At 44.7% G+C, this 54,478-nt stretch carries 52 protein-coding genes, 2 pseudogenes and 1 riboswitch (1 of these 55 cut by a window edge); of the genes and pseudogenes, 20 read left to right on the forward strand and 34 right to left on the reverse strand.

Annotated elements, in window-relative coordinates:
* The 6 genes from pxpA to AAJP47_RS08170 form a co-directional block, all read right to left on the reverse strand.
* Positions 1–105, reverse strand: partial view of a 5-oxoprolinase subunit PxpA gene (gene pxpA, locus AAJP47_RS08145; RefSeq protein ID WP_346717406.1) — the beginning only. 630 nt of this gene lie to the left of the window's left edge; only the first 105 of its 735 coding nucleotides appear in the window; its start codon is at positions 103–105; the stop codon falls past the left edge of the window.
* Positions 95–1,018 (reverse strand): 5-oxoprolinase subunit C family protein, encoded by a 924-nt coding sequence (locus tag AAJP47_RS08150; RefSeq protein WP_346717407.1) that lies wholly within the window; start codon positions 1,016–1,018, stop codon positions 95–97. The genes pxpA and AAJP47_RS08150 overlap by 11 nt, the downstream gene beginning before the upstream one ends.
* Positions 1,019–1,218: 200 nt before the next feature.
* Positions 1,219–1,872 carry a 5-oxoprolinase subunit PxpB gene (gene pxpB, locus AAJP47_RS08155; protein WP_346717408.1) on the reverse strand — a complete coding sequence of 218 codons (654 nt, stop codon included), beginning with the start codon at positions 1,870–1,872 and terminating at the stop codon, positions 1,219–1,221.
* Positions 1,873–1,945: 73 nt separating this feature from the next.
* Entirely contained in the window at positions 1,946–3,292 is a 1,347-nt protein-coding gene (gene accC, locus AAJP47_RS08160; RefSeq protein ID WP_346717409.1) for an acetyl-CoA carboxylase biotin carboxylase subunit, read from the reverse strand.
* Between the two features lie 72 nt (positions 3,293–3,364).
* Positions 3,365–3,898 (reverse strand): acetyl-CoA carboxylase biotin carboxyl carrier protein, encoded by a 534-nt coding sequence (accB, locus tag AAJP47_RS08165; protein WP_346717410.1) that lies wholly within the window; start codon positions 3,896–3,898, stop codon positions 3,365–3,367.
* Positions 3,899–4,068: 170 nt separating this feature from the next.
* Positions 4,069–4,860, reverse strand: coding sequence for a putative hydro-lyase (locus AAJP47_RS08170; RefSeq protein WP_346717411.1), 792 nt, complete (start codon positions 4,858–4,860; stop codon positions 4,069–4,071).
* On the opposite strand from AAJP47_RS08170, the gene AAJP47_RS13450 reads away from it, so the two are divergent.
* From AAJP47_RS13450 to AAJP47_RS08180, 3 genes are all read left to right on the forward strand, one after another.
* On the forward strand, positions 4,841–4,912 hold the full coding sequence (locus tag AAJP47_RS13450; RefSeq protein ID WP_497198706.1) for a hypothetical protein: 72 nt from the start codon (positions 4,841–4,843) through the stop codon (positions 4,910–4,912). The two genes, AAJP47_RS08170 and AAJP47_RS13450, sit on opposite strands and share 20 nt — an antisense overlap.
* A 340-nt stretch (positions 4,913–5,252) precedes the next feature.
* Complete coding sequence (locus AAJP47_RS08175) at positions 5,253–5,780, forward strand: cupin domain-containing protein (RefSeq protein ID WP_346717412.1); 528 nt, start codon at positions 5,253–5,255, stop codon at positions 5,778–5,780.
* Positions 5,781–5,793: 13 nt separating this feature from the next.
* On the forward strand, positions 5,794–5,976 hold the full coding sequence (locus AAJP47_RS08180) for a hypothetical protein (protein ID WP_346717472.1): 183 nt from the start codon (positions 5,794–5,796) through the stop codon (positions 5,974–5,976).
* Positions 5,977–6,076: 100 nt separating this feature from the next.
* Here AAJP47_RS08180 and AAJP47_RS08185 read toward each other — a convergent pair whose 3' ends face one another.
* Positions 6,077–6,994 carry an AraC family transcriptional regulator gene (locus AAJP47_RS08185; RefSeq protein WP_346717413.1) on the reverse strand — a complete coding sequence of 306 codons (918 nt, stop codon included), beginning with the start codon at positions 6,992–6,994 and terminating at the stop codon, positions 6,077–6,079.
* Positions 6,995–7,098: 104 nt separating this feature from the next.
* On the opposite strand from AAJP47_RS08185, the gene AAJP47_RS08190 reads away from it, so the two are divergent.
* Positions 7,099–7,833 (forward strand): SDR family oxidoreductase, encoded by a 735-nt coding sequence (locus AAJP47_RS08190; protein WP_346717414.1) that lies wholly within the window; start codon positions 7,099–7,101, stop codon positions 7,831–7,833.
* A gap of 345 nt (positions 7,834–8,178) precedes the next feature.
* A pseudogene (locus tag AAJP47_RS13455) lies at positions 8,179–8,493 on the forward strand (SDR family NAD(P)-dependent oxidoreductase); the annotation flags it as partial.
* Positions 8,494–8,527: 34 nt separating this feature from the next.
* Here AAJP47_RS13455 and AAJP47_RS08195 read toward each other — a convergent pair.
* The 5 genes from AAJP47_RS08195 to AAJP47_RS08215 all read right to left on the reverse strand — a co-directional run bounded on the left by AAJP47_RS08195 (position 8,528) and on the right by AAJP47_RS08215 (position 14,861).
* Positions 8,528–8,998, reverse strand: coding sequence for an acyl-CoA thioesterase (locus tag AAJP47_RS08195; RefSeq protein ID WP_346717415.1), 471 nt, complete (start codon positions 8,996–8,998; stop codon positions 8,528–8,530).
* Between the two features lie 108 nt (positions 8,999–9,106).
* Complete coding sequence (locus tag AAJP47_RS08200) at positions 9,107–10,783, reverse strand: fatty acid--CoA ligase (RefSeq protein WP_346717416.1); 1,677 nt, start codon at positions 10,781–10,783, stop codon at positions 9,107–9,109.
* Positions 10,784–10,848: 65 nt separating this feature from the next.
* On the reverse strand, positions 10,849–12,051 hold the full coding sequence (locus tag AAJP47_RS08205) for a 3-oxoadipyl-CoA thiolase (RefSeq protein WP_346717417.1): 1,203 nt from the start codon (positions 12,049–12,051) through the stop codon (positions 10,849–10,851).
* Positions 12,052–12,322: 271 nt separating this feature from the next.
* Positions 12,323–13,906, reverse strand: a complete 1,584-nt coding sequence (locus tag AAJP47_RS08210; protein ID WP_346717418.1) for a 3-hydroxyacyl-CoA dehydrogenase — start codon at positions 13,904–13,906, stop codon at positions 12,323–12,325.
* Positions 13,907–14,075: 169 nt separating this feature from the next.
* Positions 14,076–14,861, reverse strand: a complete 786-nt coding sequence (locus AAJP47_RS08215) for an enoyl-CoA hydratase (RefSeq protein WP_346717419.1) — start codon at positions 14,859–14,861, stop codon at positions 14,076–14,078.
* 375 nt (positions 14,862–15,236) lie between these two features.
* Between AAJP47_RS08215 and AAJP47_RS08220 the strand changes: the two genes are divergently transcribed.
* From AAJP47_RS08220 to AAJP47_RS08230, 3 genes are all read left to right on the forward strand, one after another.
* Positions 15,237–16,391, forward strand: coding sequence for an acyl-CoA dehydrogenase family protein (locus tag AAJP47_RS08220; RefSeq protein ID WP_346717420.1), 1,155 nt, complete (start codon positions 15,237–15,239; stop codon positions 16,389–16,391).
* A gap of 123 nt (positions 16,392–16,514) precedes the next feature.
* A complete protein-coding gene (locus AAJP47_RS08225) occupies positions 16,515–17,780 on the forward strand; it encodes an MFS transporter (protein ID WP_497198701.1) in 1,266 nt (421 codons plus the stop codon).
* Between the two features lie 303 nt (positions 17,781–18,083).
* Positions 18,084–18,929, forward strand: coding sequence for an IclR family transcriptional regulator (locus tag AAJP47_RS08230; protein ID WP_346717421.1), 846 nt, complete (start codon positions 18,084–18,086; stop codon positions 18,927–18,929).
* A 170-nt stretch (positions 18,930–19,099) separates the two neighbouring features.
* Here AAJP47_RS08230 and AAJP47_RS08235 read toward each other — a convergent pair whose 3' ends face one another.
* The gene (locus AAJP47_RS08235; RefSeq protein WP_346717422.1) at positions 19,100–20,281 is read right to left on the reverse strand and encodes a quercetin 2,3-dioxygenase; all 1,182 of its coding nucleotides are present in this window, start codon (positions 20,279–20,281) and stop codon (positions 19,100–19,102) included.
* A 374-nt stretch (positions 20,282–20,655) separates the two neighbouring features.
* Positions 20,656–22,191 carry a carboxylesterase/lipase family protein gene (locus AAJP47_RS08240; RefSeq protein WP_346717423.1) on the reverse strand — a complete coding sequence of 512 codons (1,536 nt, stop codon included), beginning with the start codon at positions 22,189–22,191 and terminating at the stop codon, positions 20,656–20,658.
* A gap of 165 nt (positions 22,192–22,356) precedes the next feature.
* Between AAJP47_RS08240 and AAJP47_RS08245 the strand changes: the two genes are divergently transcribed.
* Positions 22,357–23,280, forward strand: coding sequence for a LysR family transcriptional regulator (locus AAJP47_RS08245; RefSeq protein ID WP_346717424.1), 924 nt, complete (start codon positions 22,357–22,359; stop codon positions 23,278–23,280).
* A 309-nt stretch (positions 23,281–23,589) separates the two neighbouring features.
* Positions 23,590–24,684, forward strand: a complete 1,095-nt coding sequence (locus tag AAJP47_RS08250) for an NADH:flavin oxidoreductase/NADH oxidase (protein WP_346717425.1) — start codon at positions 23,590–23,592, stop codon at positions 24,682–24,684.
* Between the two features lie 76 nt (positions 24,685–24,760).
* Here AAJP47_RS08250 and AAJP47_RS08255 read toward each other — a convergent pair whose 3' ends face one another.
* From AAJP47_RS08255 to AAJP47_RS08280, 6 genes are all read right to left on the reverse strand, one after another.
* Positions 24,761–25,072, reverse strand: coding sequence for a cupin domain-containing protein (locus AAJP47_RS08255; protein ID WP_346717426.1), 312 nt, complete (start codon positions 25,070–25,072; stop codon positions 24,761–24,763).
* 117 nt (positions 25,073–25,189) lie between these two features.
* Positions 25,190–25,507, reverse strand: coding sequence for an antibiotic biosynthesis monooxygenase family protein (locus AAJP47_RS08260; protein WP_346717427.1), 318 nt, complete (start codon positions 25,505–25,507; stop codon positions 25,190–25,192).
* Positions 25,508–25,744: 237 nt separating this feature from the next.
* Positions 25,745–26,263 carry a DUF4269 domain-containing protein gene (locus AAJP47_RS08265; RefSeq protein WP_346717428.1) on the reverse strand — a complete coding sequence of 173 codons (519 nt, stop codon included), beginning with the start codon at positions 26,261–26,263 and terminating at the stop codon, positions 25,745–25,747.
* 151 nt (positions 26,264–26,414) lie between these two features.
* A complete protein-coding gene (locus AAJP47_RS08270; protein WP_346717429.1) occupies positions 26,415–27,149 on the reverse strand; it encodes an SDR family oxidoreductase in 735 nt (244 codons plus the stop codon).
* 93 nt (positions 27,150–27,242) lie between these two features.
* On the reverse strand, positions 27,243–27,584 hold the full coding sequence (locus tag AAJP47_RS08275) for an AzlD domain-containing protein (RefSeq protein WP_346717430.1): 342 nt from the start codon (positions 27,582–27,584) through the stop codon (positions 27,243–27,245).
* A complete protein-coding gene (locus AAJP47_RS08280; protein WP_346717431.1) occupies positions 27,581–28,366 on the reverse strand; it encodes an AzlC family ABC transporter permease in 786 nt (261 codons plus the stop codon). The genes AAJP47_RS08275 and AAJP47_RS08280 overlap by 4 nt, the downstream gene beginning before the upstream one ends.
* 260 nt (positions 28,367–28,626) lie before the next feature.
* Here AAJP47_RS08280 and AAJP47_RS08285 point away from each other — a divergent pair, with 260 nt between their 5' ends.
* Both AAJP47_RS08285 and AAJP47_RS08290 read left to right on the forward strand, forming a co-directional pair.
* Positions 28,627–29,421: a type 2 periplasmic-binding domain-containing protein gene (locus AAJP47_RS08285; RefSeq protein WP_346717432.1), complete on the forward strand. Its 795-nt coding sequence runs from the start codon at positions 28,627–28,629 to the stop codon at positions 29,419–29,421.
* Between the two features lie 140 nt (positions 29,422–29,561).
* Positions 29,562–29,840 carry a peptidylprolyl isomerase gene (locus AAJP47_RS08290; RefSeq protein ID WP_346717433.1) on the forward strand — a complete coding sequence of 93 codons (279 nt, stop codon included), beginning with the start codon at positions 29,562–29,564 and terminating at the stop codon, positions 29,838–29,840.
* Positions 29,841–29,989: 149 nt separating this feature from the next.
* Here AAJP47_RS08290 and AAJP47_RS08295 read toward each other — a convergent pair whose 3' ends face one another.
* A complete protein-coding gene (locus tag AAJP47_RS08295; RefSeq protein ID WP_346717434.1) occupies positions 29,990–31,204 on the reverse strand; it encodes an MFS transporter in 1,215 nt (404 codons plus the stop codon).
* A gap of 352 nt (positions 31,205–31,556) precedes the next feature.
* On the opposite strand from AAJP47_RS08295, the gene AAJP47_RS08300 reads away from it, so the two are divergent.
* Positions 31,557–32,339 (forward strand): helix-turn-helix transcriptional regulator, encoded by a 783-nt coding sequence (locus AAJP47_RS08300; RefSeq protein ID WP_346717435.1) that lies wholly within the window; start codon positions 31,557–31,559, stop codon positions 32,337–32,339.
* A gap of 58 nt (positions 32,340–32,397) precedes the next feature.
* On the opposite strand, the gene AAJP47_RS08305 is transcribed toward AAJP47_RS08300, so the two are convergent.
* Positions 32,398–33,264, reverse strand: coding sequence for an SDR family NAD(P)-dependent oxidoreductase (locus AAJP47_RS08305; RefSeq protein WP_346717436.1), 867 nt, complete (start codon positions 33,262–33,264; stop codon positions 32,398–32,400).
* Between the two features lie 180 nt (positions 33,265–33,444).
* Here AAJP47_RS08305 and AAJP47_RS08310 point away from each other — a divergent pair, with 180 nt between their 5' ends.
* From AAJP47_RS08310 to AAJP47_RS08320, 3 genes are all read left to right on the forward strand, one after another.
* A complete protein-coding gene (locus tag AAJP47_RS08310) occupies positions 33,445–34,365 on the forward strand; it encodes a LysR family transcriptional regulator (RefSeq protein ID WP_346717437.1) in 921 nt (306 codons plus the stop codon).
* 115 nt (positions 34,366–34,480) lie between these two features.
* Positions 34,481–35,326 (forward strand): molybdate ABC transporter substrate-binding protein, encoded by an 846-nt coding sequence (gene modA / locus AAJP47_RS08315; RefSeq protein WP_346717438.1) that lies wholly within the window; start codon positions 34,481–34,483, stop codon positions 35,324–35,326.
* Between the two features lie 137 nt (positions 35,327–35,463).
* Entirely contained in the window at positions 35,464–35,826 is a 363-nt protein-coding gene (locus AAJP47_RS08320; RefSeq protein WP_346717439.1) for a DUF3817 domain-containing protein, read from the forward strand.
* A gap of 8 nt (positions 35,827–35,834) precedes the next feature.
* On the opposite strand, the gene AAJP47_RS08325 is transcribed toward AAJP47_RS08320, so the two are convergent.
* Both AAJP47_RS08325 and AAJP47_RS08330 read right to left on the reverse strand, forming a co-directional pair.
* Positions 35,835–36,497: a LysE family translocator gene (locus AAJP47_RS08325; RefSeq protein ID WP_346717440.1), complete on the reverse strand. Its 663-nt coding sequence runs from the start codon at positions 36,495–36,497 to the stop codon at positions 35,835–35,837.
* Positions 36,498–36,646: 149 nt separating this feature from the next.
* Entirely contained in the window at positions 36,647–37,219 is a 573-nt protein-coding gene (locus AAJP47_RS08330) for a manganese efflux pump MntP (protein ID WP_346717441.1), read from the reverse strand.
* 7 nt (positions 37,220–37,226) lie between these two features.
* Positions 37,227–37,403: riboswitch (yybP-ykoY riboswitch) on the reverse strand.
* Positions 37,404–37,597: 194 nt separating this feature from the next.
* On the opposite strand from AAJP47_RS08330, the gene AAJP47_RS08335 reads away from it, so the two are divergent.
* Complete coding sequence (locus AAJP47_RS08335) at positions 37,598–38,473, forward strand: hypothetical protein (protein WP_346717442.1); 876 nt, start codon at positions 37,598–37,600, stop codon at positions 38,471–38,473.
* Positions 38,474–38,480: 7 nt separating this feature from the next.
* On the opposite strand, the gene ampC is transcribed toward AAJP47_RS08335, so the two are convergent.
* Complete coding sequence (gene ampC / locus AAJP47_RS08340; RefSeq protein ID WP_346717443.1) at positions 38,481–39,665, reverse strand: class C beta-lactamase; 1,185 nt, start codon at positions 39,663–39,665, stop codon at positions 38,481–38,483.
* A gap of 350 nt (positions 39,666–40,015) precedes the next feature.
* On the opposite strand from ampC, the gene AAJP47_RS08345 reads away from it, so the two are divergent.
* Positions 40,016–41,011: a phosphatase PAP2 family protein gene (locus AAJP47_RS08345; protein WP_346717444.1), complete on the forward strand. Its 996-nt coding sequence runs from the start codon at positions 40,016–40,018 to the stop codon at positions 41,009–41,011.
* A gap of 96 nt (positions 41,012–41,107) precedes the next feature.
* Here AAJP47_RS08345 and AAJP47_RS13460 read toward each other — a convergent pair whose 3' ends face one another.
* A complete protein-coding gene (locus tag AAJP47_RS13460; protein WP_497198702.1) occupies positions 41,108–41,281 on the reverse strand; it encodes a DUF4917 family protein in 174 nt (57 codons plus the stop codon).
* Positions 41,282–41,321: 40 nt separating this feature from the next.
* Positions 41,322–41,558, reverse strand: a pseudogene (locus tag AAJP47_RS08350) (zinc-binding dehydrogenase); the annotation flags it as partial.
* A gap of 225 nt (positions 41,559–41,783) precedes the next feature.
* Between AAJP47_RS08350 and AAJP47_RS08355 the strand changes: the two are divergent.
* Positions 41,784–42,701, forward strand: coding sequence for a homocysteine S-methyltransferase family protein (locus AAJP47_RS08355; protein WP_346717471.1), 918 nt, complete (start codon positions 41,784–41,786; stop codon positions 42,699–42,701).
* A gap of 4 nt (positions 42,702–42,705) precedes the next feature.
* A complete protein-coding gene (locus AAJP47_RS08360; RefSeq protein WP_346717445.1) occupies positions 42,706–44,031 on the forward strand; it encodes a basic amino acid/polyamine antiporter in 1,326 nt (441 codons plus the stop codon).
* Positions 44,032–44,139: 108 nt separating this feature from the next.
* Here AAJP47_RS08360 and AAJP47_RS08365 read toward each other — a convergent pair whose 3' ends face one another.
* The 7 genes from AAJP47_RS08365 to AAJP47_RS08395 all read right to left on the reverse strand — a co-directional run bounded on the left by AAJP47_RS08365 (position 44,140) and on the right by AAJP47_RS08395 (position 53,820).
* Entirely contained in the window at positions 44,140–45,618 is a 1,479-nt protein-coding gene (locus AAJP47_RS08365) for an ABC transporter ATP-binding protein (RefSeq protein ID WP_346717446.1), read from the reverse strand.
* A complete protein-coding gene (locus AAJP47_RS08370) occupies positions 45,615–46,418 on the reverse strand; it encodes an ABC transporter permease (RefSeq protein WP_346717447.1) in 804 nt (267 codons plus the stop codon). Before AAJP47_RS08370 ends, AAJP47_RS08365 begins: the two co-directional genes overlap by 4 nt.
* A 61-nt stretch (positions 46,419–46,479) precedes the next feature.
* Positions 46,480–47,418, reverse strand: coding sequence for an ABC transporter permease (locus AAJP47_RS08375; RefSeq protein ID WP_346717448.1), 939 nt, complete (start codon positions 47,416–47,418; stop codon positions 46,480–46,482).
* 72 nt (positions 47,419–47,490) lie between these two features.
* Positions 47,491–49,053 (reverse strand): ABC transporter substrate-binding protein, encoded by a 1,563-nt coding sequence (locus tag AAJP47_RS08380; RefSeq protein WP_346717449.1) that lies wholly within the window; start codon positions 49,051–49,053, stop codon positions 47,491–47,493.
* A 221-nt stretch (positions 49,054–49,274) separates the two neighbouring features.
* Complete coding sequence (locus AAJP47_RS08385) at positions 49,275–49,610, reverse strand: hypothetical protein (RefSeq protein WP_346717450.1); 336 nt, start codon at positions 49,608–49,610, stop codon at positions 49,275–49,277.
* A gap of 162 nt (positions 49,611–49,772) precedes the next feature.
* Positions 49,773–50,903 (reverse strand): NAD(P)-dependent alcohol dehydrogenase, encoded by a 1,131-nt coding sequence (locus AAJP47_RS08390; protein ID WP_346717451.1) that lies wholly within the window; start codon positions 50,901–50,903, stop codon positions 49,773–49,775.
* A gap of 523 nt (positions 50,904–51,426) precedes the next feature.
* Positions 51,427–53,820: a FepA family TonB-dependent siderophore receptor gene (locus tag AAJP47_RS08395; protein WP_346717452.1), complete on the reverse strand. Its 2,394-nt coding sequence runs from the start codon at positions 53,818–53,820 to the stop codon at positions 51,427–51,429.
* Positions 53,821–54,478: the final 658 nt, after the last annotated feature.

Raw genomic sequence — 54,478 nt, forward strand, 5'->3', positions numbered from 1 at the left:
ACCTGCGTGAAGACCACAGCAGACGTTCGCGGAGCTGACTATCGTTAATAATTTATCATCTTGCCCGCAGCCTTCGGCGACATCGGCATTCAAATCAATTTTCATGGGCGTACTCCTTAATTTGCTCAATATAATGGTGTCTTTTTTGTTGTTCACATAAAGCCTGTTCTACATCTACGACGGTAAACTGACACGCTTTACCAAACCGAATTTGTGCCATCAGTCCGATATCTGCGTTGATGACGGTAGCAACTTTAGGATAACCGCCCGTCGTTTGTCCGTCGGCCATCAAAACAATGGGTTGCCCTTGCGGTGGTACTTGAATCATACCGATATCTACGCCGTGCGAGCTCATTTGTACAGGCTCAATAAGTTCAAGCGCAGACTCGCCAGCTAAGCGATAGCCCATACGATTGCTGTTCGTTTGCAATTTCCACTGCTGCGCCTCAAACGCTTTTTGAGAAGCTGCGGTAAAGCAGTCATACTCGCTACTTTTTATCACTCTGATCGTTTGGGTTGGTGCAAGGCGAGTCACTCCGATAATGTGCAAGCTTGAAGCGACTCTCACATTTAATGCGTCGTCGGCTTTAAGATACCTACCTTCAAAGCCACCAAACTCTGCTTTGGTATTGGTGCTGGTCGATTGCAGTACTGGTTCAATATCAAAGCCGCCGTGTATGCATAAATAGGTATACATACCTTGTAGCGGACGTACGAGTTTAAGTATTTGCTTGGCTTTGGCATTAATACGCCAATAACAAGGAATGCGCTTATCGTCTAAATAGGCTTCATATAATGCGCCCGTTAAGCAAAAACTGACATCTTCTTCAAACTCTATGGTCAAATTACCCAAAGCAATTTCAATGGCCGGCTCGTTAAGCTTGTTTTTTATCAAAGCGTTGCCAGCTTGCAACGACCAGCTATCCATTGCTCCGTTTCTGCCCACGCCCATACTTCGATAGCCCAATCGTCCCGAATCTTGGATACTAGCAAGAGCGCTTGCGTCTAAAATTTTCATTGATACCACCTATTTATTTATATTTTTTATTCGTATTACCTTTATAGCTATGACTCTATAGTCGATCCATTTTAAAAAGAGTACGGTTCTACTGGAGTAAATTTTACAAAGCCTCTGTCACGCTTGCGAACAGCCAGCAAGGAAAATTTATACCAGTAGAACCTGTTGACTGTATTTGCCATTTTTATTCTGGATTAACTTTATTCATGAATATCAATCGCGGTAAATTTTAAGGTATCGCCTGCGCTCAGCAAGGTTGGAGAGTCTTTGGTTAAGTCAAATAACGCCATATCGGTTTGACCGAGCAGCTGCCAACCACCCGGTGACTCAAACGGATACACCCCTGTTTGCTCACCGCCTATACCGACTGAGCCTGCTGGTACTTGCGTACGGGGTATGGCGTGTCTTGGAAAGTATAAGGATTCGGATAAGCCGCCAAGATAAGGAAACCCTGGCTGAAAACCAATAAAATACACGGTATAAGTCGCCTCAGTATGTAAATTTACTACGTCTTCAACCGAGATATTTAATGCCTTCGCCATGGCAGCAAGGTCAGGACCATACTTGCCCCCATAATGTACAGGGATCTCGACATGCTTGCCGTTTATGGTCTTTGATGGGATGTCATCAAGGAGCGCTGATAGTGTCTTCTCGAAGGTTTGAAGCTCAGTCCATGTCAATGATAGTGTGAACACACTGAGCGTATTCATGCCAATCACTACTTCTGTGACTTCTGGCATTTGGTTTATGATGTCAGCCAAAGCCCAACATTGTCGCTGCTTATCTAAGGTAATCGGCTTTGGGAAGAACAAAGCCAGATTGGTTTCACTGCATAGTTGCCACTGTAGTTCCATTTGTACGCGCTCCATGATCTTTATTTCAACGTCAGCCTTTATTTCAGCATTAGCGCTCGTATTTATTCTTAACTTATATATTGTCTTGTATCCACTCGGCCAGATAATGAATACTCATTTGACCGTCACAAAACACCTTGTCTTCGAATAGGCGCTGATGCAGACCAATATTGGTATCAATACCTGTGATTTGTGCCTCTGATAAAGCGGCTTGCATTTTTTCTATCGCCTGTTCTCTTGACTGGTCATGCACACATATTTTGGCGATCAAACTGTCATAAGATGGTGGCACGGTATAGTTTGACTCGACGTGGCTATCCACTCTAATACCAAACCCTGCGGGCATATGACAATAGTCTATACGTCCTGCATTTGGCAAAAACGTCTGAGCATTTTCGGCATTGATACGGCACTCAAACGCATGTCCATTGATTTTGATATCGCTTTGCTTGTGCGTAAGTGCCAACCCCGCAGCAACTCTTATTTGCTCTTGAACGATATCAACACCCGTTATCATCTCGGTAATGGTGTGCTCTACCTGAACTCGGGTATTCATCTCGATAAAAAAGAACTCGCCATTTTCGTATAAAAACTCAAACGTGCCCGCCCCTCTATACTGCATTTTTTGGCAAGCCGTTACGCAGGCTTGTCCAATCTGCTGGCGCTGCTCGTCCGTGATACCGGGTGCTGGCGCTTCTTCAATGACTTTTTGATGGCGACGCTGCATCGAGCAATCACGCTCACCTAGGTAGGTAGCGTTGCCATGCGTATCAGACAGCACTTGTACTTCGATATGGCGCGGCACTTGTAAGTATTTCTCAAGATAAACGATTGAGCTGCCAAAATTGGCTTTGGCTTCTGTTTGCGTCATAGATATAGCGGAGAGTAAATCGGCTTCTTTTTCGACCACGCGCATACCGCGACCACCGCCACCGCTTGCCGCCTTGATGATTACCGGATAGCCAACGTCTTTGGCAATCTTGATAACTTGATCTGGATCGGCAGGTAACGCGCCGTCAGAACCGGGTACACAAGGTACGCCAGCGATTTTCATTTGCTCTTTTGCCGCGACTTTGTCACCCATTTTGCCGATATTGTCTGCCGTTGGCCCAATGAATATAAGACCTGACTCTTCAATTAAGGCGGCAAAATCTGCGTTTTCGGATAAAAAACCATAGCCCGGATGAATGGCTTGCGCGCCCGTTATCTTAGCCGCAGAGATGATCGCTCTTTGGTTCAGATAGCTGTTCGTTGCGTTGGCAGGCCCGATACATACTTTTTCATCAGCCAAGCGTACCGGTAGTGAGTCTTTGTCGGCTTCAGAATGAGCAATGACGGTTTGAATACCCAACTGTTTGCAAGCTCGGATAATACGTAAGGCAATCTCGCCGCGATTGGCAATTAAGATTTTTGAGAACATGTCGGTTTTCCTAAAAAGTATGGTGTCAAATACAGTAGTTATGCGTTGTTATGGGCGCGATATTGTTTGACCTTAACTGTTTGGTACTATCACAAACAAAGGTTGCTCATACTCTACGACATCTCCTTCTTCAACCAGAATCTCTTTAAGCGTACCGCTCGTCTCTGCTTTAACCTCATACATCATTTTCATGGCTTCAATAATACACAGCGTCTGCCCTGCTTCTATCTGATCACCGACTTTAAAAAAGGTCTCGGCTGTCGGCTCTGGTCGCAGATAAAAAGTACCTAGCATTGGCGCTGTTACTTTATTCTGTGCGCTCTCACTGCCCATTGTTTCATCAGTCACATCAGGGCTTGTCATCTTGTCATCACTAGCACTGGTTTTCGGCGTAGAGGCACTTGCTGTCTGCTGTTCTGAGGTAGAGGCATTGCTATTAGAGTTACGCACGCTGTTGCCGTTGTTGTCGTTGTTATCATCGTTCTGATCATCAGGCTGGCAAACGATAGAGATACGCATATCGCCATCCGTCACTTCTAAAGACTTTATGTCTGAGCCTTCTGCCAGTTTTATGAGCTTTTCTAAATCCGTGAAATTAATATTCATATGAGTGATTATTCCGTTAAAGTAAAAATAATTTGTCGTAAAGGCGTTATGTTGAGGAGCTAAATAATTGTTCCTGATTGTTTTAATATAGGATAGGCGGAGAAGGGTTTTTTTATAAAACCCTCAATACAAGGTAATAAAACCGTCAAAACTAGCGAAGTCATTGAAAATTACAGAACCGCCAAGTCTTCGTCTTTGGGATCGCAGATAAACATGTGCCCTGGCGCATGGGTGATCATAAGTTCAGGCTTGCTAGTCATGGCGATACTTTGCGGCGTGACACCGCACGCCCAAAACACAGAAACTTCGCCCTCTTTTATGATTGATGGATCACCGAAGTCAGGTGAATGAATGTCTTTGATACCGATTAGACTTGGATCGCCTATATGAATGGGCGCGCCATGTACTTGAGGAAACCGAGAAGTGGCTTGCACTGCTCTCGTTACGAGCTGATAAGGTATCGGCCGCATGCTTACCACCATTTTTCCATGAAACTGTCCGGCAGGCTCAGTTTCTATATTGGTGATATACATGGGTACATTATGATTGTCTTCGATGTGTCTGATAGGAATGGCGGCATTCGCCAAGGCGGACTCAAAAGAAAAGCTGCAACCCAAAAGAAAGCAAACCAGATCGTCGCGCCAATAGTCCCTTAGATCTGGCACCTCGTCCACTAGCTTGCCGAATCTATATATCCGATACATTGGGACATCAACCGTTAAATCCGCACCTTTTGCCATCAACCGTGGCTCTGAGCTACCCACATCGGTTACGTCCAATATAGGGCATGACTTTGGGTTTCTTTGTGCAAATAATAAAAAATCATACGCCAAACTTTTAGGTACTATGACTACATTTGCTTGTATGTGACCTTTACACATACCAGAAGTGGGCTGATTAATGTCGTTTTTTCCGATTAATGCCCTTACCTCTTGTGGCATCATGTTTGCTAAATCCAGCATTGTGATAACCTCTTGCTTTTGTGGTTTATATCAGACAAAAATACCTGATTAGAATCCAAATTGAGGCATTTTTTTCATAGATTATCTTATATATTAATAAATGCGCTGTCCTTAGTCCTTATTCGAATTTAACAGAATGGTTTTCAGATTACAATACGACTTCAATTCCTATTATTTTTCTAGTGACGAACTATGTTTGATTGGTAGTTATCAAGAAAATAAATCAAGCTATGAGTCATTTACAGTAAATTTCAGACAAATAAAAGTCCAACCCTATAATATGGTCGGACTTTTTACTCGGTGGCGATGGCGGGAGTTGAACCCGCGTCTCTAAAAGCGTGTTGGTTCGAATCCGACCACTAGTACAGAAAAACGGTTATAGAGAAAAACAGATGATAAATACGCTATCGGTTAGGTCATATAGTCGTCAAACCAAAGACCATGCTCATGACTTTCATCAAATTGTCTTACCGCTGCGAGGTGCTATCAATATTGAGGTTGAGAGTTATAGCGGCAAAGTGACACCCAAAGAATGCGTCATCGTAAAATCACATGAAACGCACTACTTTAATGCTGAAGAAAACGCAAAGTTTATTGTCGCCGATACTGCATCGTTGCCGGCTCACATTCTTCATTCAAACAAGATTGTTTTTTCAATCAGCTCAACCTTATTGTTATTCTTAGAGTTTGCTGAAAGTCAGCTAAAACACCAAATCCATCCTGACATCGAAGCATTGATGTTCACTACTTTTTATAAGCTCTTAGAAGAACAAAAGCCATTCGTGCAATACGATCATAGAATCAGAGAGGCGGTAGATTATATCAATAGCCATCTATCTCATAATCTATCGATAAAACCGTCCAATCTGCAAAATCTGATATTAATAGACACCTATAATGGTACTGTTCAATATAACTAACAGAGTACCTATTATGTTGCAGGTTAAATCCAATTTGAGCGCTGTCATCTGCGTGGTAATTGCCAGCATTTTTTGGGGCACAACGGGTACGGTATCTGCGTTAGCACCTGATATCAGCCCTTTAGCTATCGGTGCATTTGCTATGTGCGTAGGCGGTGGACTTTATTGGCAGGCGATTTTTGTGTGCGCTTTGTAATGATTAACTCAAATGGAATGAGTGGAGCATGCTGCCTTTAATACAGTGTTAATTGTCGTTTAATAGTGTTTGGGAGCAGTCTTGCTCCCTTTCTTTTGCCTCAATGATGACGATCTGTTATTTTAGCTTTTCCCGTTGGTGACTGGTTAAATACTTTTTTAAAAGCATAACCAAATGCGCTTTCGGATGCGTAACCTACTGATTCTGCAACCCCTGCGACTCTTTCTCCCGCAACAAGTTTTTTACGAGCAATTTGCATACGCCACCTAAGTAAATATTGAAGTGGTGGGATTCCAACACATTTTTTAAAGTGTGCTGAAAATGCTGACCGAGACATGCCTATTGCTTGAGCAAGACTGTCTACTGTCCATTTATGATCTATTTGGTTGTGCATTAAATGCAATGCAGCCGCTATCTTTGAATCCCCTAATGCTCCCAGCCAATTAACGGGGTTATCACTTTGTCCATTAAGCAATGAATAAGCCCTCAGAAATTGTATAAGCAATATTTCAGCCAAATGTTGGCGGATTAAATCAAAGCCGAATTCAGATGTTTGCAGTTCTTGATCAAGAGCCTCAATCGTATTTTTCAATTTTTGTGCAGTAGGATTACTCATGGCAATGAGAAAAAAATTGGGTAAAGCATCAATTAAGAGACTCGCATTCTCAGTATCCAGTTCGAAGTTGGCGGCAAGCAATACGGTCTCACGGCCATTGTAATGGCCAACATTGTTATGCTTCCAATCAAATACACTTGCCGACTCCATCGGAATAAGTTTTGGGTCACTTGCAAGTGTGTAGGATGGAGAGTAGCAAAGTAAAAAAGTGTCGCCAGCCGACATCCAAACCGGTGATTCATCAACCTGAACCATCCAACAGCCCCCAGATAAAACAGTTACTAATTTTATAATGTCTCTTTGGGGTAGCTGAAAAGACCAGTCACCACCAGCTTCAAGTCGAGTGCAACGAGTGGACTTCAAATCCACAATTGAAAAAATTTCTGTCAGTATATCAAGCATGATTTGGACGATTTAGATGAATAAATGGATTTATACATTATATGATATTCCTTGTTTGCCACTATAGTCAATGACTTCCATAAAGCATATCTAGGAGCTATTTGATGAGCATTGCAAATAAAGTCGTTGTTATTACTGGAGCGAGCAGTGGTATTGGTAGGGCAACCGCCATTATGTTGGCAAAGCAAGGTGCAAAGTTGGTGTTGGGAGCAAGAAGAGAAGAACCTCTTAAAGTACTGGTTAATGAAATTTCTGCTTATTCTCCAGAAGTGACTTACGTAGTGACCGACGTGAGTAGGAAAGAGGATATGGAGAGTTTGGTTAATTTGGCCTGTTCGACGTTTGGTCGACTGGATGTGTTAATTGCTAACGCAGGGGTTGGTCCAATTTCTTCGATGGATGAACTACGGGTCGAAGATTGGGAGGCGATGATAGACATAAACCTTAAAGGTTATCTTTATGGCGTTGCGGCGGCCTTGCCAGTTTTTAGAAAACAAGAAACTGGGCATTTTGTCAGTGTCATTTCTACAGCGGGGCTTCGGATTGTTGCTGGTCAAGGGGTATATGCAGGGACAAAAAATGCGGTTAGAACAATTAACGAAGCGTTGCGCATAGAAGCGGGAGCAAACTTGAGGGTGACAGGTGTTTCGCCTGGCTTTGTAAAAACACAGTTTGCGGATTCAATGACAGATCCAGCCACGCAAGAAAAAGTCAAAACCGCTATGGATACTATGGGGATGTCGCCTGATGCTATTGCGAGAGCGATTGTATTTGCTATTGATCAACCAGAAAATGTAGACGTGGGTGATATTGTTGTTCGTCCAACAGCACAAGCTTAGAAGTTAATAAGTATTCGATCTAGGGTTTGCTGAAAAAATAATTGCGGTTAGTGTAAAATCGAGCATGATTAATAATGCATGTCTTCTTTTTAGACTCTAAGCATGCTCTATACTAACCAATATAAAGTGATTGTCTCCCCCCATTATCTAATGGTTAAAATGTGTAACCTTAGATAAAAATAGAGGATTCTTTGATCTAGTTTTAAGCTTTCCCTATATTGAATAGTTTTTTTGGGGAAAAGCTTCATATGTTGATGTCGAATAAAACTGTCATTATTACTGGTTCAAACTCTAGAATTGGAAATATACTGCCATTTCGTTATGTAAAATGGGTGCTCATTTAGAAAGCGTCGACCCTATCTTAGGCTTGCCACATACGCTGATTCAAAGCTAGCAAAAATATATTTTACTCAAGAGTTATCTGCGCGTTTAAGTGATCATAAGGTGACTGTGAATGCGTTACATCCGGGAGGAGTGGCAAGCAATATCGGGCCTGATTCGAAAGGAATTATTGGAATGGTTAGGCGGCTGATTGTTAAAAATTTGAAAGGGCCTGAACAGGGGGCAAGCACATCTATTTATTTGTGCTCATTTCCAGAAGTGGAGTGCGTGTCTGGCAAATATTTTTATAAGAAAAAACTCGTTTCCCAGAACTTCTAGGACTTGTCCTCACTTAAAAAATAAACAAACCTTTTTATTCCAAACCTTCCAAAGCGGCAATCGCCGCTTTTCTTGATTCATCGATATTTTTTTTCTCACCGCTGTCTTTATCAAGATACACCAGTACTGACTCGCCGCGAGCGACGACCGTATTCATCGCCGTACTATAATACGTGTATTCATGGATCAAGCTGGCGTTGCCAATTTTTTTGACCTGAACCCCAATCCATAAAGTATCAGGATGCGTAACCGGTTTAAAATATTGACAGGATGACGCGGCCATAACCGAAAATGTCTTTTCATTAAATAGATTTAATTGACTGTTGTAATGGATACGCGCGTTTTGGGCGTAGGTGTAATAAACGACATTATTAACATGCCCAAAAGCATCCATATCGCCCCATGCCACTTGTTGTGGATAGACGACCGCAAAGCCGTGCAAAGGATGATCACTTTGTTGATCGAGGGTTTCTTGTATTTCTGGTAATATCGCAAAATCTTTCATAGTCTTCTCTTTTAGTCATACCAACAAAGACGCGTTAAAGTATCAGTTATTAGCGTTAACAGTCAGCTCAAATGCTGATTTTTATGGTCATCGATAATCTGCTGGGGATTAGATTACTTTTTCTGCAACCATCGTTCGCATTCGTTTCTTATCGAGCTTACCCACACTGGTTTTTGGCATATCGACTAAAAACCGGATCTCACTTGGCACGCCATATTTAGGCAAATGACCTTTTTCTACGGCTTGATGACCCAGCGCTAATATGTCTTCTGCTTTGGTCTCGCTATATTCAGGCTTTAATACGACCAGTGCTAAGGGTCGCTCGCCCCACCGTTCATCTGGCACACCAATCACCGCCACATCGGACACACTTGGGTGAAAGGATAAAATGGTTTCAACCTCAAGCGAGGATACCCACTCGCCGCCCGACTTGATAACGTCTTTGAGCCGATCGGTGATGCTTAATGTACCATCAGAGGAAATACAGGCAATGTCTTGCGTGTGCATCCAGCCGCCGCGCCATAACTCGTTGCCGGCATCTGGGTTTTTAAAGTAGCTTTGGGTCAGCCAAGGCGCTCGAATCACAAGCTCACCCGTCGATTGACCATCCAGCGGTTGCGGTTTACCGTTTTCATCCCAAATTTCCATCGATACCAGCATGATGGGAGATCCTGAGAGGCAGCGATAATTAAGCTGCTCCTTGGTTTCCATTGAGTCTGTCTTGTCATCAAATACCGCTCTAGATAATACGGGGCAAGATTCTGACATCCCAAATCCTGACATAAATTCAATACCGCTTTCAATCGCTGCTTTGGCCAACCCTTCATTTAACTTTGAGCCGCCAAGTAACAGTTTGAAATTCTGAAACTTACGTCCGCGCGCGGCCATCTCTTTGAGTAGCATCTGTAATATGGCGGGGACGCCATGTGATAGCGTGACTTTGTGCTCCTCAATCAAGTCCACCAAGGTTGGTGCCAGATATCGCCCAGGGTAAACTTGTTTGAGTCCTATCATGGTTGCGCCATATGGCCAGCACCAAGCATGGACGTGAAATAGTGGCGTCATTGGCATGTAGACATCGTTATAGCGTGCGCCCTGACCTTCAGCATTGAGCGCTGATGCTAAGGTACTCGCCATCGTCTGCAATACGATCTGTCGATGGGTAAAAAACACTCCTTTTGGGTCGCCCGTCGTACCGCTGGTATAAAAGGTAGTCGCAATGGTATTTTCATCAAAGTCGGGGAAATCAAACGTATCACTGGCAGCAGCCAGCAAGGCTTCATACTCACCATCAACATAGTCTGGCAGGACAGTATTGTTACTCTCTATATCATCGTCGAGCCAAACCACGTGCTCAATAGAAGGTGCGTCATGACGATAGTCTTTGGCCATTGGCTCAAATTCAGCATTTAACAACAGCGCTTTGGGTTTTGCATGGTTGATGGTATATAGCACTTTTTCTTCAGACAGACGGACATTGACCGTTTGTAAAATCATGCCAGACATGGGCACGGCAAAATACGCCTCAAGGTAGCGATGACTGTCCCAATCCATGACCGCCACCACATCACCTGCTTGCAACCCCATATTTTTAAGTGCATTTGCCAAGCGATTCACGCGCTTAAAAAACTCAGCATACGTATAAGTTACCTTATCGGCATAGCTGATGGTTTGATCTCTAGAGGCGATTTTTGCGCGGTTTAACAGCTGTTTGATGATTAGAGGAAAACCATAAGCGTCTTGAGCTTGCTGATAATCCTCATGCTGGTTAAGTATAGAAGTCATTATTGTCGTCCTTGATCATAAAATAATGTGGCGAGAACTGTAGTAGTAAAGATAGTGCAGAAGATTTACACGCGTTCTATCACCATGGCAAGCCCTTGCCCGATACCGATACATAGACTGACGACCGCATATTTGCCACCAGTACGCTGGAGCTCGCGCGCGGTACTGAGTGCTATTCTGGCACCGGATGCACCAAGCGGATGCCCGACCGCAATTGCGCCACCATTGGGATTGACACGCTTGTCGTCAAAATCAAGATTCAAGCCTTTTAGGCAGCCCAGTACTTGCGAGGCAAAGGCTTCATTGATCTCAATAATAGACATATCATCAAGGGTCAGATCGGCACGTTTTAATGCCAGTTTGATGGCCTCAACTGGACCTACGCCCATAATATTTGGCTCAACGCCCACGGCACCAGAGGACAGAATCTTGGCAATCGGTTTAAAGCCTAGCGTTTGTTCTGCTTGCGCCGAGCCAATGATTAAAGCGGCTGCGCCATCATTGATACCTGAGGCGTTGCCCGCCGTCACGACGCCGTCATTGTTTAACGGCTTAAGTTTTTGTAAGGCGTCAACAGTGGAGCTGGCGCGAGGATGCTCATCATCTGTGATGTCTTTGGGTGGCAGTTTTTTACCTTGTGAGACCGTAATAGGCGTTATCTCATCTTCAAAGAACCCCGCTTGTTTTGCCGCTTGGTACTTCGCTTGTGAGTCTGCCGCAAATTTATCGGCCTCTTCACGCGTGATATTGTATTTGCGCGCAACATTGTCTCCGGTTTGCGGCATGCTATCGCTACCAAACTTTTCGGTCAAAATAGGATTGGGGAAGCGACTACCAATGGTGGTATCAAATACCTTAAACTCACGGCTAAAGGGCTGCTCGGTCTTGGCAAAGACAAAAGGCGCACGCGTCATGGACTCCACACCGCCCGCCAGAAACACATCGCCCTCATGACAAGTAATACTGCGAGCGGCATCGATAACGGTTGATAATCCTGACGCACACAGACGATTGACCGTCTGACCGGGCGTTTTGACATCCAGTCCTGCCAGCAAGGCCGCGTTACGGGCGATATTGCGTGAGTCCTCACCCGCTTGATTGGTATTACCAATCAACACCTCATCAAAAGTGTCAGCGGCCAATTGGTGCTTTTCAACCAAAGCCTTTATTACGGTTGCGATCAAATCATCAGGTCGCACGCTTGCCAATGCACCGCCATGGCGACCAAAAGGGCTTCTTAATCCATCATAAATGTAGGCATCTAACATAACGTTTCCTTGTCGTATTTTTAGTGGTCGTATTTTTATTGCTTGTCTTATAAAGTGTTGTTCTAAAAAGCTGTCTGCCGAATATAGTCAGTCCCAAATAAAAAAGATACGCATATGGTCATGCGATACTGGCATACATTTTCCTTGCTTGCTGTGCCTGCGCAGACAGAGGCGGCACAAAATGTATGCCAGTATTGCTGTATTTTTTATAGTGGATCGACTATATAAGCAGTCATAAAATATATGGTTGAGTAAAGTGAAACGGCTATTATTACGAATATTGGGTTTGCTGAGTAAATAGCGAGATGCCGAGGGCTGCACGGCGTTGTAACCATGGGCTTGGGCGATAACGCGGATCACCTGTTAACGCATAGAGTCGCTCTAGGATAAGTAAAATCCGCTCAGCCCCAAGCTCATCTCCCCACGAGATAGGTCCATAGGGATACCCCAGTCCCAGTTTGACGGCATTGTCGATATCGCGAGGTGTGGCAATGCCTTGCTGGGCAATATCACAGCCCAAGTTAATCACCATCGCCATCACTCGCTGCGCCACAAAACCTGTGCTTTCAGCAATCAGTGTGGCATTTATCTGAGTGGTTGTTGCCTGATCATCTGCTTCATTATCATTGCTACCAAATAACGCATAAGCTTGAGCGATAAAACTCTCTTCTGTGACAATACTTGGCATGAGCGTTCGATGCTTAGATAAGTCCGTCAGCATATCAATGGCAACGGCTTGGGCGGGATTTACCTCATAACGCTTAGCAGCATTGGTCGTATCCTCACCATAAACGGCCAGCAATACCAAACTATCGGGGTTTGGTGCGTCATTATCGTCAATGCTAATATCACGCGTCTTTAGATAATCAAGCAGTTGTTGTTTGTCGGCGGTCAGATCTGCACCAATCCAAATCGAGACGTTTGATAGATCAGCTTCTAAAGTAGACAGTGCGGTTTTGGACGCTGATTGATTAGAGGTGTCCACGACTGATTTTTGCCCGTCCTTATACTGGTAAAAGCCTTCGCCTACTTTGCGCCCAAGTTTTTTACCAAGGAGCATTTGACGAGTGAGTGGATGCGGACGATAGCGGGCTTCATGATAAAACTGCTCATAGATGGACTCCATGACAGGATGCGACACATCAACACCAGTCAGATCCATCAGCTCAAACGGCCCCATGCGAAACCCTGCGCCATCGCGCAAAATACGATCGATCTGCTCAAAACTTGCGACGCCCTCGCCCAATATCTTTAATGCCTCTGTACCATAAGCTCGGCCACCATGATTGACAATGAATCCTGGCGTGTCTTTTGCCACCACGCCCAAATGCCCCATACGCTTGGCCAATGTGGTCAGTGTATCGACGACGGAGGGATTGGTAGAAAGCCCCGGAATCACTTCAACGATTTTCATGAGCGCTACCGGATTAAAAAAGTGAAAGCCAACCACGCGCTCTGGAAGGTGGCAGTTGGCAGCGATTGCTGTCACTGATAGTGAGGAGGTGTTGGTGGCCAAAATGGTCTCAGCAGACACCACCTCCTCTAATTGCTTAAAAAGCTGTTGTTTGATTTCCAAATTTTCGATGATCGCCTCAACCACGACGTCTACTTTAGCAATCGATTTCAACTCATCAATGACTATAAGATTGTCCAAGGTTGCTTGTAATTCTTCATCAGTAAATTTACCTTTGGCAGCGAGCTTTTCGAGCGTGGCTTTGAGTGATTGGCGGCCTTTCTCAGCGGCGCCTGACTTTGCATCAAACAACAGCACCTCGATGCCTGCTTGAGCGGCGATTTGAGCAATGCCCATTCCCATAATACCCGTGCCAACAATGGCCAATGTGTTCACAGTCATAATAATCCTTTATTTTATATGGTCTTGTTTTTATCATCCGTTCAGTATCAAAGTAGGCCCACGTAACTGGGATAAATTTTTCGACGCCTCTTGTCAGCAACGCGACAGCAAGCAAGAAAAATTTGTACCAGTTGCGTACTATCACGCTAACTGACCACACCTAAACAAGCTACTGGCCTTTGTATTCGGCCGTGCGTTTTTCCAAAAAGGCCTTGGCCCCTTCTTTTTGATCGTCGGTATCGAATAGAATCTGAAAGGCTTTACGCTCCAATGCCAATCCAGCTTGCAGCGGCATGTCCACGCCGAGATTGGCAACTTCTTTGATTTGAGCTAAGGCGATGGGTGAATAGTTTGCTAATTGCTCAGCGATTTCGATGGCACGCTGGATGGTTGCTTCATCGTCAACGACTTCAGACACCAGTCCCATTTGGTCGGCTGCATCAGCGCTTATCATGTCGCCTGTCAAAATCAGCTTCATAGCCTTGTGCTTACCAATGGCACGAAACAAACGCTGCGTACCGCCTGCACCTGGCATCAGTCCAATTTTTATCTCTGGTTGTCCAAACTTGGCGGACTTGCCAGCGACAATAATATCGGCATGCATAGCAAGCTCACAGCCGCCGCCTAGGGCATAGCCATTGACCGCTGCGATAATTGGTTTGCGGCAATTGGTGATGGCGTCCCAGTAGCGCTCGCTGTTACGCAGATAAACATCCACTGTTGTTGCGGTCAAAAAATCATTGATATCTGCCCCAGCCGCGAACACTTTGTCACCGCCCGTCAGTACAATCGCCTTCGTCTGAGGATCATCGTTTAATTGCATAAAAATATCGGCCATTTTTTGACGCAACTTACCGTTTAAGGCGTTACGAACCTTAGGTCGATTCAACCTGATGACACTGACGCCACTTCCTTGCTGTTCACAAATAACAATTTGCTCGTCTTGCTCTTCCATGATGCTGTCCTTTAAATACGGTTCTTCACAAGAGGTCTGAGTTAAACGGCTGGATGCTTTAATCCATACCACAAACGCTATGTTTACTAATCAAAACCCGATAATTGAACGCCGATAAATGGTAGTTATTAATACCGCATAGCGATATTTAATACCAATATATACGGTTTATTTTCTTTTGTGAAGTAGAAAATAGGATTAAATTTAGAGGTTTTAACATTAAATAATCATCTTCACTTATAAAAATATCGCATTGCGGTTTTTAAAACCAAAAGTATTGTAATTGGATAAATTATCTATTATGCTGGTTGTTCGACTGACTCCTAACGTCCTCGTCAATCCATATTAGCTATTATTTAAACAAGGAAGAATCCCATGATTAGAGATAAGGAAGTACTCGACCATATCGTCCAAACCGTTCGTCAATTTGTAAATAACCAACTGATACCGAAAGAAGATTGGGTCGCAGAAAATGATCGTCTACCAGACGATATTGTTAGCCAAATGCGCGAGCTGGGTCTGTTTGGATTGACCATTCCTGAAGCCTACGGCGGGCTTGGTCTAACGATGGAAGAAGAAGTCATTGTGGCTTTTGAATTGGGTCGTACCTCTCCTGCTTTTCGCTCACTAATAGGAACCAATAACGGCATTGGCTCCTCCGGTCTGGTCATCGATGGTACTGAAGAGCAAAAACAAAAATATCTGCCAAAACTTGCCAGCGGTGAGATTATTGGCTCGTTTTGTTTGACGGAACCAGAATCAGGCTCAGATGCTGCGTCATTAAGCACCACTGCGATCAAAGATGGCGACACCTATGTAATCAATGGTACTAAGCGCTATATCACCAATGCCCCGCAAGCCGGTGTATTCACCGTCATGGCGCGTACTGACCCGAAAAACAAACGCTCTGGCGGCATTTCAGCCTTTATCGTGGAGAGTGATACTCCTGGTATTACGCTTGGCAAAATTGACAAAAAAATGGGACAAAAAGGCGCACACACTTGCGATGTCATCTTTGATAACTGCGTCGTTCCTGCGAGTGCATTAATAGGCGGTGTCGAGGGCGTGGGGTTTAAAACCGCCATGAAGGTACTTGATAAAGGTCGCTTACATATCGCGGCTGCCAGTACGGGCGCGGCTACCCGCATGTTAGACGACGCGCTACGCTATGCCGTAGATCGCAAACAGTTCGGTCAACCCATCGCCAATTTTCAGCTGATTCAAGCCATGCTAGCAGACTCTAAAGCAGAAATTTATGCGACCAAATCCATGGTATTAGATGCCTCGCGTCTGCGTGATGAGGGTAAAGATGTGGTCACAGAATCGTCATGCGCCAAGATGTTTGCCACGGAAATGTGTGGCCGCGTGGCTGACAGAGCGGTGCAAATTCATGGCGGCGCTGGTTATATTGCAGACTATGGCATTGAGCGCTTTTATCGTGACGTGCGCTTATACCGCTTATACGAGGGCACCACCCAAATTCAGCAAATTATTATTGCCCGCAATATGATCAAAGAAGCGAGCGAGTAACTGTTTATTTGATGGCTAACAGAGGGTGGTTAAAGCGTGTTTAGGTTTTGCTCGGACGCAGATACTCAAACCGCGTTGCGATAACGACCCTCCTTTACTCTCACAACAATAAGGATATTCATTGTGAAAAGTGCCGCGATAGCGCCGAATTCAAGCTTGAGTGCTGCTCAAAAACAACCTTGGAAACTGGCGTTCTTTTTTTGTTTTTTGGTATTGTTATGTGATGGGGCTGATATTGGCATCCTCGCCTTTACCCTCTCAAGTCTCAAGCAAGAGTTTGGATTGACCAATGTCCAAGCTGGTGCTTTGGGCAGTTGGTCTTTATTTGGTATGGCCATCGGTGGCGTGTTTGGCGGCTGGGCCTGTGATCGATTTGGCCGCGTCCGTATTATCGTGATTGCAACCGCCATCTTCTCGGTATTATCTGGTTTTAGCGGATTTGTGCAGAGTTATGAGCAGTTTGTGGGCTTGCGGTTTTTCGCTTGCTTGGGTCTTGGTAGTTTATATATCGCCACCAACACCCTGATGTCTGAGATGGTACCCACTAAGCATCGAACGACCGTACTTGCCGCACTGATGACAGGCTTTACGCTCGGGTCATTGGTCATTACCAGCATCTCAGCGTGGATCATTCCTACCTATGGCTGGCGCACCTTATACCTGTTAACTTTTATACCGATTCTTCTCTCAATCTCTATGTATTTTTTAATACCTGAGCCGCAGTCTTGGAAAGAAGCGCGCGCCCTTAAGCTTAGCGGACAAAAAAACTCACTTGAAAAACCTGAAAACCCGTATAAAGCCATATTCGACAACCCAAGACACCGCTTGATGTTTATCTTATGGTCGATGAGCTCAGGACTATTATTGTTTGGTTATTTTGGCGTCAGTAACTGGCTGCCGTCTTATTTGGAAACCGAACTGGGTATCAAGTTTAAAGAGATGGCGCTATATATGGCAGGCACTTATTTGACCATGATGTTTGCCAAAGTCGTTGCGGGCCTCGTCGCTGATAAAATCGGTCGCAAGATCGTGTTTGCCTTTGGTACCATGGGCACTGCGCTATTTATACCCATATTGGTCTATATGCACACGCCGGAGAATATCGGCTGGCTGATGATTACTTTTGGTTTTTTATATGGTATTCCTTATGCCATCAACGCCACTTATTTGACCGAGAGTTTCCCGACTGCTATTCGTGGAACGGCGATTGGCGGCGCTTTCAACATTGGCCGACTCGGCTCAGTGATCGCGCCTGTGGCTATTGGTTATATGGCCATGCACAACTCAATTGGTGCAGGCTTACTGCTGATGGCAGGCGCGTACTTCTTATGCGGTCTGATTCCAACCTTGTTCATCAAAGAAAAGCAGTATGATCCCCAGCAGGCTTAATATTAATAAATGAGGCACCGATAGATGAAATATTAGTCAGTGTATGTACCGCATAGCGAAATAGCTTATAATGACTATATTAAAGATCTGAATGTATATTGATAAATAATGGATACACGACATTATAATACGTGACTGGTAAAAGTTTTTCTTGCTTGCTGTGCCTAGGCCGACAGAGGCTACGAAAAAAATTCCCAGCCACGCCGTCTTTGTTTTATATTGACCTGATTGTACAAACAGCCTTACAAGTAGTGTGTGTACCCTTTTACTTACCTTCACTTAATTGAGACTAAAAAAGACCCTATGACAACTAAAGCTGATGCGGACAACGACACGAACAATCCTGCCCATATCGAACTGTTAGAGCCGATTGCAGAGATGAGGGATCAAAATGACAGGCAGTTTGTCACAGCGCTGGCTCGTGGTCTGGAATTGCTTCGTTGTTTTACCCCGCAGCGGCCGTATCTTGGCAATCAAGAATTGAGTCAATTGACAGGACTACCTAAAGGCACGATCACGCGCCTGACTTATACTTTGGTCAAGCTTGGCTATTTAAAGCAATCAACCAACAGTAGCAAATATCAGCTCTCAGTCGGTGTGTTAGGTTTTGGCTATACGATGATGGCCAACATCTCGACCAATAACTTGGTCACGCCATACATGGAAGAGCTGGCCGATTATGCCAATAGTGCGGTCGCGATGGCCACCCGCGACCGCCTGATGATGGTCTATCTCAACGTCGTGCAAGGCGCTGGTGCCACGACCATGCGCCGCAACGTTGGTTCTTACTTACCTATTCATTTAAGCTCAATGGGACGGGCGTGTTTGGCAAGTATGCTGCCTGCTGAGCAGGAGTTCATCCTCAATGCCATTCGCAGTAAGTATAAAGAGGACTGGCTAAAAATCAGACGCGGACTCGACAAAGCGTTTAGAGACTATGACGATTATGGCTATTGTTTTTCAATCAGTGAATGGCAAAAAGACGTCAATGCGGTTGCCACTGCGATGATGCATCCGACTGAAGGACTGCTGACCTTTAACTGCGGCGCGCCAAGCTTTGTGCTCAGTCGTGACAAACTAGAAGAAGACATTGCCCCTCGCCTGCTGCACATGAAAAACAGCATTGAGGACAATCTATACATTAGCTAGGGCATGGTATAGTCGATACTTAAGAAAAACGATACACAATATTATAGTACGTGACTGGCATACATTTTCCTCGCTTGCTGTGCCGTTGCTGACAGAGGGGGCGCAAAATGTACACCAGTATTGCTTTTTTTCTTTATAGTGGATCGACTATATGTTGTTAGTCGCTGATATTATTTTTTAGCCGCTTCTTCTGCGCGCATATCATCTTCAACAATATGTAAGTCTAAGCTTTCAAGTTCCTTGATCACGCGATCAAAGCGTAACTCATGTGGCTTTGCAGGGTAGACATTTGCATCATAACCAGCATCGCCTAATATTTCAAAAAAGTTTTGAAATAGACCGGGCGTTAAGAAGCCAATAAAGCGGTTATAAGGTTGCGTCATACTATAAGCATGGATGGTTCCTGCTGGAACGGCAGCAAGATCACCCGCTTTTAAAGTCGCTTTTGAATGATTTACGATAAGGTCAACCTCGCCTTCTAAACCAAAGAAGTTCTCAGAGTGCAGTGCGTGGTAATGGCGAGGAACCATTGGCGTTTGCGGCGCCTGAGTGATGACGACAAAGAAACGTCCGCCTGTTGTCTGTTGAGAAGCAAGCATAGAGAAGTACTCAGGCCCACCAACGAATTTACGCCCTTCGTCTGCCGCGATCGTATATGGTATAACCTTTTTAGGTAACTCTTTACGCGTTATTTTTTTAGCTTTACCTTGTGGGTAAGCGTCTTTTGCAAACGTTATATCACCGGCAGCTTCACCACGTTTAATCGTTTCAGCCGACCAGTTAACCTTAGCGTGATCAGGTTGGATATAAAGATCCGTTGGCTCACCTAATGCTTTGTAGGTATCAAGCAAACCTGGGCCCGAGTACCATGCTAACATTTTGGTGCGATGGCGGTTAAAACGAAAGCCATAATCAGTGTTGGCAGGAACGCTTGCAAAATCGCCCTTACGCATTAAAAAATGTTCGCCATTTAGCCAAAGATCCGCTTCGCCTTCCATCAAATACAAAGCAATAAAATGATCACAGTGATGATGCACAGGCTGGCCTGCCCCTTTACCGCCTGTAATCGTGGCAATTTCATACATATCGCCTGTATCTTTTGCACGCGCCATATAATTAACAATAGTGCCATTAACTAAATAGCGCTCGCCGCGGTCTGAACGTGATATATAAGGAATTTTCTCACCTGGCAGCGTTTCTTTTGGCACGACTTTTTGGATGTCAGCCTTAATCGTTTTGCCTTTACGTAGCAATTCAACTGGCGTCTCTGGGTAAGGCGTTACTTGGGCTGAAGCGATTGTTGAAAATAACAAACTGGCAGCAATAGTCATAATAGTATTGCGATTAAACATGAATGATTCTCTCTTTTTCATTGGTATGTCTTAACTCTCGCCAGCATGATATCTATTAATTAATCGATTAGAAATACAAATAATTCGGCAATTCAATCAATTTTTTAGATCTTTTGGCTGGGGACATCTCATGGACAACAAAAAAGCTGGGGCATCGGTAATTATTATATAGTCAATCCAATATAAAAAAGGCACAGCGAGAATGGGACTCGTTTTTTAATGCCCTTGCCTGCGAAGGCACAGCAAGCAAGAAAAATGGGTTCCAGTCTCGCTCTATCGTTTCTTGTATCCATTTTATTTAGGAGCAACTATAGGTAGTTATTATGAGCACTTATTACGGCTAGTTATTAAGAGCACGGGCTAGATGAGCTTAATTAATTAATGCCAAAACTACCCAGAGACTCAAGATAGTTCAGACGATCAGCGGCAGGGTCACGGCCAACATGGTTTTGTTCATTATCCATTATTAATAATCGCTCTGTTTTAACGCTGTAGTTTGGCCAATCTAGATTTTCCTCAGGCAAAGAAGGGTTGCCAGTCATAGCAAAATGGATCCATTGTTTTTGCAGACGCTGTGAAAATGGCCTTGAATCTGACTCTATGTCATTGCCAAATAGGTAATTAACATCGGCAGTGTGTATCGTTCCCGGCGTCTGTTGGCGTTTAGACTTAGGCACATAACGCATGTAGTAACGAAACGTATCAGTATTACTGGCTGCGTGGGCGCGTGCGATTTGGCGCGTGCCGAGTGTTGCAAATAAGTCAGTGGCTACTTGGGCAGCATCCCAATACTTGCCTTCGCGATTATACCCATCAGTGTAGCGCAACGTTTGTTGCCATTGTTTTGCAGACATCTTATTTATAACTCGTAAACTAAACTCTTTATCGAAAAATCCAGCTTCATAATTATTGCTGCCAATTATAAGTGGCACTTTTAGTTGCTCACCATCTTGAAACGTTTTATAAACACTACGTCCGATACCAGTACCATCAATATACGGCATTGTGTCTGAGCGAGCCTGAGGCTCAGCCGCCAAAACCTTTGATAATGGTAAAGCGCGTAACGCTTGCGCTGAGACAGAGCGATTTTCTTGATTTAGCCCCGCCTGCTGAGCAAAAGTGGCTGCGATTTTCTCCATACGTTGCCTGTCATACTCAGGTAAATCAAGCGCCCCTGACTGCACAATTGCTTTATCAAAAAGGGGTACGGTTGCTTGTTTTTCTTCTATTTTTTTATCCTCCTTCGATGCCATTAAATATAGTGCTGAGGAACCGCCAGCGGACTCACCCACTAAAGTAATATTACGGTCATCACCACCAAATTTTGCAATGTGTTGGTGCACAAACTTTAATGCGGCAATTTGATCTTGCAAACCAAAGTTACCCGATAACTTACCTTGCTCTGTTATAGCGGGATGGGCAAAAAAGCCCAATATACCCAAACGATAATTTAGAGTCACCACGACAGCGCCTTGAGCCGCCAAATGTTGCGCATTATAAAGCGGCATGGCGGCACCTCCAATACGAAAACCGCCGCCGTGCAACCATACTAATACGGGATAAGGATGCTCAAGCGCATCATCAGGGGCCCATACGTTCAAGTAAAGGCAGTCCTCACTCGTATTAGCGCCGTCAACATTATTATCACCTAAAGCAGCCATATGACTTTGGGCGCATGAATCAGAAAAATGACCTAAATTTTGAATCGGTGCAGTGCTTTCTAGTGTCTGAGGTGCTCGCCAACGTAGGCTATTTACAGGGGGCTTAGCATAAGGAATACCTAAGGTTCGGGTAACTCCTTCAGTGTTTTGTTGAATGAATGTAGGATTTTCTGAAGCATGCGTGATACTAACTAGCGAGCATAAGCAAATCGCAATAATACATTCAATACGCGTTATCAACTTAGTCATCTTTTTTCCTTTTGTGTTTGGCACCTCTGTATCAATAGAATATTTAGACCAAATCGTTTTTATGTTTTTCAACTCAATTATTGGTTACGATACTGATTAAAAGTTTGAAAAGAAATACAAATAGTGGCTTAATTAGATTCAAAAATTTGTTCAATAGAGTTATTTATGAAACCTAAGACGACGCTCGATCATTGGTTTGTACTTAAAACGGTGGTCGAGCAAGGCGGCTTTCACCAAGCAGCAGAATACATGGGTCGCAGCCAATCGGCATTGAGTTACGCTATTGCTAAACTGCAACAGCAATTAGGGGTACCTCTAATGGAGATGGAAGGTCGGAAATCCAAACTAACCGAAATTGGCCAACTACTCGTTCAAGATGGTAATGCCATACTGGGTGGCATGATAAATATTGAAGAGCGCGCCCTATCACTCGCTCGCGGACATGAGCTAAAGGTGCATTTATGTGTAGAGAATATCATTTCGCAACAAACGATCATCGCTGTGTTGGCAGATTTTCGTACCTATTTCCCTGATACGCTGTTAGAAGTAGAATTTGCTAGTTTAAGCACCATGCATGAACGCTATGAGCAGCGAGCCTCAGATATTTATCTATTAAGTGAGCCACCCTATGGCTCATTTAGCCAAGAGCTTGGGCCGCTTCCTTTGCTTTGTGTTGCCAGCGCAATGCACCCGCTAGCCGTCCAAGACAAGGCCGTAACCCGTAAAGATTTAGCGTTATCGCATGCTATTAAGTGTAAGAGTAACGAAACGGCTAAAGACATGGCTTACGCCCATGACACTTTCTCCGCTAGCTATTGGACCTTCAATAGTTTTTCCATGGTGATCGAGGTGATAAAAGCGGGATTAGGCTATGGCTGGGTACCTGAGCATATGATTCAAAGTGAACTTGAAAATCAACAATTAGTGCCTTTGAATCTTGCTGAAGGAGCACTTCGGACACACCTAATTAGACTGGTACATAAAAATTTGCATGGCGCAGGTCCAGCTGCTCTCCATCTTGCAAAAGCCTTGCAGCAAGAGTTTAGTAGTGGAACGTCATACGAAGACATACCCGCTAAAAAACTTTAAACGACTTAGCTCTAAACATAATGACCTTTACTTAAATATGCCCTATAAAAATAACCATTCATCCCCATCATCTAATCAAGCGGTCATCATATATGGTCAGTTCTCAATAAAATAGAGAATTAATCATAATGTGAGACTGGTATAAACTTTTCTTGCGTACTGTTAATACAGAGGCTGCGCAACATTCATCCCAGTCTCACTGTGTCTCTTTTAAAATATGTCTCTTTTAAAGAGAATCAACCATAAACCATTTATATCGCTTTGCATTTTATTTCTCGTACCTTTAGACGCGTTTTTTAAGGATTCATCATGAGCCAGCTTTTTTCGCCTTTGACAATTGGGCAACTAACATTAGACAACCGTATCATCATCGCACCCATGTGCCAGTACTCTGCCAATGATGGCGCGGCAAGCGATTGGCATACAATCCATGTAGGCCAAATGAGTTTGAGCGGCGCAGGACTACTTATTTTAGAAGCCACTGCGGTCAACCCACAAGGACGTATCAGTTATGCTGATTTAGGATTATGGGATGAAAGGACGCAAACAGCACTGGATAAGACACTAACAGCCGTCAGACAGTACAGCCCGATGCCAATAGGCGTACAACTTGCGCATGCGGGACGTAAAGCGTCAACCGAAAAACCATGGGACGGCGGCGGTTCGATTGCGCCTGATCAAACAAATGGCTGGCAAACAGTTGCACCGTCGGCACTTGCGTATGACGAGAACTCGAGCGTGCCCAAAGCAATGAATCAAAATGACATTGATGCGCTAATAAGCGACTTTGTGAATGCGGCAAAACGCACAGATGCGCTAGGTCTTGAATTAATTGAGATTCATGGCGCGCACGGTTATCTATTACATCAGTTTTTATCGCCACTTTCTAATAAGCGTGATGATCAATACGGCGGCAGCCTTGAGAACAGAATGCGCTTGTTACTTGACGTATTTACAGCGGTTCGAGCTGAGTTTCCAAGTGAAAAGCCAGTGGGTGTGCGTGTGTCTGCTACCGATTGGGTCGAAAGCGGCTGGGATCTTGAACAAACGATTGAACTGGCTAAAGCATTAGAGGCGTTGGGCTGTGATTATATTCATGTGAGCACCGCAGGGCTGAGCCCAGAACAACAAATCCCTGTGGAAGCGAACTATCAAGTGCCTTTTGCCACAGCGATAAAAGAAGCGGTAGAAATACCAGTAATCGCAGTGGGCTTAATCACCGAAGCCAAGCAAGCGCAAAGCATCATTACTGAACAGCAAGCTGATGCGGTTGCATTGGCACGCGGCATCCTTTATAACCCGCATTGGCCTTGGTATGCCGCTGCTGAGCTTGGCGCAAAAGTAAAAGCGCCTAAACAATATCTGCGCTCAAGCCCACACGGTAAACCCTCTCCAATAGAATAACCGTATAGGCATACTGGCTCAATTGGTTGAAACCAGTTGAGCCTTGTTGTTATAAATGGAGTCGTTGATTAGCTTGTTATATGCTTCCTTCTGATTCTACGACTAAGATTCTTGCTTCACCGCGAGGATGCGCAACATGCTCAGTTCCAATAGAAGCATAAAATATATCACCAGTTTCTAGGACTGCTGATTGCTCAATTCCATTTTCTTTGAATAACATTTCAACAGTTCCATCTAAAACAACAAAGACTTCTTCACCATCATTTACATGCCACTTATAAGGTTGATCAGTCCAATGTAAGCGCGTAGTTATTCCATTCATATTTGCGATATCTTTTGCGCCCCAAGCGCGTTCAGACTTGAATTGCTTACTTTTTATTATTTCCACGATACCTCCAAATAGTGATGAGCATATAATGCTCTATTAAGGGGAAACCTATAGTTGGCTAAAATGTTGAGAAGAGAGAAAACAGCCAACTGTAAATTTTCCCTCTTGAATGGCTTGTTAGATGCCGTAATCACGTTCCACTTTGGATATACGAACCTTAAATGAATTGTACAAAGACTTACGACCAATTTTTTGAGCTTCTAGGTGTTCGGAGTTAGCTTTCCAATTTTTAATTGAATCTAAGTCTGCCCAATAAGAAACGGTTATACCGACATCTTCTCTTGCTGATTCTATGCCCAAAAAACCAGATTGCTGCTTTGCAAGTTCTACCATTCTACTTGCCATATCATCGTAACCATTATCACCTTCTGTTCGTATGGAAGTAAAAATAACAGCAAAATATGGAGGTTTAGGTGTATTAGCGATAACCGACATTGGTACTCCTAAGCATATAGATGTAATAACTCTCACACGACATTAACCTCCGCTTTCGTGGGTTAGCTTAATTCAAAGCCAGCGCTACCATTATGATGTCAAATAACTAAACTTCCTTTATATAGCTAACGCCAAGCTCACATGCACATACTGCGGAAAGTATTCGTGTGTGAAAATGGAGCGCAGCGACATACACATAAACAAGCGTAGCAGTATGTGTCAGAGTGCAACTCCATGTTATATACAATTTTGAACATGAGATTTAAGTTGTGTATTTGTCCACGACTCTAGTTCGAGAACCGCATTATAAGGATCGCCTTTCAGCCCCAAAATCTGACTAATTGCTGGCTCGGTTTTTAACCCGCTACGCTTAAGAAAGCGAATTTTTTGTTTGATTGGCGCGCCACCTAACCGAGCCAACCTCTGCATTACTTGATAATGCCTATATGCCAATTGTTGCGTGACTGGAATTGACGTCCCATAAACCTCAAACAAAAAGCTTGCTACTTTAAAACGGCCAATGACACGCTCCGCATATACGTTAAGGCTATAAGATTCGTAATTCTGAAAGCTGTTTGAAATTGCCGACACAAACGCGCTTTGTTGATGATACTCACAGACCACATCAATATCGCTTTGGTCTGTATCGAATTCCACGAGAATAGTGCTGATTATCTGTGGTGAATACTCTTCAAGTATTTCTACTATTCGAGATTGTGAAATCGCGTTTTCGGCTTTTGCTATTTTACTGCTCATAATGGTCCTCGAAGCGTATAACACCACACATTTTTGGCAAATTTGGATTTGACATTTGAACTCCGTGTTGCAAGTAGCCTTAGACTTTAGTATTTATGCGACACCCTGTTTTTTTTGCATCATCGCTTATTGAGCTAAGGCGCTAACTGATTTATGTATCAAGACTACCACCATATTCTTTAGGAACCAGATCGTCTTGACGCTCACCTGTCCGGATCAGACCAAGGATCTTTTCTGCTACGCGTTCGGGAGAATGAGCCGCCTCGCCGATACCCTTTATTTCTGCTTCGGCGGCGTCTTGCCCTTTTTCGACTGCCCCATAGAACTCAGTATCGGTCACAAATGGATAGAGCGTCGAGACAACAATTCCAGCTTCCGCCAACTCAACCCTAGCTACGTCAGACAGTGTATTTAAGGCAGTTTTTGAGCTGGTATAGGCTGACGCACCGGGCAGAATGCCAAAAGTCGCACCAGAACTTACATTAACGATAGCACCAGACCCTTGCTGACGCATGTGCGGAATCACTGCCTGCATCATGACCAGAGGCGCTATGGTGTTGAGCTCAAGAAGTTCACGATAAGCCTCAATATCGATATTCTCTATCGGAGAGTATAAGCCACGTCCCGCGTTGTTCACTAGCGCATCAATCTGACCGAATTTTTCCAAGGCTTTTTGAATGCAGGTTTCAATCTGCGCGGCATCGGTTACGTCACAAGGAAGCGCCAATGCATTAGAGCCAAGCAGAGCTGCTAGATCGCGGAGCTTGTCCTCACGGCGAGCAAGTAAAACCACGCGTGCACCCTTCTCTACAGCAGCAATCGCTGTCGCCTCGCCGATACCAGACGACGCGCCCGTTATTAATATGGTTGAGTTTTCAATATTCATTATTTCAGCCTTTTTTAAGTCGTCTTTATAGGTGCATTCAATGATTCATATTACGTTCCTTTATAACAATGTTCAATGAGCCATATCAGATCATCAACTCAAGCCAAAAGAACGCAGGGCATAAAACCCGGCCATGCTCAGTATAATTACGAGTAACGTTTGTCGAATCACGACGCTCAAGCCAATAGCCAACAATCCCGCCCAAAAATAGCTGCTACTCAGCAGCCCAATCTCGCCAGATTCTGCTAAGCCCGCTTGAAAAACAATAGGCACGACCAGTGCGATTAAAATACAGGGCGCGGTAAATACAAACAGCGCTTCAATGCGAGGAGGTATGCGAATCTGAAAAGAGGTGGTAAAAAAGAAATAGCGACTGATAAAAGTAATCACAGCCATAACGACGATAGCGGCCGTAAAGTAAGATGCGGTGATCATAGTGTATTCCCCTCCTCATCAGTTACTCCATCGTCAATCGTCGCATCATCCGCCTTATCATCATCGTTGCTCGACTTTGAAAACAACGTACCGACGATCATGCCAATTAATGCAGAAAATATCAGTCCATTGCCGATATGGAAATACTCAAATACATAAGCAAATGCAGCACTGGTCACGACACTAAGTAGCAATGCCTTGGTTTTTATCATCGGTAAAATGATCGTAATAAACGTGGCAGCAATCACGAAATCAAACCCAAGCGAATCGATATCGCTTAAAAACCTTGCTAAAAAAATGCCTAAAAACGTTGAGAGGTTCCAAATCACATAAAAGACCAAGCCTGCGGTCACGGTATACGCATAATCAAAATATCCGTTTTTTAATTGTGACTCTTCTGACACGGCAAACATAAAATCATTCATGGTAAAAGCAAACAACAAGCGTTTGTATAATGGCAGTTTGGTGATCTCTTCTTTGTACACCGCAGAATATAATATATAGCGCACGTTGACCATACTGGTGCTATTGATCAAGGTCAGCCAACTACCGCCTGCTCCCAAAATGGTGATGCCTGACAGCTGAGCGGTGCCTGCAAACATCGTCAACGACATCATTTGCGCCTGCAAGCCGCTCAGTCCCGCTTCAACCGCGAGCGTGCCACAAAGCACACCCCACGGTATGGCGGAGATGGACAACGGAAGTATAGCGAGTGTCGCAGCAAGTGTGCGATTGTTGGGTGAGGACGTGCTTGAGTCTGCTTGAGTCATAGAGTCAGTCATTCGCTACTCCTAATGCTGTATTGTTTAAGTAGAGCAGTAGTTATACCGTAGAATGACAAAACGGGTAAAATGAGATAAATTGTATTTAATATAAACAAAACTTATGACTTATCGATGACTGGTTGAGTTTTTTAGTGTGAGCGTAAAAGGAAGGGATAAGATGGGTTTTGAGCATCAGCAAAAAAGTAACAACCACAATGATTTTTTTCGGCGTAATGATTCTATTACTTTGGAGCAAATCAAAAACTATATTGCTATCTATGAATTGGGTAGCCTCTCTCTTGCGGCAAAGGCTGCCTACAAAACCCAAGCCCGCTATCAGTCATAACATTAGCAAGCTGGAGGAGAAGCTGAGCGCAAAGCTAATCAAACGCGAGCGCGGCAAAGCCATTAGCTTTACCGAAGAAGGCCATCAGTTTTACCAGCAGGTTGCCCCTGCCTTGGGGCATTTGCTCAGTCAAATAGATGAGGTTGAAAACAAAAACGCGATTAGCATTGGGATATGCGATGATTTGCCCATGTCGGTACAGCTGGCCGTACAAAAAATGGTGAGCCAGCTCACCGATAGCCGTGTTCGCGTCATCTGTGACTTTTCGCACAGCATCCAAGACATGGTAGTAAGCGGTAGACTGTCATACGGCATCATAAAGATGACAGTGGACAGGGTAGAAGACACTCATCCCTTTGGCTGGGTGAGCAGCCAAAAAGTCACTTTCGATGAAGTAGATAAGCTGCCCATCGTCTCTGCGCATAATGGCTGTTTTGTGCGTCATATTATAGAAGACACCTTAAACGACAGCGGCAAACGTTATTATTTTAGTTATTTGGCCAACCATTTACAGCACCAAGTCGCGGCCATTCAGGCAGGATTTGGCATAGGGATATTGAGTAAAGCCTTTATAACACGTACCGCCAATCTTGAGCTGCTCGGCAAAGACGAAGGGTTCCCTATGTTACCCAGCTATCAATATCGTTTGATAGGAGACGCTGATACGCACCTCAAACAAAAAATTGAGCAGCCTTTGACAGATTTTGTGGCGAATATAAGGGATTAGAGCATTCATCTCAGTCGTCCTGTCACGCTTTTAAAGTTGATCGACTATAATTAACTTGACAGCATTCAAGTGAGACTAACAACCCAGATAAGCCGTGATATAATGCCGCGATCATCAACATTTTATAAAAGGTTTACATCATGGCTCGTACCGCTAGCGCATCACACATCTTAGTAAAACACAAAGAACAGGCAGAAGACATTCTTGCCAAGCTTAAAAAAGGCGCTCAGTTTGATGTGCTGGCTAAAAAACATTCAACCTGCCCCTCAGGTAAAAAAGGCGGCAATTTAGGTGAGTTCACACAAGGCGAGATGGTACCCGCATTTGATAAAGTCTGCTTCAGCGGCGAGCTATTCACCCCACATTTGGTAAAGACCAAATTTGGCTGGCATGTGGTTAAGGTGCTTTATAGAACTTAGGCGTTTCGGCATTTTTACCAGTCACGGTGTTTACTTTATTCATTCTGGCGGCAACGCCCGTTTCTGTTTATACCAGACTGGTAATGTCTTTAGCTGTATAATTTATAGTACCCGTATCCTTGCAAACCTCTTGTAATCTGCTATTACTCTTAACTAGCCTTATGATACCTCATACCCATAAGCTGCAAAAAAGCTCCTATAGCTGCCACTATGCCTGCACCTACTGGCAACGTCCATACAGGAAGGTTTAATACCAACACCATACCTCCTATTCCTGCTCCAATTGCGCTGCCCAGATAAAGCGCAGATTCATTTAAGGCGACAGCAAGATTACCATCACCTTTAGACTCTCTAACGTCGATTAATTGATTGTTCTGCGGCACTTGTAATGCCCAGCCAACCGCGCCCCAAATAACAATCGGAACCATGGCAAACCAAGCATTCCAAGAGGCAATGAGAGGTAATAACATTAAAGACAATGCCAATATCAGCATAATAAACAGCGTCGTTAAAGGCGCTCGGATACGATCGGTTAAAGGCCCCACTAAAAAACTACCGACGATACCGCCCACGCCCCAAATCCAAAGATAAGGTGTAATCGAATCTACCCCGCCATATGCAGACGCCGACATCAAAGGCGCTAAGAAAGTATACATACCAAGGCTGGCGATGGCCGCAAGCAAGGACACCGACAGAATCATGATGACTTGACGATCAAGTAGCAACGACATTTTTTTGCGTAGAGGAATACTCTCTGAAATAGGCAATGTGGGTAATCGCCAAAACAATCCTACAAAGGCAATAATGCCAAGTAACGTAATCAACCAAAACGCGGACGCCCAGCCCAAGCGCTCAGCGAGAACCAGACCCAACGGCACTCCTAAAACTGTCCCTGCTGCCATGCCGCCCATAATAATAGAGATGGCTTTTGCTCGCCCAAATGGCGATATGGTCGCCACTGCCGCAATACCGACTGCTAAGTAGACCCCTGACCCAATACCTGCTAATGCTCGAAAAACAAGTAACCAAGAAAAACTGGTTGATAAGGCGCTGGCTGCATTGGCGAGTACGAACAGACCAAGCGCCACCAGCAATCCTTTACGCTGAGCCTGCCCCGGCAGCAAAGCCACCACGATTGGAGATCCAAGTCCATAAGCCAAGGTAAACGCCGTGACAAGCTGCGCTGCTACGCCAGCAGAAACCCCAAAGGCAGGCTCGATCATGGGAATAAGTCCAGCCGTGACATAAGATGCCATCCCCAATGCAAAAGCGCCCAGTGCAATCAAATACACCATAAGTGCATTGGTCTGAGACGTTGCAGTCGCTTCGTTTTTAGGTTCGTAAGTTTTATGGTGTGTGCTCATAGAGAAGCTCTCGTTGTAAAAAAACCTCATTCTACAAGTGGCGCAATAGTGTTACAATTTAACCGTTTATACTATTACTAATAGTACTAGGCAAACACTATAGTTAGTTCAAAATAAAGCTGCAAAATACTTACCTCAGCAGCACTGTATCGATTTTATGTATAGTTGATTCTAAATAAAGTGGATACAAGAAAGGATAGAGCGAGACTGGAACCAATTTTTCTTGCTTGCTGTGCCTTCGCCGACAGAGGCATCAAAAAATAAGTCCCATTCTCGCTGTGCCTTTTTTATATTGGATTGACTATACCTCGGCTATAAGAGCGCTCGGCAATTATAAAAAGACAGGAACCTTATGGGAAAATTAGAACGTACGCGAAAAGAGCTGGCGACTTTTTTAAGAACTCGGCGAGAGCGCTTATCTCCTGCCGATGTGGGTTTGCCCAGTGGCGGTCGCAGGCGCACCCCGGGCCTGCGCCGCGAAGAAGTTGCGGCTCTATCAGGCGTGGGACTGACTTGGTATATGTGGCTTGAGCAAGGACGCAATATTAATGCCTCCTCCGCTTTTTTGGATAATTTGGCGCAAACATTAAAGCTAGATGCGGCTGAACGCAGGCATTTGTTTTTGCTCGCTCATGATCGCCTTCCCGCCGAACCCGGCAAGACCTTTTGTCAAGTGCCACCGCTCGTCTTAAGAATCATGAAAGACTTGTCCCCTCATGCGGCTTACATCCTAAACCTTCGATGGGATATCCTCGCTTTTAACGAACCAGCGAATCAGCTATTCGGCTTTGGACGTTACACCAATGAGGAGCGCAATTTGCTTTGGATACTCTTCACTGACGCTGCGCTTAGAGAACGACTCGTCGATTGGGAAGACCAAGCCTTGCAAATGTTGTCCAGTTTTAGGCGAGATTATGCTCATGCCACCCAAGAAGCAGATATACAGGCCTTGGTCACTAATTTAAAAAAAGTCTCGCCAGAATTCAAACAATGGTGGCAGCGCCATGATGTCGATGCCCCATGTCAAGGTACAAGACAGATGCATATCAATGGTCAGGTTGCTACCTTCGAACATACCTCAATGACGGTGGACGCCGATCGCCATCTGCGTTTGGTCGTTTATGCGCAAAAATAGCAGTGTAAAAAACTCTCCCTTAAATCTATCTTACCTGCAACTACCGCTATCACCTTATTCATGCGCGCGGTTCTCTACTAACGATAGCAATCGACGACCAATTGTCCGCGACCTCTTGCGCCGTTGATGCCTGAACCGCTCGAAGGTTTCGCGGATAATCCACACCTTCTGCTTCCATCGCGCGCGTTGCATGAAACTGGCCATTGGCGGCGCGAAGTATCCATCCGCCTTCCCTGCAGGCGACCGATGCCAAATACGTGACCCCTGCGGCTACCTCAGAGGCGCGTAATTCTTCAGGCTCCCCTTCTACGCCCCACATACGGGTTTTGGCAACGGGAGAGACCGCATTGACGATAATGTTATCCTTCTCACCTTCAGCCGCAAGGACGTTGGTAATACCCACCGCCGCCATTTTAGCCGCCGCATAGGCGGCAAGACCATGCTGCACATACTGAGGATAAAGCGCTCGGCATGAAGTCGTCATAACGATACGACCATAACCCGCTGCTTTCATCGAAGGCCAAACCGCTTGTGCGAGCCAAAGTGGTGCTTTAGCAGAGACGTCCATCATATGATCAAAAGCGCTTTCTGTTATCGACTCAACCTCTGCATGCGCAACCCAGCCAGCATTATGAATCAGTGCATCGAGCCGCCCTTTAACTTGTAGCGCATCCTGACAGAGTTTATGACAGCCTGCTCGCGTGCTGATATCTCCAGTAATGGCTTGTACGTCTAGTCCTTCTAATTGCAGTGTCTTTGCTGCAACCTCTGCAATTTGAAAATCAACTCCGTTGCCATCCGAATCAGCACCAATATCTTGAATTAAGACGGTTGCACCAAGCTCGGCAATACATCTGGCATAGGCAAAACCAAGTCCGCGCGCCGCGCCCGTTATCAGTACTACTTGTCCTTTAAAATCTATCATGTTGCTCTCTTATTAGAAATGATTAAAAAGACAGCATAAAGTTGAGAGTGTAATCTGTAAAATACTGTTTAAATGCCTCTACGATACATTTATCGTATCGTGAAGACAGTATTGTAAGGACAATATTACAAATGAGACAACTGATTGAACAGAGATAATTGAACAGACATGGAGCCGTACATGAGCATAGACATTCAGACGCGAATCACGTTGCGGGCAATGGAGCAATTTATCGCAGTGGCGGAGGAATTACATTTTCACCGTGCAGCAGAGCGACTCAATATGTCGCAGCCGCCGCTGACCAGTGCCATACGTAAATTAGAGGATACCATCGGTGTTACCTTGATCGAGCGTGGCAACCGCGTACTTGGCTTGACGCCAGCGGGCGAAAAATTTCTCAGTGAAGCGCGTGAGATACTGCGTCAAGCTGAACAGGCTATCACTGCAACGGTAGATATGGCAGCAGGTAGAACGGGATTGCTGCGTGTAGGATATATTGGCAGTGCGCTTTATGGCCGCCTGCCCAATGTGATTCGCCGATTTAGGACAAGCCATCCAAACGTGCGTCTTGAGCTAAGGGAGGTCACCACTGCCGCGCAAGTGAACGCATTAAGAGAGGGCACGCTGGACATAGGCGTATTGATACCGCCGCTTATGCATGCTGAAGATATCGAGCAGATACCATTTGACCATGATCGCTTATGTATGGCTATTCCTAAATACCATCCGCTCAATGAGCGATCAGACCTAACGCTTACCGATCTGGCAAATGAGCCTTTCATTTTATGGCCAATGGTTGAAGGGCGCGGTTTTCATCTTCAAGTTATTCGTCTGTGTGCAAACGCAGGCTTTGTACCTATGATCACTCAAGAAGCGCACGGAATGCATGCCGTGCTGTCTTTGGTTTCTGTTGGCGCCGGCGTTTCAATCGTTCCGCAGAGCATGAGCGGCTTTCGCGGCGATCAAATCAGCTATCATCCTCTATTAGGTTCTGAGTCTGCGTTTGACCTTGTCTTGAGCTATCGCTATTTATCACCATCAGCGCAGGCCTTTATTGATGCGCTTAAAGAAAAGTCGCCTGACCTAGACCAATGCGCGTAAACCGAAAACGAACACCACGAAATCTATGAATGTTTTATACTGTGACGCGTGAATTGGTCAAATATATGACAATGAATAACAGTAAAAGCGAACAATATAAAAACAAGGTTAAACGATGACTAAATCAGTAACTGCAACATCGGTCTGCTTGGCATTAATGCTAACGGCCTGTACCAAAGAACCGATCGCCGAGCCTAACACCTCAGATCCCAATAACAACGCCGCACAGACGCAAACGCTACGTATCGCAGCGGCGGCCAATTTGTCTGACGTACTGCCTAAGATCATCGCAGGCTATAAAAAAGACAAAAACATGCCAGCGCAAAAGATCGATGTCACCTATGCCTCGTCAGGCAAGCTCTATGCTCAGATCGCCTCTGGCGCGCCTTACGATATCTTTTTGGCCGCCAACCAAGACTTTCCCGCTAAGCTTGTCAAAGAAAAGCTGAATAATGAGCTGACGGCTAATGGAAAATGGCCGCAGCCCTTTAACTACACCCAAGGTCAACTAGCACTTTATAGCGTTAGTCAGTCTTTAGAGGGGTTCGATCCAGCAACCCTGAACGAATTGCTGACGGCTCGCTCTGATACAAAGATTACTATTGCCAATCCCAAGCTTGCCCCTTATGGCGAATCGGCAAAATCCTACCTACAAACGCAGAATCTCTATGACACGCTTACTGAACAAAAACGCATTATTCAAGCTGAAAATATCGGACAAGCGTTTCAATATGCGCATACCGGTAGCGTCGATTATGGGTTTGTCGCGCAGTCACAACTGACAGCGATCAAAGCTGCGCCTGACCAGTTTTATACATTAGCGCCAGCGTCTTATCCGGCTATTTTGCAAGACGGTATTGTAATCCGTGATACCGCAGCGGCCACTGATTTTTCTAACTATTTGCGCTCGCCTGCCGGACAACAGTATTTTGTCGATGCAGGTTATCTCGCTATCGATTGATACTTTATTGATAATTTAGTGATTGGATAACACCACCCGTAAAGCAGGCGCGTTATACTCAACCTCCCTTAACTCGTACGTTAGATAGCTGTCATCTTGCTCTTACTATTTACCTATCATCCAAAAAGGAACATACCGTGTCACAGGCTCCATCAACACTCGAACCGCTGCCTCATCTTAATAAAGGACAAAACATCACCTTCAAGAGCCTTATGATTATGGGCTATCTAGAAGGTACGTCTTTTTTGTTATTACTCTGCATTGCTATGCCACTAAAGTATATGATGGGCATTCCAGAAGCGGTGAGATACGTCGGCATGGCACACGGTGCATTATTCATTGCCTATATTGTGATACTGATATACGCGGCTGCTAAAATCAAAATGCCCGTTTGGGCCATACCTGCAGGTGTGCTTGGATCGTTCTTGCCATTTGGCCCGTTTATATTCGATTATGTCTTAAAAAAGCATTTAAGAAAAACAGAGACGATAAAAGTCTAAAGTAAGCCTTATACCTTTTTCGCTTCATAAGTCAGTAGCATGGCAGAGAAATACAACATGACAATACCTGCCAATCCATTTAACCATCTGCCAATAGAGCCGCCCTTAAAATAAGGCAAAAGTTTCATACTGACCGTGGCTAAAAGTATAAACCAGCTTCCTACAATAGTTGCATGAGTAAAGGTGAGGAGCAACGTGTCCGCTGTGGCTGTCGCAGACGTAAAATCAACGAAGTTTGGTATAACGGCCAGATAAAGCGCGGACACTTTGGGGTTTAAAATTTGGGTAATAAATCCTGTTTGCCAAAACTGTCTGCCTGATTTCTTTTGATTAGTGATTTGAGAGACAGGTTGCACATCCACACTTTTCTTAGTTTGGTTATATTTAAAAAACTGTTTGAGTGATTTGATCCCCAAGTAACATAGATATAAAGCGCCTAGTATTTTAATAGCTATAAATGCTTGTGGTACATAAATCAATAACGCGGATAAACCAAACAAGACAAAGAGTCCATGCATAAACGTGGCACAAAACAGACCAGAAATAATGGCCAATGTTGGCTTATAGCCATGCTGACCTAAGGTTTTTAATACAATAACGCCATTCGGACCCGGCGACATAACGATCAAAGTCGCCATGATAGTAAAAGCCAACCAAGTTGCATAATCCATCGCCCTTATCCTCTTTTAAATGAAACAATAATTGAATTATATTCTTTATAACTATTTTTTGAAATCTTAAAAGTGGTAAAAATCCTGATATGAGCGTAATTTATTTCAGTTGAAGTTACTTCTTTGGCATTTATTTTTTTAAACCAACTCTACAAATGACTTGCCAATATCCATCCACCGATGACGATGAGCATTAAGCCGCCGAATATTTCAGCCCTATGACCGATAAGTGAGCCAAGCGCTTTTCCGAGCAGCACGCCAATCGTCACCATGATAGTCGTTGCCAAGCCAATCAGACCTGCGGCGAGTAAAATATTCACCTCTATAAATGCCAGACTCACGCCGATCGCCATCGCATCAATACTGGTACCAAAAGCAGCAATCGCAAGTTTGACAAAAGAGTGTCTTGAAGGGGCTTCTTGTTCTTCATCGTCCGGTTGAAAACCTGCATAGAGCATATGCAGTCCTAAACCTGCCAGAATAACAAACGCGACCCAATGATCCCATGCTTCAACAAAAGAGGCATCGATAAAAGAAGTGGCAGAGCGGCCGATTAACCAGCCAATGATAGGAGTGATCGCTTCGATGGAGCCAAAGATGACACCCATTCTTAGCGCTTCGGTAAAACGAGGATTTTTAAGAATTGCGCCTTTACTAATAGCCACAGAGAAGGCATCAGTAGACATAGAAAAAGCAAGTAATAGTAGAGCAATAGGGTTCATTTGAGGTTCTCAGGTCGAGTATAGAGTCCACGACATACGCACACCCTCGACCTGCAGTGTGGATATATCTATGGTCTCGCCAACCGAGAGGTGTTCGCACCATGGCATGTGGCCAAGTATGTTGATACGAACGCTTTCGTAGTATAGATGGGACGAAAGCAGGCTACTCCCCAAAGAGGTAAGTAGGGTAACATTTATTGGTTATAAGTCAATAATAAAGTCCAAGATTATCCGGCCAAACCAGAATATTATATTGGCTATTAAGGCGTGTTGAACATTCACAAATAAAATTGATATCCGCTACAATATGTTGTGACGCTATTTAAATAAGCGATAGATTAAATAAGCGACAGACCGTTTATATTTAGGAGTACGACCATGTTTAATTCTCATCAGCGCTTACTATCTAAAAAGATAAAAACGCTATTAATGTCTGCCTGCCTCGTCGGAGGGGTACAGCTACTCATAGGCTGCGACTCGCCGTCCTCGTCCACCGCTGACAACGATAATGCCGCGCAAATTGATAAAAACACAGAAGCGTCTGTACCAAGCGATTCATCAGCGTCTGTTGAGACTGATGCGATGACAACAAACAAAGAATCAAATACGGCGGCAACGTCCCTACCTGACGATCAAGTGGTGAGTCCATCGGGTTATCAAAAACTAAGCTTTGGAGAAGTGGTTACTCCTGAGCGGTTAGCGGACTTGGGTTTGACCAAACAAGCGAGTGACAATGACCAATGCTACTATGTCAGTGATCCAAAACAGCAGTATATGGATAAAGCCTACGGCGAACGCGCCAGCGTCCTTTATCAAATTATAGACGGCAAGGTAGCGCTCATCACCATTCGTGATCCAAGCATTCCTTTTTATACCGATATCAAGGTTGGGGACTCTGTACAAGCAGTGATGGACGCGCATGATGACAGTCTCACTTATGCCGTGGATAAGTATGCCGTTGGCGGCGACTATTATAATCTAATTGCAAATGTCAACTTCATCATAATCGATGACGAAAATGTAGGCGAAGCTTTAACAGCAGACAACATCAAGCTAGACAATGACAATGACAATGACAACGACACCCTACCCATCCAGATTGAGTACCACTTAAAAGGTGGACAAAAACTGAGCGCCAATACCATTACTGAAACCGATTGGACGGTAGAAACCAAACGAGCCTTACAAGGTCAAGTAGAAAGCATCGATATCGGCATTCCAGATGCCATCTACTTGGTTGAAGGCTGCTCTTAATCCTCAATCAATGACTCATCGCACTCTCTAAAATCGTATAAGCAGCCTCAACACGCTCGGTGTTGGGGTAGTTTTTATTTGCCAAAATGACGATGCCTGTTTTTTTGGCAGGTACATAAGCCATATAAGCGCCAAAGCCATTGGTCGATCCCGTTTTATTGACCCAAACGTCTTCTAGCACGGGCGTTGGTGACTCATAGGCTTTGATAGGCTGCGGGTTTAGAATAACTTCTGTCGAATTGCCTTCAATCAGTGTCTTTAGCGTCGTAGGAAAAGGGTACATCTCCCATGCCAGCCCTTGTGTGAAGTTTTTGGTTTGATAATGGCCTTTTCGAGTATTGTCTAGTGCTTGCTGCATTGGCTTATCTAATGACACCAGTCCCATGTTCGCCGCCATATAATGCGTCATATCGGTGCTGGTTGATTTGATGCCGTAGGCTTCTGCATCCAGCAAGCCGGGATTGACTCGAATCGGCTCGCCTGCTTTATTGTAGCCAAACGCATAATCTGCCATTTTATCAGCAGGCACATTCACAAACGTATTGTCCATTTTTAATGACGGCAATACAGTGCTTTCCATTAGCGTTGTGTAGTCGGCATCCATACTGAGTGCTGCGATATGCCCAAACAGTCCGATACTGCTATTGGAATACAAGCGTGCTGTATCGACAGGAAAGGCAGGCTGCCAAGATTTATAATAGCGTAGCAGCTCCTTCTCGTTTTTAATATTTTCAGGCACTTGTAGCGGCAATCCACCCGCACTATAAGTTGCAAGGCTGATGAGTGCCGTGTTGCCAATGGCGCTGTTTTTTAGATAAGGAATGTAGTTGTCCGCGGTATCAGTGAGCGCCAATGTGCCATTTAACTCAACATAACTGGCAAGGGTTGCCGTAAAGGTTTTACTCACTGATCCCAGCTCAAAGATAGTGTCCTCTGATACGGGTATCTTGCGCTGTGTGTCGGCCAAGCCATAACTATAAATATGCGACTTGCCATCGATGATTATGCCAAACGCCATACCGGGAATCTGATATTCCGTCATCAAGCGCTCAGCTTGCGCATCGACTTTCTGCTGTAAGCGCTCATCAGACCTATCAAAGTCTGCCGCTTGAGCGTTTCCAGAAAGTACGAAGGTCGAGACGACTAGGCTAAATGCAAGTTGGGCTAGGTTTTTTTGGATTGATATTGTCATTGTCTATTTACTTATATCATTTAGGAAATAACGTGAGGAAGATGAGTATCAAAGGTAGCAGTTTTAATCATTATTTATTACGCTATTTTTTATATTTTTGGCTCTGATATCCGCTTTCTAATTATTCAACAACAGTAATAAATGGCGTCAAACTTTCAAATAACGACATACCGAAAAGAAAATCAAACAGCAATGCGTATATGGTTTGCTACAGTATCAGCCGATTATTCAGACTGAGCGCTAGTGAAAATGCCTTGAATTTCAATCATAACATTCAACCGCTATAGTAAGCATGATGAGAAGCACACGATTTAGTGCCCTATCAGTCCCAATAAAGGAATAAGCTATCCATGATTGCGCTCATTGAACAACATCCTCAGCTCATCAGCTTGGGACTGGTGCTTATTTTAACGATGGCACTGTTATGGCTGATACAGTATCTGTTGATTCGCTACGGTAAGTGCGTATTGGCGTTGCTCTCTCGCGGCGATCTTTGGCTGCGCGAACATATCGCACGTCTACCACTGATGGTACGTCTACAGCATCAATACCCAGCGCTATTTGGCTTTATCACCAAGCGCTTTGCCCGTGGTCACTTTTCTGGCCTGATACTCACCGTTTTGACATTCTTAAACATATATATTTTGGCGCTGTTTGCAGGCTTGATTGAGGATGTCGTAGAGGCCGACTCTATTGTGACCACCGATCTGTTTGTGTCGCAGCATATGAGCGTGCTACAAGATTCGACCATCGTCCCTGCATTTGTTTTTATCACCAGCTTAGGCTCTACGCCGATTACTTGCGTCATCATTCTACTGACAGCTATTCTCTGCGCGGTGGTGCGCCAGCCCTATATCTTGATTGGACTGCTGATCTCAACCATTGGCAGTACCACTTTTACATTTTTGAGCAAGATGATTTTTCAGCGGGCGCGACCGATCGATATTTTACTGATGGAACACACCTACTCTTTTCCCAGCGGTCATGCGACCATCAGTATTGCGCTCTATGGATTTCTTGCTTATATGGCGATTCGCTTTAGCCAAAGCTTTATTCGCCAAGTGCGGATATTATCGCTCACTATTTTGCTGTGTTTACTGATTGGGCTTAGCAGAATTGTATTAAATGAGCATTATCTTAGCGATGTGATGGGTGGATTTTTGGTGGGGACATTATGGCTGATCATCGCGATTAGTATGATGGAATGGCTGACCGCGAGAGGTAAAATCGATTGGGGCGTGTTATGGTCAAAAGGACAAATCTCACTGGTATGGCTGAGCGTCATCACAGTGTTTGTGGCTACGTTTATTTTTGCCAATATGTATCAATTTCCGTTGCTTGGGTAGTAATGTTGGCTAGAATAATCTTTAATACCATAGAAAAATAACGAGGACAGCTCCCTTGTTAAGAGGTATAGCTCTGTAATAACTTATAGCAGCATATTAAGCAACTGACTGATTCCAACAACCTTTGCTTTGACAGTCGAAAAAACTGACTTCGATATCACGTCCAATATTGTCATATATCATTTGAGCGACCCTATTACAGTAAGCTTGTTCATCACCATATACAGATACAGCTATTCTTTTAACGCTTGAGTATTTTATTCTTTTCAATATATGAATATCATGCTCTCCAAACCCCCAGCCAAATATTGTTAAACTCTTTTACGACGACGCTATGAACGCTGATTTCTGCAGGATGGTTCCAAATCGAGACAATCACCACCACGCCAGCAGGCTTGGTCAGCTCAACCAATAAGTCGAGCACGGCATTGACACTGGTACATTCGAATGCTACATCTACGCCGCGATTGTCCGTGATTTTCATCACTTCTTCTTTTAAATCTACTTCGGTAGGGTCCAAGATAACGGTCAAACCTTTGGCTTTTATGGTCATCAAATTTATATTAGTTCCGCGCCATAAAATAACGTATCTGTTTTATTTAGAATCGACTATATCTCTCTGTCGAATGCAGTGATAAACACGATAAATGAACAATACCGCCAAACTTATGGTTGCATCTATGCGCCATTGCGCCTAGTATTTCGTCCTTTTAAATAAAATCACTTCTCAAATATTTACTATAAAGCGAGGTTCGTTATGTCAACTGACTCAATCACAATTATTGACGGCGGTATGGGGCGAGAATTGGCAAAACGCGGTGCACCGTTTCGCCAGCCTGAGTGGTCGGCGCTTGCGATGATCGAAGCGCCAGAAATCGTCCGTGATGTACACCGTGATTTTATCCAAAGCGGTGCAGCGGTTATCACCACCAACAGCTATGCGCTCGTGCCTTTTCATATTGGTGCTGAGCGCTTTGCTCAAGAAGCGCAAGACTTAGCAGCATCAGCTGGAGAAATGGCACGGGCAGCAGTGGCGCTAGAAGGTACAACCACCAAGGTAGCAGGCTCTATCCCGCCGTTATTTGGCTCATACCGTGCTGACTTGTTCGATGCGGATCATGTAGAGGATATCGCCACGCCGCTTATCAAAGGTCTCAGCCCGCACGTAGACTTTTGGTTGGCTGAAACCCAAAGCTTAATCGCAGAATCGGTTGCGATTCATGATCTGTTGAGCACGCTAGACACGGATAACAAACCACTTTGGGTGTCTTTTACGCTGGAGGACAGTGAGCATTTGGATGTGCCGCGTCTACGCTCAGGAGAGACGGTGCAAGAAGCGGTCGCAACCTTAGCTGGTCTGAATGTTGCCGCCATTTTATTTAACTGCTGTCAGCCTGAGGTCATCGATCAAGCGCTCGATGTGGCGCAAACCACATTGCAGCAAAAAGATGCTCCGCACATTAAGCTTGGCGCTTATGCCAACGCCTTCCCGCCGCAGCCAAAAGACGCCACTGCCAATGATGGACTTGATGAGGTGCGTGATGACTTGACGCCGCCCGCCTATCTGGTCTGGGCAAAAAAATGGCAAACCCAAGGCGCATCGCTCATTGGCGGCTGCTGCGGCATTGGGCCTGAGCATATCGCGGCACTAAGCCAGCACTTTACAGGTACTTCCACAACACAGAGATAGCACGATGCAAAATGGACAAAAGATTGGGCTAACCATGCTCACTGCCATCGTGTTCAGCTCGATGGTTGGTGCTGGCATTTTTAGCTTGCCGCAAAACATGGCAGAAGTGGCAGGTGTGAACGCCATCATTGCTGCATGGGTGATCACAGGCGTGGGGATCTTGTTTCTCGCTGGCTGCTTTTTGCATCTATCCCGTCTCAAGCCCGAACTGGACGGCGGCATTTATACTTATGCCAAGACAGGATTTGGTGATTTGGCCGGCTTCTTTTCGGCATGGGGGTATTGGCTATGTGCCACCATTGGCGTGGTGGGTTATTTGGTGGTGGCGTTCGCAGCCTTAGGCAGTTTTGTGGATACACCAGACCAGACCATTTTTGGTGAAGGCAATACCTTATTGGCGCTGGCGGGCGAGTCTGTCATCTTGTGGCTGGTGCATTATTTGGTACTGCGCGGCGTCAAACAAGCCGCCTTTATTAACTTGCTTGCCACCTTGGCCAAAAGCTTACCACTGATTGCGTTTATTGTGTTTGCCTACTATGCCTTTGATATGCAAACCTTTAACGCTGATCGTACAGGGGCGACCTTAAATACCCCCTTTATGGATCAGGTAAAAAACACCATGCTTATTACCTTGTGGGTGTTTACGGGTATAGAAGGTGCGATTGTTTTATCACAACGTGCCAAGAAACGCTCTGATATTGGGCGCGCCACCTACATCGGTGTGCTTTTGGCGCTGGTGCTTTATATTGCCATTACCCTACTCTCACTTGGGGTCATGAGTCGCGTGGATGTGGCCGCATTAAGTAACCCCTCGATGGCAGGCATCATGGCACAGATGACGGGTAGTGTGGGCAAATGGGTCATTAGCATCGGGCTGATTGTTTCGGTACTGGCATCTTACTTAAGCTGGATTCTGTACTCAGCAGAAGTGCCGTTTACCGCTGCGAAGTACAATGCGTTTCCGCGTATCTTTACTAAGCAAAACGAGCAAGGCACGCCGACTGCCTCACTGATGCTGACCAGTGCGACCGTGCAGCTGTGCTTATTAATGATCTTTTTGACGGGTGAAGGTTATAACACCTTGGTCATCCTCTCGACCTCTATGATTCTTATCCCTTACTTTTTGGTGGGAGCGTATTTGGTAAAAGTCTCATTTGCCCAATCAGAGCGCTGGCATATCAAAGCCATTGGTTTGGGCGCAAGTGTGTACGGCGTTTGGCTGATTTATGCGGCAGGCGTTGATAATCTGTTATTGTCATTATTGCTCTATATACCGGGCTTGGCGATTTATTACTATAGCCGCTATCAAGCAAAGCACGCGCTGAATTAATTAAGCGCACTACCCCTTAACATACCCTTAATAAAAAAGTCCAAAAACCAACGTTTTTGGACTTTTTTATTAGAATATCGTTGATCTAAAGAATGGTCTTAGCACCCTTTATACAGCTAATGTCTCCAAATCAATCACTTGATGACAGTAATGACGCATGATGTGGTGATCGTGACTAACCATAATCAATGTACAATCTTGCGCTTTGCACTGCGTCACCAGCAAATCCAGCGTTTCCTTTTGCGTGATGGGATCGAGCCTGGACGTGACCTCATCGGCAAATAACAATACAGGGTTAAACAACAACGCCCGTAAGATAGCAACGCGCTGCAACTCACCGCCCGACACGTTCAACGCATTACGAGTCAAAATTCGCTCATCGAGTTTTAATTGCTCTAACAAATAAGGCACGCGACTGTCGTCTAAGCGATGTTTCTTAATCACGTCATTAAGCAAAGTTTGTAATGGCACATGCGGAGCAAAAGCGGCTGGTGGATCTTGGTAAAGCTTTAACACTTGATGGCTCTTTGGTTTTTGTTGCCACGTAATAGTACCGCTGGCAGGTTTTAATAGGCCGCATAAGGTGTCACCCAATGAGCTTTTGCCAATACCACTGCCGCCAATGACGCCCAACACCTCGGCCTTTTGCAGACTAAAATTTAAGTCTGTAAACAACACCCGCTTACCGCGAGCCAAGCTTAAATCTTTTACGCTGAGTAAATGTCTGTCTTCAATAATGCTTCTGTCTTGACTCTGCCAATTATGCGGTGCGGCGGCGATTAATTGTTTGGCATAGTCAGAGGTGGGTTGATTGAGCACCTGCTCGCCCTTACCCTGCTCCAACAGCTTGCCTTTTTTCATGACCATCATACGATCATTGGCACCCCCACTCAGTGATCTGGCGACATCGATATCGTGGGTAATCGTTAGCAGCGTGCCGCCTTCTTTAGCAACATTTTTTAGCAGCGAGATGACTGCTTGTTTGTTGGCTTCATCCAAGCCCTTAGTAGGCTCATCTGCAATCACAATATAGGCACCGCCTGAAGTAGCAATGGCAAAAGAGGCGCGTTGAGCCATACCGCCCGACAGCTCATGCGGGTAATACTCTGCTGATTTCTCCAACCCCAAACGCTCGATTTTGTCTTTTGCCAGCTGCTTACTGGTATTGTTGTCTTTTTTCGCCACAAAAAATAAGCTTTCCCACACCTGATCGATTACGTTCATGGTTGGATTGAGCGAACGGCTTGGCTCTTGCGGCAACATTGCCATACGTCTGCCCCAATATTCACATAGCTGCTGCTTAGTTAGGGCTTTATTTTCAATCAAGATGTCACCTTGCGCAACCAATTCATCAGGCAACGCACCCATAATGGCTTGAGCAAGTAAACTTTTACCTGAGCCTGTTTCGCCCAAAATGGTAACGTTTTGCCCTTTATGCAGCGTCACACTGATGGGCTCAACTAAGTCTTGACCCAACTTAGTAAATACCGCTAAATTATCCGTTTGTACCAAGATATTTTTTATTGACGCTTCTTTTACCGACGACTCTTTTACTGATGGCTCTGTTATTGGTGAGTGTTCTATCATTTTGTTTTCCCTGAAATCAGTTGTAAGCTTAGTACCAATATAAATACCGCAATAATAGGCTGGAGAAAAACAAACGGCGCTTGATAGTAATAAGGGAACAACTCCGTCATCATCAATCCAAGCTCAGCCGTGGGTGGTCGTAAGCCTACATTGATAAATCCCAGTGTGGCGAGCGCCAATACCGCATTGCCTGCGGCGAACGCGCTAAGGGTTGCGACAACGGGTAAAATCTTTGGTAAAAAATGGCGTTTAAAGCAATAAAAAAAGTCCATACCCATCAGACGTGAGGATTCAATCTCGCGGCTGCTAGCAATGGTTTGGGTCATGGCGCGCACCATACGAAAAAACTCGACCCATAACACCAATGAGATACCAAGATACAACGACCAAAAGCTATTGGGCGCGATGGCGGCAAACAACAATACAAACAGTAGCCCTGGTAGCGCCATGACAATGTCGCACAAAAACCGGCAGACAAAGTCGATCCAGCCACCAAAATAACCGCTCAATACGCCCATGAGTAAGCCAAAAAATAAAGCAAAACCCACTGACAATATAATCAAGGAGAAAGACAGACGAATGGCAGAAGCGACCCTTGCCAGCATATCTCGGCCAAAATGGTCGGTACCAAACCAATGACTGGCACTCGATGACTGCAACATACCGCCCAAATCTTGGACATTGGCATCTATCGGATAGTAAATGGGCTGCAAGAAGGCGAAGACTAATAATAAGAGGAGTAAAATACCCCCAAAACGTTGGGCAGGTTGTAGTTTGCCAAATGAGTTATAAATATTCATGACACAGGCTTTCCTAATTTGTAGGTAGATTTGTTTGTGATAACCGCTAACGTAATGAGAGTTAGCGCGCAAGATCAATACGTGGATCAATCAAGCCACTTATCAGATCCACCACCATGTTTAGTACCACAAACATACCACCCATGATGAGCGCAGTGCCTTGTATCATCGGCACATCACGCGCAACAATCGCATGTACCAAGGCATGACCACTGCCCGGCCATGCAAACAAACTCTCCACAATCACTACCCCTTCCACCAAATAAACCAGCTGTACTGAATGATAAGCTAGAATTGGAATGGCCACATTGCGTAGGCCATGTCGACAAAACGCCGTCCATTTACTAAGCCCCTTTAACTGCGCAAACTGGTAATACTCCGACGTTTGCACTTGAACCATCGCGTGACGACTCACTCGAACTGACACGGCTGCCAGCCCAATCGCCAGCGTCAGCGCGGGCAAAATATAATGCTGCGGCGTGCCATATCCGGCGGCGGGTAACCATTTGACTTGTACAGCAAGCAGCGTAATCAACGCAATACCAATAATAAACACGGGGACAGAACGCAGCACCGTACTCACCACCAAGGTCAAGCGATCAAAGATGCCACTAGGTCGCTGCGCCGCAAGTAAACCCAACGGCGGCCCGATAATTAATGAGGCAGCAAGTGCAGCAAGTGCTAACGCCAAGGTATGGCCAAATTGATGCGCAATCTCAGTCCATACCGCCTCACCGCTCACCAGTGAATGCCCCAAATTAAACTGTGCCAAATCCACCAACCAATCAAAATAGCTTTGCCACCACGGCTGATCCAAACCAAGCTCGGCACGTACCATTGCCGCCGCCGCCGCGTCCGTTTGATCATAACCGTAGCGACTGGCCGCAATACGATACGCCATGTCCCCTGGCAAGCTGCGAGTCAAAACAAAAGTTAATGTGCCAACCGACCATATGACAAAGATCAGTTGTAATAAACGCTGCAAGATATACTTAAACATAACGATGAGTCACTATTTTCAAATTTATAAAGCGAATTACGGCAACAGCTAGGGTTTGAAGATAGGCCCTAATTACCAAGACAGTTTGTTCAAATAAAAGTTGCGTTCTAAACCGTCAATCTCTAAGCCTTTTAATGACTTGTGAGCCGCAGCATTTTGTTGGTAATACACCACAGGTACAATCGGACGTTCTTCAAAAATAATGTCTGAGACCCGCTGTTTGGTGGCTATGTCATTGCCTTTGGTCGTTTCAAGCGTTAATAAATTTTCGGTCAATTCAGAATTTTGCCAATTCATGACGCCCCAATCACTGCCTTTTGGATCAAAGTCTTCGATGAGGGAACCAACAGGATCAGGCGTCATGCCATAGTTACGTGCGTAGAGCGCCATCTCTAACGTGCCATCTTGATGACCGGCCGCAATATCTGAAAAATTACCGACCGATACATCCACATCCACCCCGATTTTTTTCCACTGGGCTTGTAGCGCCGTCGCAATAATAGGCAGCTCTGGACGGTCTGAAAACGTGCGTAAAACGAATGTAAATGGCTTGCCATTTTTTTGTAGCATGCCATTAGCATCTTCTGTAAAGCCCAAGCTTAAAAGACGCTGTTTGATGGCTTGCGGATCAGGCGCTTGTGTGGTGGTTTTGATTTGCCAATCTTTAAAGACGGGCGGCAATATCTGCTCAGCCACAGCATTGTCTGCACGCATCACCGACTCAGCAATGGCTTGTCTGTCAATCGCATCACTAAGTGCTTGGCGAACGTTAACATCACTGAACAATGGGTTTTTGGCATCGACTTTGTACTGAATGGTACGTGCCAGCGATTTTGATTTGACTTGCATATTGGGATCTTGTTGCAAGCGCGAAAGGCTCGCGGAATCGAGAGTAAAGACGAGATAGTTTGGCTTACTTTGCGCCAATAAGGTGCGGGTTTCGCTACGGCTATTGGCGAGATACGTGACGTCTTGAATCTTGGCTTTTTCGCCCCAGTAGTCCGCAAATGCTTTTTGCTCGATTTTTTGGGGTGGCTCGATTTTGGTCGCGTAATACGGGCCTGTCCCAATCAGCTCCTTTACTTCATTGTTATCGTCAAATGAGGATTTGGCCAAAATAATACTGGTGGCATGCGCAAGGTAGGCAGGGAACGACATCAATGGTTTTTCTAAGGCAATCTCAACCGTTTGGCTATCAATCGCCTTAATTTGTGAGATAAGCGCCGACTTCAAAGCGGTAGGTTTGGTTAGCGCAACCTCCAGACTTTTTATCACGTCATCCGCGGTTAACATCGATCCATCATGGAACTTGACGCCATCGCGTAGGACAAACGTCCAAACGTCGCCTTTGTCATTGGCAGACCAACTTTGTGCCAGCATGGGCTGTAAATCGGCATTTTGTGCCGTATCAACCAGCGTCTCAGCAAGTTGCAAGCGCTGGAAAATAAATCCGGATTTACTTGGATCAATGGACGTGAGCTCCCAAGGCGTGACCACGATCAATGCTTGCTGGTTAGCGCCTAGTGGCGTAGACGCTGAAGCTGCTAGATTTGTCGCTGGTTTTGCGCCTGCGATGAAATACCATGCCAGTCCTGCCAATGCGACTAAGACCCCAATTAAAGCAATCTTTCTCATAAAATTATTCCGTTATAATATAACATTTCAAAAAAAGCGTTATGTTATAACGAAAGCATATAAAGGTAAACAGGGGTTCTGAAAATAATACTTATTTATTTTGGAAAGCTGTACAGCTCACAGCCCTTTTATCGTTATTCATCAATAAAAAAAGGCCTCTACCTTTTGGTAAAAGCCTCTGTTGTATCTTACTAAACGAAAGTAATTTTAATGATTATCAATCAGTTCAGATTGACCACATAATGTTGTTTGTCGTATTTGCCCGCATAAGGAACAGCGTTTATCGAACGCGGGCGCTGCACGTGGTCGGTGTAATAGATAGTAATAGAATCTTCAAAATCTGAATATTGAATTTCATACTCATAGGTTGTATGTGCAGATAAACCACCCAACATATCCATGCTGTTAGCGCTTTCATAGATAATCTTGACATCAGATAATCGATAAGCGCTGTTATTGTTGATGACAATGATGCCTTTTTTTTGTTCTTGCAAATTTGCGGTACAAGCTGCTAGAAATAAAAAAATAATGCCAAGAGTCACGCTGCACTTAAACATCTTATGTTCCTATTTCTGCTCTACAACCGCAGTTTGATTTGACTAAGAAATTAAGTCTTAACTGGCTCAAAAAAAGGCATGCTCCTACTAGAAAAATAACTTCTAACAGAGGCATGCCCTCGGACGAATATGTTTAATTTTTTAACTGTATAAAATTAGCTTTTACGCATTATCGGCGATACGAATAATGGGTTTTAGCGTAATGCCATCTTCGCTGTCTTTTGCCGCTTGATTGATGTCTTTAAAGTCATAGTATTTGACCAACTTATCAAAGGCAAAACGGCCTTGTAAATACAGCTCGACCAACTGCGGGATAAAGATTTTGGTGGTCGAGTCGCCTTCAACGATACCTTGTATAGATTTGCCGCCCAGTAGCAAATCATTGACATCAAAATTGGCATCAGTATCCAAAGCAGGCGCGCCCACTACACCGATAGTACCTAGCGTGGCAAGTGAGTCAACACCTTGACGTAAGACAGCAGGAATACCCGTTGATTCTAACGCAAATAGTGCACCGCCACCTGTGATTTCACGTACCTTTTCGACCGCATCTTCTTCTTTACTATTGATAACATGAGTCGCGCCAAGCTCTTTGGCAAGCTCAAGTCGCGATGGTACGACGTCTACCGCAATGATGGTCGTCGCGCCAGCCACTTGGGCAGCGAGTACCGCTGAGAGGCCTACTGCGCCTGCACCAAAGGTCACAAAACTTGAACCTGGCTTAACCTTTAAGGAGTTTATTACGGCACCCGCGCCTGTTTGGATACCGCAGCCTAGTGGTCCCAGCAATTCGATCGGTGCGTCTTTTGATACTTTAATGGTATTGCTCTCAAGGCTGAGCGCATAAGTTGCAAATGAAGACTGCGAAAAGAAATGGTCATGCAGTGGGTTGCCATCCGCATCTTGAATGGCATTGTTGCCTTCCATGTCGCTACCACCAAAGTTGCGCGGATAAAACTCTTGGCAATATGGCTCATGACCTGAGTGGCACGAGCTACATTTTGAGCAGTAGCCATAAGACAATACCACGTGATCGCCAACTTCGATATCTTTGACCAACGGCCCTACTTTTTCGACAATGCCCGCGCCTTCATGACCCAGTACTAGCGGCAGTGGCACAGGGTAATCTTGATCTCGGACGATCATATCGGTATGGCACATACCCGTTGCGACGACTTTTACCAATACTTCGTCTGCTTTGGGGTCGCGGATTTTGGCTTCTTCTAGTGTGAACGGGCCTTCTTTTTCTCGTGTGACGGCGGCGGTTATCGAGGTGTATTCTGTTGTACTCATGAGATGAATCCTTTTTTGTTATAGGTAGTTGGGTCTAATGACAATTAATATTGTAGATAATTATCATGTATGCATGGTTGTACTTAATAGGCATTGCCAATCATCTTAGGCTACTTTTACCCTTAGATTTTTCAGTATTGTCTATAAAAATCCACACCTGTGACCCGAAATTTTTTATTCTAAATAGAGGGTTTGCTAGCAGGTCATGGTTGTTTTTATGAGCTGTTTTAAGAGAGCCTGTTGTTAAGAAAGTCTTGTTCAAAACAGTCGTCTTTGAAGTAAACATTGTTAAAACAAGCCTCTTCAAAATATACTTGCCTCTGGTCACTGTCAAGGCAAGCCATGGCGCTGTATCCGTTTTGATACAATTAAGCTTGAGAGGTTATGGTGCTAGCGTTTTTAATTTATCTATTTGTAAATCTAACTCTCGTTTTTATATCAAAAAATATAGCAAAAAAGGTCTGAGCGCTTACTCAGACCTTTGTATTTTAGCAATAACGCTATTTATCAAATTGAATAAAAATTAAAAATCAACGCTGACATCGAACAGATAGTAACGACCCGGTTCATTGAACGTACGTGCACCCGCATTGGTTGTCGTCCCCTCTCTTTTGATTTGCTTATCAAACAGGTTTTTGACCCCTGCGCCGACCGTGATATCGTCCGTTAGATTATAGCGTGTACTCACGTTGGCAATGGCATAAGGCTTACGCGAGAGTTGCGCGGTTTCTAGTGCGTCCCCCGTGGTAACAGATACTGCAGGTGCTTCGATGGTGCCGTAGTAGCTCACCCCAAAGTCTGTGTTCCAGCGCGGCGTGATGTCCCAATCGACATTTGAGTTCATGGTAAATTTAGGAATCAGCGACAATGGCTCCCCTGTATCTTTACGCTCTGAGCGGATATTGCCCGTCAGGTTGGTCGACCATGTGACGGTATCTGTGACAGGTACTTTGACAAACCCTTCAAGACCTTCGATGATTGCATCGCCTTGGTTTTCCCACTGAAAAACAGAGCGATCAGCGGCGATACCATCAGCAACCACACCCACCACGCCTACCCGTTCTACGCCAGCGCCAATACGATTGTCATAGTCGTTATGGTAGTAAGTCAGGCCAGCATTCAGCCCAGTGTCATCTTGATAAGTAAAGGTTAGCTCTTTATTCCAAGAGGTTTCATGATCCAGCTCAGGACTGCCTAAAACATAACAGCCGCGTTGATCTGTGGGTACGCTAGAAGGACAGCCATTACCACGGGTGTAATAAATATAGTTTGGATCCAGCTGATAGAGCGAAGGCGCTTTAAATGCACGGCTGGCACCTGCTTTCACTGACCAGTTTGGACTAAAATTCCAAGTGGTATTGACACTAGGCGACCAGTTGCTACCGGCTTGATCATGATAGTCAAAACGCACGCCAGGCGTAATATACCAATCAGGCGTCACTTGGTAGTTGTCTTCTAAATAGGCACCAATAAGATAAGAATCTGTCTCTGAGTCGCGTTTAGAAGGGTCTGCTTCTGTCTCACCGAAGTCAAAGCCTTCATCAAACGTCAAGGCAGACACCAATGGATTATCCAATCTTTCGCCGCGGAACTCAGCGCCAGCCGTTAGCGTGTGCTTATCAAAGTAGATGTCCCATTCAGATTTTGCATTCAATGTATCATAGGTCGCTTCTGTCCGAGTATATTCCATCTCACCTTCCGGTTGTGAGATTTGCCCTTCGTTACGACCAGCGGTGCCTTCATTGAGACGTTCATTTATGGTACGCGTATATTCAAGATAACTGTTGCTACTAGCATCGTCATACTCACCGCGATGAGTGAAGGCCGCGCCATAACGCTCCATCTTATTGGTTTCTTGACCGGCGAGCGCATCAACCAAGTCATCGTTTACCGTTTGAAACTGTGAGTCGCCCGCCCAGCGGTTGCTTTGATTGCTGTAATTGACCTCAAAGCCAATGGTGTTCATCGCATCCATGGCATATTCAAATAGCTGGCGTGCGTCTATATTTTCGACCCCTTCGCGACCTGCCGCCACAGAAGCAGATGGTCCATCACGACCATCGACAATCACCGCATCTTCTGCATTGATATAAGGGTCATCCCCTTCACTGTCGTGATAGCCCAATGTGGTGCGAAAAGACAGCTTGTCCGATAATGGGCCTGCCATATTGATGTTGGTGCGCCAGTTTTTACCTTCAAGATCATTTTCTGGCATCTCATAGTGGCCCGTCACTGAGAACTCTTTTTTGGTTGGGGCCTTGGTGATGATATTGACCACCCCGCCCATACTACCAGAACCATAACGAGCCGCTGCTGGACCACGCAGCACTTCGATACGTTCAATAGCGCTTGGCGGTACCCATTGCGAGTCACCGCGCGTGTCTTGCTCGCTGCCGCGGCCGGGGCGCACCGCATTACGAGACGTGGCGGGACGACCATCAATCAAAATAAGTGTGTTGTTGGGGCCCATACCGCGTAGATCGATTTGACGTTGATTGCCACGCTGACCGGAGGTAGACGTTCCTGCCAGATTGACACCCGGCATTTTACGAACGATTTCTGAGATGTCATTCGATAGTGACGCTTTTTCGATCGCCTCTTCGCCAATAATAGACAGACCAGGCGCTTGTGTCAGCTCGTCTCTTGCCGCGCGTACAACAATGGTATCTAGCGTGGTACTTGGTAGCGCGTCTTGTTCGATGCTTTCTTGTTGATTGATGCCTTGTTGATCGATGTCTTGCTGGTCAACACTTTGTTGATCAACATTTTGAGTCAGATTATTCTCAGCGGCAACGGCAGTTGTACTAAGAATAGAGGCAATTGCTAGGCTAAGCAGCGCTTTACTGGTCATTAAACGTTGCTGTTGTTGAGCATATACGGTTTTTTTATAAGTAGAAGGGGTTGGTAACGTTGGCATAAATAGCAATCCTAAAAGCACTTAGTGTCATCAATACCTTTCAGTTTTTGTGATAAAAAAAGCGTTATATGGCTTTGAACCCTAATGTTTCGACTTTGCAAAGCCGTGGTATCAATGGGCTTTATCAATCTGACTGGTTAAGATATTGATGCAAATCACATCTCAAAAAAAACAAACCGAAAAGTAGTTAACGATTCGGCAATAAAGTATGCACACTTTAGCAACATTATTTAGTAAATACAAATACTAATGATAATTATTCTTATTTAAATTATAAGCCTTAATATTTTAACTTAATTCTCATGCTCTTAGAGGGTGTTTGAAAAAGGAGGAGACAAAAGCAAAAGATAGATAGATCAGTATTAATCAAGAAAAATAGTGAGAATATTATCAAGATATTGCTGTGCTATTTGACGTTGTGAGGAAAATTTCATCCCTTTATATGACTATTAATTAAATTAAGGATACGCTTTGATGGAATGCTCTTCCCAGTTAACAAATTGACTTTAAAAATATATTTTTCAGTTCAATTTGTCAGCCTAGTTTTAATATTTGATAGTACATTTTTCATTATCAAGCTCTAGACTTGACAATATTTCAATAAACTCTATACTTTTATTGGTAAATAATTGATAAAAACTCTTATCCAAGCCATTTC

The sequence above is a fragment of the Psychrobacter halotolerans genome, assembly GCF_039680845.1.
Lineage (GTDB): Bacteria > Pseudomonadota > Gammaproteobacteria > Pseudomonadales > Moraxellaceae > Psychrobacter.

What these genes read in the sequence shown, in the direction of transcription:
- AAJP47_RS08235 (WP_346717422.1), bottom strand. Translation starts at nt 20,281, where the DNA reads ATGTTTAATCGCAATACTATTATGACTATTGCTGCCAGTTTGTTATTT.
- AAJP47_RS08245 (WP_346717424.1), top strand. Translation starts at nt 22,357, where the DNA reads ATGAAACCTAAGACGACGCTCGATCATTGGTTTGTACTTAAAACGGTG.
- accC (WP_346717409.1), bottom strand. Translation starts at nt 3,292, where the DNA reads ATGTTCTCAAAAATCTTAATTGCCAATCGCGGCGAGATTGCCTTACGT.
- AAJP47_RS08390 (WP_346717451.1), bottom strand. Translation starts at nt 50,903, where the DNA reads ATGAGTACAACAGAATACACCTCGATAACCGCCGCCGTCACACGAGAA.
- AAJP47_RS08210 (WP_346717418.1), bottom strand. Translation starts at nt 13,906, where the DNA reads ATGACTGTGAACACATTGGCCATTGTTGGCACGGGTATTATGGGAATG.
- AAJP47_RS08185 (WP_346717413.1), bottom strand. Translation starts at nt 6,994, where the DNA reads ATGCTTGATATACTGACAGAAATTTTTTCAATTGTGGATTTGAAGTCC.
- AAJP47_RS08385 (WP_346717450.1), bottom strand. Translation starts at nt 49,610, where the DNA reads ATGTTTAAGTGCAGCGTGACTCTTGGCATTATTTTTTTATTTCTAGCA.
- ampC (WP_346717443.1), bottom strand. Translation starts at nt 39,665, where the DNA reads ATGACAATATCAATCCAAAAAAACCTAGCCCAACTTGCATTTAGCCTA.
- AAJP47_RS08195 (WP_346717415.1), bottom strand. Translation starts at nt 8,998, where the DNA reads ATGAAAGATTTTGCGATATTACCAGAAATACAAGAAACCCTCGATCAA.
- AAJP47_RS08170 (WP_346717411.1), bottom strand. Translation starts at nt 4,860, where the DNA reads ATGCTGGATTTAGCAAACATGATGCCACAAGAGGTAAGGGCATTAATC.
- AAJP47_RS08175 (WP_346717412.1), top strand. Translation starts at nt 5,253, where the DNA reads ATGATAAATACGCTATCGGTTAGGTCATATAGTCGTCAAACCAAAGAC.
- AAJP47_RS08380 (WP_346717449.1), bottom strand. Translation starts at nt 49,053, where the DNA reads ATGAGAAAGATTGCTTTAATTGGGGTCTTAGTCGCATTGGCAGGACTG.
- modA (WP_346717438.1), top strand. Translation starts at nt 34,481, where the DNA reads ATGACTAAATCAGTAACTGCAACATCGGTCTGCTTGGCATTAATGCTA.
- AAJP47_RS08285 (WP_346717432.1), top strand. Translation starts at nt 28,627, where the DNA reads ATGAATTGGGTAGCCTCTCTCTTGCGGCAAAGGCTGCCTACAAAACCC.
- AAJP47_RS08395 (WP_346717452.1), bottom strand. Translation starts at nt 53,820, where the DNA reads ATGCCAACGTTACCAACCCCTTCTACTTATAAAAAAACCGTATATGCT.
- AAJP47_RS08305 (WP_346717436.1), bottom strand. Translation starts at nt 33,264, where the DNA reads ATGATAGATTTTAAAGGACAAGTAGTACTGATAACGGGCGCGGCGCGC.
- AAJP47_RS08310 (WP_346717437.1), top strand. Translation starts at nt 33,445, where the DNA reads ATGAGCATAGACATTCAGACGCGAATCACGTTGCGGGCAATGGAGCAA.
- AAJP47_RS08215 (WP_346717419.1), bottom strand. Translation starts at nt 14,861, where the DNA reads ATGGAAGAGCAAGACGAGCAAATTGTTATTTGTGAACAGCAAGGAAGT.
- accB (WP_346717410.1), bottom strand. Translation starts at nt 3,898, where the DNA reads ATGAATATTAATTTCACGGATTTAGAAAAGCTCATAAAACTGGCAGAA.
- AAJP47_RS08295 (WP_346717434.1), bottom strand. Translation starts at nt 31,204, where the DNA reads ATGAGCACACACCATAAAACTTACGAACCTAAAAACGAAGCGACTGCA.
- AAJP47_RS08270 (WP_346717429.1), bottom strand. Translation starts at nt 27,149, where the DNA reads ATGAATATTGAAAACTCAACCATATTAATAACGGGCGCGTCGTCTGGT.
- AAJP47_RS08375 (WP_346717448.1), bottom strand. Translation starts at nt 47,418, where the DNA reads ATGTTTAAGTATATCTTGCAGCGTTTATTACAACTGATCTTTGTCATA.
- AAJP47_RS08265 (WP_346717428.1), bottom strand. Translation starts at nt 26,263, where the DNA reads ATGAGCAGTAAAATAGCAAAAGCCGAAAACGCGATTTCACAATCTCGA.
- AAJP47_RS08180 (WP_346717472.1), top strand. Translation starts at nt 5,794, where the DNA reads ATGTTGCAGGTTAAATCCAATTTGAGCGCTGTCATCTGCGTGGTAATT.
- AAJP47_RS08360 (WP_346717445.1), top strand. Translation starts at nt 42,706, where the DNA reads ATGCAAAATGGACAAAAGATTGGGCTAACCATGCTCACTGCCATCGTG.
- AAJP47_RS08330 (WP_346717441.1), bottom strand. Translation starts at nt 37,219, where the DNA reads ATGAACCCTATTGCTCTACTATTACTTGCTTTTTCTATGTCTACTGAT.
- AAJP47_RS08280 (WP_346717431.1), bottom strand. Translation starts at nt 28,366, where the DNA reads ATGACTGACTCTATGACTCAAGCAGACTCAAGCACGTCCTCACCCAAC.
- AAJP47_RS08150 (WP_346717407.1), bottom strand. Translation starts at nt 1,018, where the DNA reads ATGAAAATTTTAGACGCAAGCGCTCTTGCTAGTATCCAAGATTCGGGA.
- AAJP47_RS08290 (WP_346717433.1), top strand. Translation starts at nt 29,562, where the DNA reads ATGGCTCGTACCGCTAGCGCATCACACATCTTAGTAAAACACAAAGAA.
- AAJP47_RS08260 (WP_346717427.1), bottom strand. Translation starts at nt 25,507, where the DNA reads ATGTCGGTTATCGCTAATACACCTAAACCTCCATATTTTGCTGTTATT.
- AAJP47_RS08200 (WP_346717416.1), bottom strand. Translation starts at nt 10,783, where the DNA reads ATGACTTCTATACTTAACCAGCATGAGGATTATCAGCAAGCTCAAGAC.
- AAJP47_RS08220 (WP_346717420.1), top strand. Translation starts at nt 15,237, where the DNA reads ATGATTAGAGATAAGGAAGTACTCGACCATATCGTCCAAACCGTTCGT.
- AAJP47_RS08370 (WP_346717447.1), bottom strand. Translation starts at nt 46,418, where the DNA reads ATGAATATTTATAACTCATTTGGCAAACTACAACCTGCCCAACGTTTT.
- AAJP47_RS08335 (WP_346717442.1), top strand. Translation starts at nt 37,598, where the DNA reads ATGTTTAATTCTCATCAGCGCTTACTATCTAAAAAGATAAAAACGCTA.
- AAJP47_RS08205 (WP_346717417.1), bottom strand. Translation starts at nt 12,051, where the DNA reads ATGTTAGATGCCTACATTTATGATGGATTAAGAAGCCCTTTTGGTCGC.
- AAJP47_RS08365 (WP_346717446.1), bottom strand. Translation starts at nt 45,618, where the DNA reads ATGATAGAACACTCACCAATAACAGAGCCATCAGTAAAAGAGTCGTCG.
- AAJP47_RS08275 (WP_346717430.1), bottom strand. Translation starts at nt 27,584, where the DNA reads ATGATCACCGCATCTTACTTTACGGCCGCTATCGTCGTTATGGCTGTG.
- AAJP47_RS08190 (WP_346717414.1), top strand. Translation starts at nt 7,099, where the DNA reads ATGAGCATTGCAAATAAAGTCGTTGTTATTACTGGAGCGAGCAGTGGT.
- AAJP47_RS08240 (WP_346717423.1), bottom strand. Translation starts at nt 22,191, where the DNA reads ATGACTAAGTTGATAACGCGTATTGAATGTATTATTGCGATTTGCTTA.
- AAJP47_RS08345 (WP_346717444.1), top strand. Translation starts at nt 40,016, where the DNA reads ATGATTGCGCTCATTGAACAACATCCTCAGCTCATCAGCTTGGGACTG.
- AAJP47_RS08250 (WP_346717425.1), top strand. Translation starts at nt 23,590, where the DNA reads ATGAGCCAGCTTTTTTCGCCTTTGACAATTGGGCAACTAACATTAGAC.
- AAJP47_RS08325 (WP_346717440.1), bottom strand. Translation starts at nt 36,497, where the DNA reads ATGGATTATGCAACTTGGTTGGCTTTTACTATCATGGCGACTTTGATC.
- AAJP47_RS08230 (WP_346717421.1), top strand. Translation starts at nt 18,084, where the DNA reads ATGACAACTAAAGCTGATGCGGACAACGACACGAACAATCCTGCCCAT.
- pxpB (WP_346717408.1), bottom strand. Translation starts at nt 1,872, where the DNA reads ATGGAACTACAGTGGCAACTATGCAGTGAAACCAATCTGGCTTTGTTC.
- AAJP47_RS08300 (WP_346717435.1), top strand. Translation starts at nt 31,557, where the DNA reads ATGGGAAAATTAGAACGTACGCGAAAAGAGCTGGCGACTTTTTTAAGA.